Below are 55268 nucleotides of genomic sequence, written 5' to 3'. Positions count from 1 at the left end.
GCACTCTCTTTGACCATCTTCGCGATGAACTCGGCTTCACCACCTGGACACCATAACTCATTGTTCTGGCCACCAAAGTTAAGTATAGGCGCTTTTGATGATGACGCTTTCAAATTAGCCGTCTCTTTGAACGGTTTTCCTTGAATGGCGCGTCCGCCACGTTTTACTTTATTGGCATTTAAGTTGTCAATTTTTCGCTGACTGCCTTGCTGCGCTTCTTCTTGAGACTTATGGAATGGTGGATTACATACCGTTATGTCATAGCGTTCTTTTTTCTTGATCACACCCTTAAAAATAGAATCAGAGTCATTTTGTAAGCGACACTGGATTCGGCCTTTCAAATGCGGGTTTGTGCTTGCGATGAAACTTGCCATCTTGATTGATAGCGGATCAACGTCACTTGCAACAAAGCGCCAACCATATTCACTGACACCAATAATTGGATAGATGCAGTTTGCACCCATACCGATATCAAGAGCGGTAACAGTTTTATGATTAAACTCAGCCCCATCCAACTCATCATTAATTAAGTCCGCAACGCGATGAATGTAATCCGCTCGCCCTGGAATGGGTGGACATAAGTAGCCTTCAGGAATATCCCAATGCTTCACGCCATAGTGATGAGCAAGCAACGACTTGTTCAGCATTTTGACCGCAACTGGGTTCGAGAAATCAATGCTCGATTCCCCCATCGGGTTCTTAATAATGTGCTCACTTAATTCAGGTAGTGCTTGAGCAAGGGCAACGAAGTCATAACGACCTTTATGCTGGTTACGGACATGTAAGCCATCTTTACCCTTTAATTTAGGTGCTGAACGCTTGCCGCCGTTTTTGCCGTGGGGTTTATTACCGCCGGCTTTATTGCGGTTTGGTTTATTGCTGCCCGGTTTATTACTGCTAGGCTTGTTGCGAAAATCTGATTTTTTAAAATTCGGGTTCTTCGTGTTCGGTCTCTTTGCCTGTGAGTTCGACGCTTTTGATTGATTAGAACCCGTTTTGCTAGACTCACTTTTATCTGTCATTGAAGGTTGAGCTGACGCTTTTTGTGAGCGACGGTTCTTTGAATTCGACTTTTGTGACACCGTCACCCCATCACTACTCTTATTAAGAGATAACGTTTTTTTCGGCTCGGTTGTAGACGTTTGTTTTGATTGAGTCATATTTTACTACTGCTTATTTTGTTCATTTTTCAGATCAACGTAGATCATAAAAAGACGAGCATCAAGTTCTAGCTGATGATAGTCAGGGGTCATGTGGCAACACAGTTTGTAGAAAGCTTTGTCATGCTCTTTCTCTTTAATATGAGCAAGTTCATGAATCACCAACATTCTTAACAGTGGCTCAGGAGCGGTTTTAAAGACACTCGCAATTCTAATTTCATTCTTTGATTTTATTTTGCCGCCATGCACTTTTGCTACATAGGTATGAAGCCCTAACGCATTATTAATCAGGTGGATCTTGCTATCATAAATCACCTTACTGATGGGTGAGGTTTTCTTCATGTAACGATTCTTAATATCCATCGCGTATTCAAATAACGCTTTCTCACTTTTAATGGTGTGATTTTCTGGATATCGCTGTTCAAACCAAGGAATAAGCTTCTCGGTTTGTATTAGCTGTTCCACTTGAGTGACGATATTTTTTGGATAACCGTTTATATAGCGTAATGAGGGATGCATAACTAATCTTGTAACTTCGCATGGCTGTATCGATATTGACGCGCAGTGTACCCTATCCGCCTTTTCTATTCACCTCAGATTCGTTACACTCGCAGCCCATAATTTATATCGCCGGATTTAAGAAGGTTATTTCCATGAAACGTATTGTTCTTTATGTTGCCGATAAGTGCCCACATTGCAAAGATGCTCAACGCTATTTGGACTCCAAAGGCATTAAATACCGCCTGACTAATGCAAAAATGCAGCGCGGACGCAAAGAACTACAAGCGATGGGTGCTCGTTCAATTCCTGTGCTAAAAATTGGCGATCAAGTCATGGTTGGTTGGAATCAGAAGAACTTTGACAAGATGTATAACGCCTAAGCTTTGATCCAGAGAAAGCAGTATGTGGAGCTACACATACTGCTTTACGAAATTAATAAAAGTTCGGTCCGCATTCGACAAATATCCCTCTTTTCGCCAAGCTATCGCTAAATCCAAGTGCACCGGTTCTTCAAATGGAATCGCTACCACGTCTGGTTCATTCTCTGTCACAATTTCTAGCAAAGCAGTTATCGCAAATTCTCGCCTTACGATATTCAAAATCATTGGCAACAGGTTCGTTTCAAATGAAAACTTCGGCGTAAAGCCAAACTCGTCGCACAGCTTGTCTATGAATTCACGGTGAAAATAGGTTGTTTTAAACATCACTAACTCTTGATCAAAGAACTGCTGATAAGAGATAGAAGCCTGTTTTGCGAACGGATGTTGTACCCCGACCACTGCGACCATTTGTGAACTCAAAAGCGGATCAACATCCAACTCATCAGGCACATCTTCGTTAAGGATAACGCCAATGTCGAGATCGCCATCCACCAGCATTTGCCGTATTGCTTGAGTGCCTGCATTGATGACGGTCATTTTAAGGTTTGGATAGAGGTTTTTAAACGCCATCACAACTTCAGGCAAAAAATATGAGCCGACCATGCTAGGAGCGCCAAGCCTGACCTCTCCTTTTTCAAGCCCTTTCAACTCCGCCATTGCTAATACCGCATCATCAATTTGTTGAACAATACGCTTTGCGTGTTCAAGAAGAACGTTCCCTTCATGGGTTAGCGTCACTTTTCTATCATTGCGCCTAAATAGCTCAAGTGCGAGCTGCTGTTCAAACTTTTTGATTGAAATGGAAAGTGCAGGTTGAGCAATATGCAGAGACTCCGCTGCACGTGTAAAGTTCTGATGCTCTACAACGGCAAGAAAGTGTTTAAGCTGTCGAGAATCCATTATGTCCTTTCCATATAAAAAATATATCAACTAAATAAATTTAATATATTTCATTAATTCACAAACCACTGATAACTTGATCACATTGGCTATCATTTAAATTTTCCGTGTAGTGTCACCTTAGTCACTGCACACCTAAGCAAGTCCGTAATAGCCCGCTAATTCACTACAGATACGATATTTAAGGAATCATCATGATCGAGTTAGGCAGTAAGCAGTATTTCAAAGTCACCGCCGGACTTGCGCTTGGTTCATTTATTGTGTTTTGTAACCTTTATCTTTTTCAACCAATGCTGCCTTACATGGCCGATCACTTTGGCGTTACAGAAACTCAAGTCAACTGGTTATTCGCATCTACAACACTTGTACTCGCCGTCAGTTTAGTCCCGTGGGCAATAAGCTCTGAAGCATTTGGTAGACGACGTATTTTGCTTATTGGTCTGTTTTCAATTCCGATGATTGGCGCGCTGATGTTGATAGGTGACAGCTTGCTGTTCTTAATTGCAGCACGAGCACTGATGGGACTTGTGCTTGCGGCTTTCGCTTCTGTCGCCGTCGCCTACATGGTAGAAGAACTCTCTCCCACGGCTTTTACTCAAGCCATCGGGGGATACATTGCGGCAAATTCCCTTGGTGGAATTACAGGCCGAATTTTAGGTGGTGTGCTAACCGACTCCTTTAGCTGGCAATGGGCGCTAGGTGTTATCGCTGTTTTTAGCTTGTTTGGGGCTATCGCGGTCTATTTCTTACTACCGAAACAGAAAAATTTCACACCTCAGCGAGGGATGTTTTTCCATCATAATCGCGCGCTCATTACTCACATTCGCAACAAAACCATCTGGTTAGCCATGCTCATCGGTGGCGTGAATTTCGCCCTATTCGTTAATCTATATTCGGTCATGGGTTTTCGTCTGGTATCCGAACCGCATAACTTGCCTATTAGCCTCGCGTCTCTGATTTTCCTCTGTTATTTAGCCGGAACTTTCAGCTCAAAGCTAAGTGGACGTTGGAGCCGTCAATACAACCCAATCACTGGCATGTCTATCGGTGCAGTCATTAGCATGCTAGGAATGTGGATAGCCGTAATCGATGAGCTTCCCTTTATGCTTTTAGGGCTAATGCTCATCAGTTTTGGCGCATTTTTCACCCATACTCTCGCTTATGGTTGGGTGAGTCAGCAAGCCACAACCGCGAAAGCGACGGCAACTGCGATGTATCTCGGGCACTACTATATTGGAGGAAGCTTAGGTGGATTCATGTTGCTCTATTGCTGGCAAGTAGCAAGTTGGGGCGGTGTTATCACCGGAGGAATGATCCTGTATGCGCTCGTTTTCTTTCTTTGCTTTAAATTGCAGTCTCGTCAGACTGACCTTTCCTCTTTCTCGAATGCAAAAACATAAACTGGTTAAGCATCTGCGTGGTATTCTTGTCGGTAATAATCAAAAATAATATCAATGGAATCACGCAATGCCTTCCCAAAGCTCAACACCTTCGACACAACAAGTCCACGACCAAGTTAAGCAGTGGTTAGATGACGTCGTAATCGGCCTTAATCTCTGCCCTTTTGCCGCTAAACCACAGCGTAATAAACAGATCAAGATTTTTGTTAGCGAAGCAGAAACCGAAGAGACGCTGCTAGAAGATATTCTTCAACAATTCATGATCCTTGAATCTAAAACGGCAAAAGAGTTAGAAACAACGTTGGTTGTCGTTCCCAACATGCTGCAAGATTTCTTCGATTACAATATGTTCATCGACTGGATTGAAGCGTTGATAAAACAGCAAGAGTGGGATGGCACTTTCCAACTTGCGACTTTCCACCCAGACTACTGCTTTGGTGGCGCGGATCCTGAAGATGATGAGAACCTGACCAACCGTTCTCCTTATCCTGTGTTTCATTTGATTCGTGAAGAGAGCATGGAAAAAGTGCTGAAACACTACCCAAATCCAGAAGCGATCCCAGATACAAACATCGCCCGTGTTGAGTCACTCACAGCGGAAGAGCGTCGTAAACTCTTCCCATACTTGTTCTCGTAATATCGATACAGTCTAAGCTGTTCATACAATAACAGTGTTCATCGCCCGATTTTAGAAAGCAGTTTCAGAGTGCAGTTCTAGGGTGCAGCTTGCTTCCCTCTTTGGTAGAATCGGCGGCTGAACTAATAAATGGACACTGTCATGCATCTTTCTCAACTTACCTCAGATATCTTTCAACACCTTTACCGCGATATCGAAGAATTTCGTAGCACGTTTGACCTTCCAGTTGCTGACCCAGCAAGTTTAGACAGCAAAGCTGACACATTGCATACATCACTTGCTATTGAAGAGTTAACAGAACTAGCGGAAGCAGATTGTAAAACAGAACAAGCGGATGCCATTGTTGATAGTGTATATGTACTAATGGGTCGTTTGGTTCATCTAGGCAATGACAAAATTGAAGATAATATTGCGATCAGTTACCTAATTGATTTATTACTCAATGTTGCAAAAAATCGCGCGATTGAATTTGTAGCGTGCTGGGACGAAGTGCATTCAAGCAATATGAGTAAAGTTTGTCGTAACGAAACCGAATATCAAGAGACGGAAGCTTTTTACGCACAACAAGGTATCAAGCTAATGGCCGTACAAAAAGGCGACTACATCATTGCTAAGTGTGCTGAAGATTTTGTTTCTGAAGGCAAAACGATTCGTCAGGGTAAAGTTTTAAAATCGGTATATTACCGCCCGGCTGATTTAGCGCCTCTAACAAAATAATCTTCCATTTGAGTCATGATCGTAGAGCGGAAATAAGACCCCTATCTTTGTCTCATAATGAAATGTCTCTAAGCAGTTGCACTTTATCCAAAAATTAAGTGCGGCTGCTTTTCTACTTCTATACGCTTAACTTCTGTCTTAAACACCGCACTGAGTTTTTCAGCTTGCAGTACTTCGTCTGTACTCCCGAAACTTTCCATTACCCCTTTATCAAGCAGCAAGACTTTATGCGCATGACGCAACGTACGATTGAGATCGTGATTAGCCATCACCACGCTGATACCTAGTGCTGTGATTTTATTGATGAGTTGATAGAGCAACGCCTCTTGACCAATATCTAAAGGCGCCGCAGGTTCATCAAGAATCATCAGTTTTGCATATGGGTTGAGTGTCGGCCAAACCTGTAGGCACATCGCCGCTAGCCTAACACGCTGCCATTCCCCACCTGAAAGTTGCTGTATTGAGCGATGCAGCTTATCTTGGATTTGAAGCAATTCGCACAATTCATCGAGAACCATATTTACCCGTTGCCAATCCCCCTTAACACAATTTGGAACTGACAAAGACAAGAATTGAAAGACTTCAAGACTGAATGAAGGACGTGCAGACTGGCTCAGATAAGCACGATGTAACGCAAGATCGGCAAGACTCATCTTACTGACTTCATGTTCATCAATGAAAACTTGCCCTTTCACGGTAGAAGATGTGCCAACTATGCCCGACATCGCTTCCAAAAGTGTGCTTTTGCCGCTCCCATTAGTCCCGATAACATGCACAATTTCACCTTTATCAAATTGAAATGATAAGGGTAATAACCGAGAACCAACACTGACGTTTTGTACTCTAATCATGGTTTTTCACTAGCATCCAGATAAAAATCGGCGCTCCAATGGTTGTCGTCATTACGCCAAGTGGTAATTCGGCAGAATTCAAAAGTGTTCTCGCCAAAATATCGGAAAAGACAAGTAGCGCTGCGCCAGTAATGGCAGATAGCGGTAACAGATAGCGATTTTCTGTTCCAAACGCTAAGCGCAAAAGGTGCGGTACAACTAAGCCAACAAAGCTGATTACCCCACCCAGAGCAACAGAGCATCCAACCAAAATGGAAACCGCCAAAATCAGTCGCCACCTTAACGAAGCGACATTCACCCCAAGTTGCGCTGCATGGGTTTCGCCGATCATCAATTTATCGAGTTTGCTGCCCTGCAAGCATAGCCAAACCATCACTGGCAACATGACCATCGACAAGGAGTGATGATACCAACTAACGCCACCTAAACTGCCCATAAGCCAATACATCAACAGTCGAAGGCTTAGGTCATCACTAAAATAGAATGCCCATGTCACCATCGCGCCAGAAAGAATGCCTAAAGCAACGCCCACGAGTAGCAAGCGTGCTGTGGTGAGCTTCATCGCTCTCGCCATACTGACCAGTATTAATGTGAAACAGAGAGAGCCCAAGATCGCAGCGACCATGAATATTTCAGGCGTTGGGGCGAAGGGTAAGAAGAACAGCACAATCACCATTGCCAAACTCGCACCACCAGAGATTCCTAATACTCCGGGTTCAGCAAGTACGTTTCCTAGTAGTACTTGTAAACTGGCACCAGAAACTGCAAGTGCAGAACCGATAGCAATAGCGGCAAGTAATCGTGGTAATCGAAGATCGACCAATAATTTATGTTCTAACGGTGAGATATCACCAAAAGGGGAAATAAACAGATCACCAACCATGAGGTACGCGCAACTAAAGGCAACGAGTAGAAGACTCATGAAACCAATATAGCGTTTCCATCGGATCTGTTTTTGAAGAATAAGTTGTTGAAAATCCATATCACAATACTTTGCGTAAACAGGCTTAACTGTACCGTTAAGCCCTTAGAATAGAAAGTATTGTGACGGGAAAAATAGTTTAATCGTAGACCAATTGATCGTTTTCGTAGCGCGTTTCCACTTCACAAACCATCAATGCTGCTCGTTGGCCAACGGAAACGTTACGGTTTGGAAAAACAACCGCTTCATTGTCATTCTTTGCCATTAGAGGCTTATCACCATCATGACCAAATACTTCACCATGCTTGAAGCAAGTAAAGTTCTCCACATCATCACTGAACATGAAATCAAAATCATCATGCAAACGGACGATGGTTCGACTGACACGATACGTTGTCGAACGTTTTGGTAGGTGCTCAGGCTCGGCAGTCGCAATTAAGTTACGCAGAGCCAAATCAAATGCAGTAAGTTTGTCTAAATCATTCTCGCCAATTCGAGCAACTCGACCAAGTTCCAACGTTAGCGCTTGGGCAGAGAAGTTTTCTGCACTGTACCAACTGAAAGTGCTCGAAGGTGAGTTCGACAATAAGACAGCTTCTATATGTGAGCTATCAATGAACTCAAACAGCTCTCTGCCACGCACTTTATGGCGAACTTTTGGACTTACGGCAAATGAATAGTGTTTTGACAAACGGATCGCGCAATGTAGATCAAGATGCCAACGAGATGTCACTTCCGTTCCAGCATAGAACTGCGTGACGATCTGTTTTAGTTGATCGGCAATTGCCAACTCTAGCGTAGGTTCACGAGGTTTATCATCAAACAATCGGTTTAAGTTTTCATCAATAAACCGCGTATGTGCATTGGTTGCTTGAGGATGAGCAATAATAAATAGACACCTAGCATTCAGGGTCTGAAATCCTGTCTCAACATCTTCTATTAACTTATCAACTAATTCCATTGGTGACGTTTCATCGCCATGGATACCACAGGAAATGATTATATTTTTGCTGCTTGTACTTAAATCGGCAGGGATCACTTCAAGAACACCACGTTGGTGTAAAATCAGCTGAGCACCAGAATCGAGCATACACTGCTTTGCAGGCATATCTTGGTCTAAGTCTAAGCTGTCAAAAAGAAATGATTGGCGAAAGAGGGACTTCGTCATGCGTTACTCCTTTATTGCACAGCGGTATGTTAATGAATTGTACGTGCGATTTATGTAGGTGAGATCGCACTTATTGATAACCATTCGTTCATTCACCGTAAATAATATTGCTCTTCGCTTTGGGCGTACAAATATTAATCAATTAATTATATCAATACAGAGTCATAATAATTTTATGACTCTGTCTGTTTACCCGTTTTAATACGCTATATTAAAACACTGTCACTTATTTTTCGACTTCTTATCAAGCAAGAGCTCAAATTCATTGATTTTTTCTGCAACCATATCAATGCTTTGTTGCCAGAATGTTGTTTGTGTGAGATCCATTCCTAAATGTTTCTCGACAGCCTCTTCCGCCATCATGCTGCCCGTGTCACGCAATAACGCTAAATAATCATGGTAGAAGTCGTCGCCTTTATCTTCACGCTGTCCATAAACACCTTTACTAAATAAGTAACCGAATAAATACGGGTAGTTATAAAAACTGGTGGTTGAGATGCTGAAGTGTAATTTGCTCGCCCAGAAATAGGTATCCGCTTCTGACATCGCATCGCCATACCACTCTTTCCAACAGGTCTCCATCAACTCACACAGTTGTTCTGCGGTAAGCTCACCATGCTGGCGTTGTTCGTAGAAGGCTTTTTCAAATTCGAAACGAACAGGGATATTAACCATCAGTGCAAGTGACGTTGAAAGCTCTTCCCACAACATCTCTAACTTTTCATCATCGGTTTGTGCTTGTTGCAGCAGTGAATCACGAACAATATTTTCAGCGAATATAGAGGCAGTTTCCGCCAGCGTCATTGGGTAACGGGTTTGGCACAATGGCATATCGCGCATGACCCAGTTGTGGAACGCGTGTCCGAGTTCGTGCGCTAAAGTCATCAAATCTGAACGACTCCCACTCCAAGTCATAAAGACAAGTGGGCTACGAGTCGCCGATAATTTTGTGCAGTAAGCACCTAAGCGTTTGTTTGCCGCTGGGGCCGCCTCAATCCAACCGTTTTCAACCATCATCTCAACAAAGCTCGCCATCTCTGGATCGACACTTTCAAATGCCTCTTTGATCACCTCAATCGCTTCATCAAATGGGTATACCTTTGCTTGCTTCTCACCCAGTGGCGGCATTGCGGCTAAATGGTTCCAAGGTTTCATTTCATCTAAACCATGGACTTTTGCCATTAGTTTTCCGGCTTTCTGACCAATATGGCGATTGTTTTTTGCCGTACTCATTAGAGCATCTAAGGTTTCAGGCGTAATGCGGCTGCCATGAAGACTCGGTTCAAGGAAATGTATATCGCGATCTTTCGACCGCTTTTGATATTCAGTATGTCGCCACCCTGATAAAGCATTCAAAATGGATGCGAATGTCTCTTGATGGGTTTTCATACCCGCTTGAATCGCTCGCCATGCTGGTTCTTGTTTATCGAAATCGCTGCCATACAGAATACTCGCGGCTTGCGAAAAGCCCATCGCTTCATCATCGGCTTCTGCTGATTTGAGCGTCACTTGCAAAGAGCCCGTTAAGTTGTTGTATAACCGACCCCAAGCATCTCGCCCATCCACTTTCATTGCTGATAATAACTGCTCTTCAGCAATACTTAATTTTGTATCCGCTTGCTTCCTCAAACATTCGATCTGAAACGCCTGTCCTGATACATCAGCACTTGGGTGGTTAAGTACCGATTCAATAAAGTCTTGGCTAGCGTGAGTCAAAACGTTTTCATATGGGCTGAATGCTTGGTCCATATCCGAGTTTAATTTAGCCACTCGTCCCATCAGGTTTTTGGCCTTTACGTGCTTAGCATCGACAGAGGCAAAACAAGTGGCGAAGGTATTGATCGTCGCAAGTAATGTTCCAGCGGCTTCCGTGGTTTGAATGGCATTTTGCATCGCAATGACGGTTTCACGCTTTTCAGTATGTAGATGAAGTAGCTCAATACATTGTTGAACCAATTCGATATCTTGCTCAATTTTTGTATCGTCTAAGCCTTTGTAGGCAATACTGAGATCCCAGCTAGGTGCTGTCATGTTCTATCCTTTATCTGTTGTTGGCCAAGCGTTTGATCCTATGCAGTTCACACGGACCCAGTATTGACCTTCTTTTATCTGATTATCTTTTGCCTGATTATCATTTTCCAGGCTGTATTCTTCAAAATCGGTTGTCTCACTAGCTGCTGGATTCGTATCTGCTTTATTTGATTCATCCATCGCTAGATATGAGACTTGTATATGGGTAATCGAAGCGTTGGCGATGGCTAAAGTTGAATATAGCTTGGCGTTTTGCCAGTCTAGTTCCAGCAAATGCGCCAAAAGCATTCTGATCACCCCACCATGAGTAATCACAAGTAAATGGTCATCATTGCGTTGCAGTATCTGTTCCCATCCTTGAATGGTTCGGTGATGAAAGTCATTAAGCGTTTCAGCGTTCGGCAGTTGATGATTTGCTGGATCTTGCCAAAAGCTCTCAAGAACGGCCCACTGCGAGGAGAGTTGATTAAACGCAACCCCATCGACATCACCAAATGACATCTCCTGAATCTGTGGCATTAGCTCCACTTGGCAGCCTAAACTAGGAGCAATTTTTTCCGCTAATTTGGCACAGCGTTGCAGAGGTGAACTAATGACGTGGCCGAATTGAATCTGACTTTCGATAATAGCTTTAGCGATATTCTGTTGCGTCAATTCAGACACAGCAACATCCGTTTGACCATTCAGTGCTGCGTCACCGACAGTTTGCCCGTGGCGCAATAAATAGATGTTTTTGCATTTCATTTCAGGCTTCATCACTGACACTCTCTAGGCCGATTTCAATGTTAGCGGCAATCCAGCGGCGACCAAAGTAACATTGCTGCATACCTTGGCTAAGGCTTGGTTCATCCAACCTGCATGATCGACAAAAACGCGAGACACTTCTCCTAGTGGTACCACCCCGAGCCCAACTTCATTGGATACGAAATACAAAGATGCAGGGCTATTTTCCACCACTTGTACCAACTGCTGCACTCGTCGCTGAATTCGATCTGAATCCAATTCCGAGCCTAATTCAAAAATAACGTTATTGAGCCACAATGTTAAGCAGTCGACTAACACCGTGTCTTCAGATGTAAAAGTGGCTAGCAATTCAGGTAATGCGACAGGACACTCATGCTCGCACCACTCCTCGCCCCTAGTTTTCTGATGGTGTGCGATACGATCTTTCATCTCATCATCAAAAGCGATGGCGGTTGCAACGTAATAAAGCGTTTTTGATTCTACAGTCGCCTCTTGCTTTGCTTTCGATTCTGAAAAGCTCGATTTACCTGAACGTGCGCCACCTAGAATTAAATGCTTTTCCACTCGATTTCTCTTATTCAATGACTGTTATCCAATAATTCATATCTACTGGTTCATGTCTAACGATTCTTTTAACGACTCTATCCAACATGCCTCTGCTTATATATACATTCCACCAGTACAGGAGCTGAATGTTAGTGCTTTTATTGGGTAAATCGGTAAAGAATAGCCACAATTACGAAATAGATAAGTAACTCCATCAACTGCTGCGCGGCCCCTAAACAATCTCCGGTAAATCCACCGATTCGAGAGATAAGCCAGCGTTTAAACCACCAGCGAAATACCATTGCAGAGATGATTAAGGCTACGATGAATAGCTCTGGTTTCATGAATAGCCCTGGTTTCATAAATAGATCTGGCTTCAAGCCGTGAGCAACGGCCAAACTGAGATCATCAATGGGGAGGCCAAAAAGCATCAAACTCACTAAACCGCAAAAAATAAGAAAAACCAGTTCACCTGCGCGCTGTTTATTCGCTAATGGTTTGCTTTTACTCGTATCGGCATCACTCACGTATTTCATGTCGAATATGAGGCTGGCTGCTACAGTTCGACTTAACGTATGAGCCGCAATTAAGGTAACCATCAGAAACGTAGGAACAGAGCCTCCACTCTGCAAATTGAGCAAATCGGCTATCGTAATTAACAATAGTAACTTCCCGACCAATGCCATCACGAGCGTAGCCGCACCATAGGTTCCAATTCGGCTATCTTTCATAATCAGCAGGCGACGTTCGACCGTCATCCCACCGCCAATTCCATCCGCCATATCGGTTAAGCCATCTTCATGGAAAGCTCCCGTTAATAACAGGCTGAACACCATCATCATCAATATTGCGATTTGGATTGGCACAAGGAAACTGCATAGATACAACACAAAGGAACAAAGACAGCCGATAACTGCACCCACGAGTGCAAAATATCGTCCAGAGCGATTCATTCTCTCATCTGAATATGGTGTATCTGCTGGAATAGGAATTCTAGAAAAGAAACTCAATGACAGAAGAAAGAGTTCTCGCTGATATTTAAGCCAGTTCAGCGTGCTTGTTCCTAATTGCATTAAGCTTGGTCTCCAGAGGCTTGATCTTCAAAATCATTACCTTCAGAAGCTTCATTTACAGAAACGGTAACTCCAGCACTCTCAAAGCTTGCCATATGCGTATAAAAATCCGCTGCGGCTTTTATCAATGGCAGAGCAAGAGCTGCGCCCGTTCCCTCTCCCAAGCGCAAGCCTAGATCCAACAAGGGTTTTGCATCGAGTAACTCTAAGACCATTTTATGCCCAGATTCTTCAGAGCGGTGCGCAAAAATCATATAATCACGACAATTGGGTTCGATAAGCGTGGCGACGTAAGCCGCAACTGAAACGATAAAACCGTCGACCACTATTGGCGTTCTCTTTTCAAATGCACCAAGAAATGCCCCTACCATCTGAACAATTTCAAATCCCCCGACTTCGGATAACACATGTTGAGGATCTGAATGAAGACAACGCTGAACGCCTTGTGATACTGAGTTTATCTTTATTCGCAATTGCTCTGAATTAATACCCGTTCCCAAACCCACGCAATCTTCGACAGGGTGATTGGTCAAAGCGGCTAAAATCGCAGAGGCACTGCTGGTATTTCCAATACCCATCTCACCAAACATAATCACATTGCATCCGGCATCAATGGTTTGCTGTGCGATACGTTTACCCAATTGAATGCCGAGATCGACTTGTTCAGCCGTCATCGCTGAGGTGTGGGTAAAGTTTTCAGTTCTGGTTCCTAAACGTTGCAAGGTAAGTTGAGAGGACTCGATATCGACAGGAATTAAAATACCACAATCTACCACATGAAAATCAATATCATTGACTCGGCAGAAACCGTTAATCGCGGCCCCACCTTGCAAGAAATTCATTACCATCTGCTGTGTTACCGCACTTGGCGCAATACTGACACCCTCATCTGCAACGCCATGATCGCCAGCAAATACCAGAATAGACGGTTTATGTATTTGGATTTCAGTAACGGCGGAATCTTGTCCCTGACTCTGGATCAGAGCAAGTTGATGAGCGACGTCTTCTAATATTCCTAAAGCACCAATTGGTTTGGTTTTCTGGTCAATTCGATGTTGAATTTGTGGTGAATAAGAGCGATTTAAGCTCATAGAGCATCCTTGTCTATGTAGAGGCGTTGATTTAGTCATAGTTTACCTGCTATTCAAGCACTTAATCCACCATAGAATCTCGAAAGCAATAGCATCTCAAAAACGATAGAATCTCGAATGTCCTGTTCTCAAAAAGCGAAGCATTATGACGTAAACCGATCGCTCAACAACAATTAACCTCCTATATTCAGTTTGAATACGTCATTCATCTTCGTAAACTCATGATTACCTGATATAAAATTATAATGGCATGAAGAATGCTTTATTTTTGATTGAACAACAGGTTCAAATGGAGGCCATTATGTTTGCCAATCAAAATAGTAAGAAAACAAAGAAAAGCCGATCACCTCAGTCAAAACCAAAAAAGAAAATCCCTTTTTCATTACTCTGAATGGTGATCAATGCTTTGAACGGGCGTGTTCATCACAGACATCCCTCCCCATTCGCTCTACATTAATAGGAATGTCTTTATTACAGGTAATGAATAGATGAGTATTCGTGGTGACAATACACACGTGATTATTGCAGGCGCTTCTGGCCTAATCGGACAAGAGCTACTGCATCGCCTCAACAGTGAGAGTGCAATTAGTTCTATTTACGCGCTGAGTCGTCGCCCGTTGAACATTCATCAATCACAAGCCAGTGCACCCGACAAAGTCCACACCATTATTGACAACGAGTTACGAGTTACTCAATGGGATGACTCATTCGAAAAACCTAGCATTGGGTTTATCTGTTTGGGTACGACGCTTAAACAAGCAGGCAGTAAACAAGCCTTAGAAAAAGTGGATTATGATCTTGTGTGTCACGTTGCCCAAACCATGCTCCTACTTGGAGTAAAGCGTATTGCTGTTGTTTCAAGCTACGGTGCAACAAAAGATTCGCTTTCTCATTACCTAAAATGTAAAGGCAAGATGGAGCAGACCGTCTCAAAAATGGGTTTCGAACAAGTGGTATTTATGCGCCCGGGGCCATTAGTTGGCGTTCGAACTACCCCACGCAGTAACGAGAAGATGCTTCAATTCGTTATGAAGTTCATTAAGCCGTTGATGTTAGGGAAATTCGCTAATTTTATCCCGATCCCAGCAGAAGATGTCGCTCAAGCCATGCTGTTTAAAATGTTTCAGCCTCAACACCATTCGATCGATATTTTAAATTCAATCGAAATGAGAGCCTTACTTTCTAAGTATCAATAGTCGCGGTACGTTAATCACCATTAATTAGACTTAAAAAAAACTCACTTTGAGTTTGGTTAGAAACAAAAACATCCACACAATGGTGGATGTTTTTATTAAAACGAACAATGCTTTGGTTAAAGCTAAAACAAACAAAGCGTTGTCACTTTAACGACAATTACCACATCAAATCGTCAGGTACGACGAAATCTTTGTATGGGTCATCTTCATCTGGCGCTTCTTCAGTCACTTGAATCTCGATGATCGTCTCTTGATCACGCATTGCAATCTTTTCAGCCACAACGCTAGGAATAATCGCGTAACTTTCTTCATCACGAGCAAGGCTTAGAAGACCATTCGCAAGTTGCTTACGAGTCATTTCATCGACATAAAGCGATTTCACAGTAGTGCCATCAGTAAAGTTATATTTTACTTCACCATTATTGACGACAATCTTGTTCATGCTGATAAGCTGCTTAACCTGAGCTTTAAACTCTTTTGCAAGTTGTTGCTCTTTCATCTTCAGGCTTAGCTCTTTATCACGTTCTACTTGAGCCACTTTATTAGCTTCAACCGCTTCACGCGCTTCTTTCGCTTGAACTCGTGATTTTTTAGAACCTTTCTTCGCTTTCTTTAGTTTCTTTTCATTAACCAAGCCAGCTTTTAGCATCTGTTCTTGTAAACTTAACTTTGACATGGGATTTCCGATCAACGTATTTTAAAAAATTATCTTATAATACCTGTTTTCCCGCCAATCAAAAACCTCACAAGTTCATTTGCTCGCCACTCGGTCAAAAGCTAAGCAATCTACATAATGTTGCACGGCCTTATTTGCTATGTGCGCCCTTGAGTGCTCTAATATCAGCAATGAATTTAGTGACTTGGTAACTAACAATGCAGCAAGAGAATCAACCAACATACTTCTTCTTCGATTATATGTTCGCTTCGATAAGCAACTGATATAACTAAACAAAAATAGCACTACAGAATCATTTAGACGCAAATAGGACGCGTAAATGTGTCATTTATCTAGTTTAAAATGTCCATTGTTTTTTCTAGAAAAAATTAAGTACTATATTGATAGCAACATATTACATACTTACCTCGCCATATTCCCTTCCAAGCCTATCTACAGTATAAGCCGTCAATTTCACGATTGTTACGAATTTCGCCTTCGGCCTCTAAATTGTTCAATGGTTTATAGATCTCACATTAAATACTGTAAATAAATACAGCATTGTTGATTTACATACTATTAGCATTCAATTGCTAGAACCAAATCACAAGAGTCATAGAGATGCGCATGATTTTTGTGATAATTTTAGATATTTAGTAAATCGATGGCGATTTTTGGTTCATTATATGCGACAATTAGTTCATCAAAAGCAACTTATAGTCAATCATGAAGTACTACACAGAAATATCTCATATTGTTCGCGGTGCACTAAGAAGTGATAAATCAATCGTTTCTGCCTACACGCAGCAACTCATTGAAAAACTCAGTACTGATGGTGAAATTCTTGCTGTGAAAGGGTTAAGTGACCAACTTAACTCTATCGGAGCAAATACGATGAAAAGTGCAAGCGGCACTTTAAATGTATCTCGCCCAATTCCAGTTGAGAAGGACAATCGATTCTCATTAGCAGATAAAACTCACCCAACAGTTCAGGAGTCTATCGTTTTTTTGTCTGACGATAACGAAAGTACAGTGGATGCATTTCTCAGTTACCTAGTTAAGAAAGATCGGCTACATGATCTTGGAATTCCTATTAACCCAACGCTTTTATTGCATGGTGAACCCGGCACAGGTAAAAGTAAGTTGGCTAATTACCTTGCAGCAAAGCTTGAACTACCTCTAGTAACGGCTAGAGCAGATGCCTTAATATCCTCTTACTTGGGATCTACCTCAAAAAACATTCGATCTCTTTTAGAGTATGCTCAAAGTGAACCATGCGTATTGTTCCTTGATGAGTTCGACGCAATAGCTAAAGCAAGGGATGATAAAAATGAAATTGGTGAGCTTAAACGAGTAGTTGTCAGTCTGTTACAAAATATTGATAACCTTGGAGACACTATTTTAGTAGCTGCAACTAATCACGTACATTTGTTAGATCCAGCAATTGGAAGAAGATTTCACTATAAACTGGAGCTTTTATCACCTAAAGAAAGAGAACGTAAAAGTCTACTTTCCGCTTTACTTTCCAAGTTCGATTTTAATAATGAAGGCATGGATATTTGCGTTATGGCTTCTGAAGGAATGACTGGTGCAGAGATCGAGATGGCTACGTATGAGTACCTTCGATTCTCTGTTATCAATGATCACACTCCAACATATATTGGCCTTCTTAAAGAACTTTTACTTGTTATGCACCCTTGGTTAAGCTTTCAAGGAGACGATTCTAAGTACAATGGCATTCATAAACTAAAAGAGCTAAATACCGAATTATATACAGGTAAGCTTTTATCAAAATTATGGGATATTTCCCCTAGTTACGTCAGTAGGTTATTAAAGGAACAAAAATAATGAGCAAAGCTCCTAACCCAATAAAACATGTTGAATTCTCAATGGAGGATTACGTTCGCCCAAAGGTAATTCCAGGAGGAAAGAACGACCCCCTCAAAAACGTCACTGAGGAATTTAGAAAGTGTCTCCTTGAATCTTTAGGCGATGTCAAAGATCAGTTACGATTGGGTAAAAGCAACATTGGGTTAGATGTTTGTACAGCAATCGTTGAATTAGAAGACAATGCAACAGCAAAATCTCATCGCCCAACTGATATCTTTAACGAAAAAACCTGCCCATTCTTTGGAGATGCAGGTTACGGAAGAATGCTAATTCAGGTTAGCAGTGATGGATTAGAGCATTTAAAACATAAAATTTTACACATTAAAACAAAAGGGGGGATTAAAGCACTATCAGCAGTTAAATCTATATCAAACTATAAGGCGCCTATCGAGCAACCACCAGAAGCAAATGCTGCCGTAATTGTTCGCCTATTCAGATATTCAGATCCATTTTTGAATCAACAAATTGATGAGCACTTTGAGCAAACACTTTCAAAGCTAGGTTGCGAATGGCAAAAACATCGCTCTCAATCCGTACGTTTATATAAAGTAAATTCAAATACGGAGTCTTTAATCGCCAAGGCTTCAAGCTTAACGATAATCCAAAGCGCTGTTATCTCAAATAGCATTGCCATTCAACCTATGACGAGTAACGGTATCGAAACAGAGCATGCTGAGATATCGCCACCTGATCCACAGGTCAATTACCCCATTGTTGGCGTAGTAGATAGCGGTGTGAGTTCCAATTGCAAACCATTATCTCAATGGGTTGTCAGCCATAACAGGAAAGTCCCAGAGCCCTTTCGTGATTTGAACCATGGAACATTCGTAAGCGGAATGCTTTCCAATTCACACTTATACAATCAAGACCCTCGTTTCCCAAAATGTCAATCTAAAATAGCAAGCGTAGAAGTTCTAGGAAACAATATTGGTGACATTTACGACATTGTAAACGCGATGTATGAAACAGCTGAAACTCATCCTGAAATTAAGGTGTGGAACTTGTCTTTGGGTTCGCCTGAGGCTACTTCTATGTATGAAATATCTGCGATGGCACTCATGCTTGATGAGTTTCAAGAAAAGTATAACTGTCTTTGCGTAATAGCAGCTGGCAATTACGTAGAAAAAATGAGGCAATGGCCTCCTTCTGAAAAGCTAAATGATGGAGTGTCTAGCCCTGGCGATTCATTAAGAGGACTTACTGTTGGATCTATTGCCCACGTTGATGGGTATGTTAAAAATGAAGAACCATCTCCTTTTTCTCGCAAAGGACCTGTTTCTAATTACGTACAAAAACCGGATGTCGTACATTTCGGTGGTAATATGCTAAATGTGGGAGGAACTGCGATACCTCTAGGTGTTAATTCTGTCTGCCCTAACGGCCTTAAACGCAACGATATTGGCACTAGTTACGCCACCCCTATCATATCAAATATCGCAGCTAATCTGTTCCACCACCTTGGTCAAAGAGCAACTCCTAACCTTGTAAAGGCGCTTATCATTCATAATGCTAATATGGGTCTGCCTTCTAATTTTGAAGATGAACATCGCCCATATTACGGATGGGGAATCCCTAGTGATCTTTCAACTATCCTTGAAGTTAACGACTATGAAACAACTCTAGCATTCGAAGGTCACGCTCAGAAAAGCTTTGAAGTAGAAAAACTACCTTTTCCTATCCCGGACTGCCTAAGAACCAAAGACGGTAAGGTTAGAGGCGAGTTTTTCATTACCTTAGTATATCAACCTGAGTTAGACGCCAACCAAGCTTTCGAATACTGCCAAGTTGATGTAAAAGTCGGATTTGGTGAGATTGGGGAGGATGGCAGTTTTAATTCAAAAGTTCCTCCCAAAAAAGATGCACATCTGTATGAAGAAGATTTGGTAAAAAATGGTGATAAGTGGTCTCCAGTGAAAGTTTACCAAAAGCGTTTCCCTAGAGGAGTCGATATAGAAAATTGGCGATTACGAGTAAAAATACTAGGACGTGATGGCTATGAAGCCGAAGGGGTTCAAGTACCATTCACTATCCTATTAACCATAAGAGATATCGATAAGGAAAAGCCCGTTTATAACGAGATGGTTAACCTTATGGATGCATATAACTGGAAAGTTTCTGATCTCACTATTGATAACCGCATTAAAGTTTAACAACTTTCTCAGAGATAAAGGGGCTATATAGCCCCTTTTTATCCCCCCCAACAATTGAATTTACTCTTAACGTTACGCATCACGATCTAACAATCGGTAGCTATAAAACTTATAATATTTCTCTTGCTGGTGGTGGCTAAGGGCCTCCAAAAATTTTTATTTCGCGGGAGTTGCACGCGTTTACGACCTTATAGCCTCTAAAAGAACCTATTAAACTTAGAGGCTATAGATGATTTTTATCTTAGTTCATTATTACCCATGGACTTTCTTTACCTATCATCATGTTCGCAACTTCTCCTCCGGTCACAATACTCGCAGGTCTCCCATCACGATCTTCCATCGCGAACGTTGATAAAAGGAAGTCAATCCAAATAGCCTTAAATGCCGCTGCATTTTCTTCGGTTAACTTCTCTTCATCTATCGCAGTTTGAATACATTGTTCAATCAGTTCTTCATTTACACGAATCATATTTGAAACTCCTATCCAGATATTCAAATAAAATCTAGAGTAAAAACTTTATTACCGGAGTGACGCTCATCACAAGCATGCCTTTTTATATGAGTATCCAATACCTCCTGAAGCTTTCGGCCAGACCTTCCGATCTAAATACCCTCTCGACCTAATTGCTTTCAGCAAAGAACTCGACCAACTTGATGATAATTCACACCGCTCAGCAATTTGTTGCGCAGTCACTTCTTCTTCCTGCGCTATCGAGTCCAATACTCGTAGTTGCGTCTTACTCAATTTGACAGCGCCAACTTGATGAGGACAACTACGCGCAGCTGTTATAAGAGCCTCGTTTATCGGCTCATTTTGGCATAAAGACGACATGACAGGATTACCCCCTGTAATTCAGAATTAAAAATTAGATTAACGATTGATCTAGATGATCATTTAGATGAGAAGGAATTATTGAAATGCAGCTATAAAACAGGTTCGACAGCAATTTTTTAGCCATGAATGATAGGTATTAAGCGCGGTTAATTTCTGCAGTTCCATGTGTGTATGGATATAAGCTTGATCGAGCTTACCTTTAGCGTGGTTCAATAGTGTTTCTGCAACCAAATAATCAACACCTAAATCAGCCCATACCGTTCTCGCTAACTTTCTTAAATCATGCGCTGACCATTTACCTTTGCTTACAGCTCGAATTAACTCACTGGCCTTAGTCGCATGGATAGGCTGCTTATCTCTTTTAGTCAGTGGAAAAACATTGTTACCCTTATAATGATTAGTCAGCTGCCACTCTTTGAACGCTTTCAACTTTTGCAGCATCTCATCTGTTAATGGATACACGATCTCTTTCTTTGTCTTGGTATATTTTTTAGGAATGGTCCAACGTTTAGTCTTAAAACAAATATGTCGCCACTTGGCTTGTCTTGTTTCACCTATTCGAGTGCCATGGGCCAACATCATTAAACATAGCATTTGAGTAAACGGATCCGGTGAATGAAAGGATTCAACCACCCAAGACACATCACCAGGTCGAAGTTTGCAGCCTTTCACATCGACCTTTGCTTTAACAAAGTCCGTAAACTTCATATCACTGAGGGGATTAAAGCCCAAGAACCGGAGCTGATTAGCTTTATTGAACGCCACTTTCACGGTTTGGAACATCGTTCGCACATAACTCGGTGAGTATTGAGACTCACGCAAAACCTTCATCAACCTCTTTTCCATCACTCGATGATCCAGGTCTACAATTTTTACGCCTTCTAAGTGGTAAATCAGGTGCTTTTCACACATGGACTTAATCGCGAGTAACCTAACTCGATCTAATATTTTTGCTTTCGTTTCGTAGTCCAAATACCAATGCAAAAGCTCATCAACGGTTTCAAACTCATTAAATACCGCCCGTTTTCCTGTGGCTAGGTCGGCAACATACACATTAAGAACATCAAACACATGAACTGCAGATAAATTAGGATGCTTGCCAATGGTGTGAGGTGTTTGTTTACCCTCCCGGTATTCCATATAAACCCAAGAGCCTTTATTGCGGTCTTTGGAGTATCGTAAATAAAGAGAATAGCGCTCATCCTTCAGCTGCCTTACTCTTCCATCTTTCGCATATTGCCTTATCTTGGCATCGGATATCTTACACTTCACCGTTTGTGCATAGTGCGCATGAGTATTTAAGCGAACGCCCATTTATACCCCCGTCAATGTGGCTTGAATGGACATTGTTTTAGCCTGGCGCCCTTGCCCAAAAAACGTCACTGAATCAATTGAACACGAACCTCTGAATAACAAATCAAAACTGTCATCGAGCACTATTAAACCTTCAGAAAAAGCACTGCTATTGGCGGGAGCTGTAATGGTCAGTTTTCGCCCCTCTCTTTGGATGCGCCTTAACTCTGTTAGGCAAGCCTGCTTTGCTTCCGCTTCACTATTGAAATCTTTACCCAACACTTTGAAAGGAGCACTACCGGCATTAGCATCAAGCCGCTTGCCCTCATCCGTAGAAAGGTAAGAGGCCAACACACCGCTAAAATCCTCTCGACCATCAAGTTCAACATCGACATTCACGAAGTTGGGAAGTGTTGAGCTATTACCAACAGGAAGTGACAACGTAATGGTTTCAATTGTATTTCCACTTGCACTTAACACCTCTCCTTTTGGGACCATCACATAAGTACTGCCGACGGGTTTTGCCACTGCATCATATTGTTTGGCTAGTCGCCTTAAGAAAACACTACAACTCTCATCTGTGCGATCTAAATGCTCGATTTCAATTTTTTGTAATTTAGGATGGACAAAAATGGAGTAGCCGTGTGGAAGTAAACTATCAACCATCACTTTCTCAATCGATACTCGATCCCAACTGTTCGACTTTTTAGCACGAAACCCATTAGCATCATCCTGGCTAAATGGCGCAACAGACAGCACCAAGCTAACCTCTTTCGGGCTCATCTTTGCACTGCGCTTGCTGATCTGAAAGGTTTCGCGGAACACTTCCCCCAAATACACTTCATACTTCTCACCTTTTGGTGGAATGCCAGAGATACCCTCAGAAAAAAGGGACAGCGTTAAACTGTCCCCTTCCACACCGTTTCCATCGGTTAAGTTCCAACTTTTTAAATTCGCCAAAATCATTTCTGCATCTTTACCTTCAAGTTTGAACATCAGTCCCAACTCCTTGTTACCGTTTGTTTTCGAGCCGTTCTGAACGCTTCAGGGATCACAACGACACAATCTTGTTTGAAAATGTCAGTACGAACATGAGGGTTCGCGATATAAAACTTACGCTCTAGTTCATCATCATCAGACTTTGTGTGTTTAAACAGTAAGTCTGTAATTAACTCACCGGCTTTAGCTTGTACTTGCACCGCGCTTCTCCAGTAGCTGAATTGATAATTCTGTCTTCATCGCTTTACCGTTATGAATAATTTCGCTTTTCACCTCTTCAATTTGAGAAATGGTCCATCGGCCAAGGTTCCAACCATCACCATCGCTAATTTGCTGAGGAACAGTCAGTAACTCACGCACTTTATTGACCGATTCAGTGGCGGTAGAGCGAGTCCAAGTGGCAGTAATTGAAATCTTACTTAGTGGTGAACCTGTTGGCTCAGAATCTGCGTTATCAATTAACGCTGTTTCTGAATAAGTTCCGAAATCAGTACGAGAGAGGCGAGAAATAGGGGTTCGGCTTTGAACTGAGAACACCACATCCCCAATAACTAAGTGATACATAGGCAACCCTTTTATGCATCGATGTAAGAAACCGAAAGTGAGTCTTCAATAGACATTCCCGTCATCTGCAGACTTTCTTCAAGTTGACGTTTTACTTCCATCGCTATCTGTTGAGGATCCATACCTGGTGCAGCATGGATTTGAATAGGGGCATCCACTTTGACAGGTTGAAGTGATTTAGCCGTGGCCTCTTTCTTACGATTCTCAGCCAAACGAGTTTCAACCTCTTCAGGCTGCATGAGTTTATTCGGCATCGGAGTGAGTTTATCGCCTAGCCATTCCGCCATGCTGCCACCAAAGAAATCACCGGCTAATGAACCAACCAAACCACCAATCACCGTTCCCACACCAGGGAAGATTGCGGTGCCTAGTGCCGCGCCTAGACTTGCTCCACCCATTCCTCCAAGTAAGCTTCCACCTTCAGTCACCGCTTCTTTCGTGTCTCCATTAGTTAAAGCTGTAGCAATGTTGCCAGCCGAAATCGCCATGGAAAGTGGACGTAGTACTTTGCTTAATCCAGATTTTCCAATGCCCTCTGCAATATCACCTCCGATATCAACCGCATCTTGAGCCGCCGCCATCATCGGCACCATGGCCAACGCGCCACCACCCAATGACATGGGTAGAGCACCTTTATTGGCTCGCATAACATTAGACGTCGTATTAAACGCTCGTGTACCAACACTGGTTGCGGTGTTTCCCATCAAATGACGAGCGTTACCCATCTTATTGCTAACCGTTGAGAACAACGAACTGCCAAGATTGAACACTTTCGCTAAAGGGTTTCGACTTCGAAGTCGTGGTCGTCTACGCTTTGGAGATCTTCGGCTTCGCTTTTGTGGGCTATTTTTTCGCTCTCGTTCGTAAGGCCGAGAGCGATCCCCTCCTTCATGTGCTCTAATATCATAAAGTGCATCACTCAGTTTTCGGATCTGTTTGGTTGCAAACATAGCCGCTTTACCATTGGCATTCGTTTCGCGACCTAGCCCATTACGAAATAATTTTCCTTTATCCAGGGTGTTACCAAAAATCAATGAAGCGGCCTTGCCTGCGAGTAAAGCGGCCTTCAGCGCAACAAACCCAGTAACACCAATGGCAACGGCAGAAGTTACACCTTCGTTCGCCTCCGCAAAATCACCAAGTAACATCGCCGCTTTGCCTAATGGCTCAAGCACCCAATTGAGTGCAGGTAAGAGCGAATTACCAAAAATAACACTGAGCCGAGTTACTTTATTAATGAAACCTGCAATACCCCCTTCAGTTGTCGAGATGCGACTTGCAAACTCTTTTTGAAGTCCGTCAATGTGAGCGCTTTGTTCTTGGTTAGCGACGGCCAAAGCTTCTTGGTATAACTCCGTATTACCCGCTAATGCTGATATTGCGCCTTTTGCCTCTTCACCAAAGATTTGACTAATTAATGCACCTTGTTCTTCAAGTGGAGCATCTTTGATTGCATCAAGAACCCCCATCAAAGAACCCGACGCATCCGTTTGCATCGAACTGGCTAACTCTTCAGGGTTATAACCTATTTTAGAAAGTGCGCCTCGCTGTGAATTGGTTGCAGCTGAGCCTAAGGTCAAACGACCCGAAATATTCTTAAGTGCCGTAGCTGCTGACTCTTCATTCATACCCGTGGCCAGCATCGAGGTAGCTAATGCGCTAGATTCATTCACATTAAACCCCGCCATTTTTGCACTGGCCCCTTGCCGTGCCATTACCCCAGCAATATCACCCGCTTTCGCATTAAACTTGTTGGAAAGACTATTTGCGGTACCGGCTAATCCCATCGCACCTTCTTGATCTAAACCTAGCGCGGCTTTAAATGTGGCCAGAGTTTCTCCCGCTTGACCCGCTTCCATATCAAAAGCCACGCCCATCGCGGCTGAATCGAGAACAAAGGATTTCAGCTCTGCGACATCTTGAATGCCACTTTGCCCACCGGCTGCGAGCATATCGTTTATCTCATTGGCCTTTAATCCACCGCCTTCTTTTGATGCAGAGGTTCGCAGCGACCAAGAACGAAGTTGAGCCGCTTCCTCCGGCGACATATCGACGACTTTTTTTACATCAGCAAAAGAGGATTCATTTTTAACCGCCGAATAAACACTTGCCCCAAGCGGCATAGCCTTCATTGCTAACGAGCTCGCTTGCCCACCAATATCACTTAATTTAGCGTTACGAGTATCGATGCGAGACTTAATAGCATTACGCTTCTTAAGATGCTCATTTTGCTTTGCAATCGCAGCGGTCGCTTTCTCTGATTCACGCTCTAGCTTTCGCTGTTCAGCCGCGAGACGATTCGTATTAACCCCTGCGTCTTTTAGCTCCCCACCTAACTTTTTAAGCTTGTTCGTCTGGTTAACTTGCTTTTTAGATAGCGTATTAACTCGTTTAGTGGCTTGCTTATACGCTTTATTGAGATCAGACGTTCGAACCTTGCCTTCTCTCATCTCAATATTCAGCACATTCATTCGATTCTTTGCTGAATCCAACCTGTTTTGAAGTTGAACCGCACCTTCACCAGACGTTTTCTTGAGTTGAGCATTTAAACGGCTCACTTCAGTATCCGTAGCCACATACTCAACACGCAGTTTACGTGTGGTTTCCTTATGATCGGCTTGCTCTTTAGATAATCGAGCCACATCGGCTTCAGCTGCGCGATACTGTTCACGCATCCGTTTCATCGACTTAATGGCTGATTGATAACCGGTTACCTTTTTGAGATCGCCATTAACCTTTCTAATTTGGTTACGTTCTTCTTCAATGGCAGCGGTAAGACGCTCTGTTGCAGTGGTGGTAGAGAGAATATCTTCAGTGCCTTTTACAACTGTATCGAGCACTAAACTAATTTTTTCAGACATCTTTTACCCCAATCTTCTTTAGGATGAGGTTGTAACGATGGATCGCCACATCTTGAGGCCACTGGCGTAGCTCATCTTCAGAGGTGTTGCGATACATAGGGATATAATCAATCAGTGCTTCAACATCCTCAGCAGAGAGAATGCCGCCAATTGTTAAAAAAAAGCGCCCACCTGCGGTTTTAGCGCTAGGTAGTCATTTGTAGAAAGGAAAGCAAAATCAGATTTTTCTAAGCCGGTAACGACACGAAACATAAAATCTTCACGCTGTTCGTCATCGGTCAGTTTAGCCAGTTCTTCAGAGTGGATGGTTTTCGGTACATGAAAGCGAATGTGACTGTGGTTTTCTTGCACTTCATTGGTAAATGGATGCATCAAATCCCACGCAAACACATCTTCATTAAGCGGCTTATCCATCGCGACATCGGAAGGCGTGAGGATGTAATCGCAGATATCACGGTGTAGCTTATGAAAATCTGGAGCCGCAAGAAGATCAAACTGTTCAGTCGTTAATTCACTGCACAGCATGATCACCGCTTTACGCTGTTCGAATACTTGCAAGTGGCTCATCTCATTTTCATCAAGCTTGATATGAGGTAACGCTTTAAATGCCTCGATGGACATGGTTTTCAGTGCGACAGTTCGCAGTGCTTTAACTTCAGCCGCAATCTTATCTGTTTTTGCTTGTAATGCTTTTAAATCGGCTTCGGGAGTATCGCTATTCACCGCCTTTACTTGGGATTTTAACGAGGCAAGCTCGGCTTCTAGCTTGTTGCTCTTTTCATGATCATGACTGAAGAATTTTAGAACTGATTTGTCGTTTAGCATTTTGTTTGCTCCATAAAAAAGCCCCCGCGATAAAGCGAGGGCTTCTGTTAATTAAAAGAGTGTTAGTGTTTGATTAAGCGATTGAGCTCTTTTTCATGAAAGTCGGCTAGCTGAGCAACACCTTCTATGGCGGCATACTCGTCTGAATGCCTTTCTTGACTATGAAGAATCAATAACAACATTGATGAGATATTTTTAAGTGTGAAAGCGCACCGTTCAATATTATCCCAATCGACGTTTTGATCAGAGGTATGCAGAGACATTTGAATCTCCTTCAATAGTACGAATTCCAACACCAGCCATGACAGGTATGTTCATTAGTGTTATAATTTTCAAATGTTCATTAATCATAAATTCTTCCTATAGTTTTTTGATTTGAATTTAAATCTCAGAGTTGCCGCTCTGGGATTTTTTCATTTCTGCAGTATTCATCTTGTCTTGAACCCAAACCAACAAACACCACAAAAACAATATATATCATAAAAAAATAACTAAACAAAATAAAATTACAATATTACAGCTAACCCACTGTTCTAATATATACATTTACAAAAAAAATAAACATTTAAAACGGACGAATATAAGCAAAATATAGGTTGAAAAATGTTAATAATACAACCCAAGAAGAAATAACATTACGAACCGCAACAAATGATAACTTTAAACAATTAATTGCGATTCGTACTGGATTATAGTTTACATTATTACAGTACAACTAAATCGCTAAATCCCCGCTTCACTCATGAGATCGGTACCAAACACAACACACTTACCCGTTGTGCCGTTAATGTCGTGAATTAGTTGCCCCGTATCTTTCAATGTATAGGCTTCACAAGTGCCTTCGATGGTCACTTCTGGCTTCTCGCCCATCTTCTTCGGACTAGGTTTGACACTTTTCACCGTGGTGTAGAGCGAGTGTTCTTCCGAATATTTGTCGCCTTGACGAGTCGCCCCTTTTTCCGTCACGTTGAATTGACCAGGCTTCATCATGAACCTACCAAGCGCCTTCGAAATCTCTTTGCGGTCACCACGAACCTTTACCGACCAGGTCAACTTATTCAGGCGTACCATGTCGTCCATTTCTAAAAAAGAGCCGTCTGTTGACTGCTCTTTAAAGGTAATTTCAGGCATTGAGATTTCGACAATCTCATTCATCCACGGCACACCTTCCAGTACTGCCGTGATACGTCTTGCGATACGATCAGCCGCCATTAACAATCTCCTCTAACATTGCTGCAATTAAGCCGTTATCCACACTCATTTCATACACCATGTGCTCATTGGGTGAGAAACGACCATAATCCAAACAGATAAACCAACGCCCAGAGGTGTAGTTCTCGACACTGTTCTTATCTGGATGTAAATAAGCTTTAAACTTAGGAATGGTGCCACTTGCGACAAGGCTTTGGCCCCAATTGGTTAAGCGATCGATAACCTGCTGCATGAACTCAGGTGTAAGTAACTTACCCATAAGTGGCTGAGAGGTTTCTTCTAGCTTACGGGCCATTAAATCTTCAAGACCAACGTGACCCATAAATCGCCCTGTATTACAGCGATTACCAATAATTGACCAGCCTCCCATTCGAGTTCGACAAATCGTCACCACGCCATGCTTGTTTAAGAAGTTTGCTTGAGTGGTTTTATCATTGATGATGTATTCAACATGGCGAGAGGTCTCTTCACAGTTCACTCCTTGGTTCTGCGGACTTTCATGCCCTTCAACAGATGCCATCGCCGCAACCAGTGCGATTGAAGCTGGCATTAAAACTTGTTCACCATCGTGCTTAGTGAGAAACCAAGGGTCGATAATAGAGAGTTTGTCTTGCCCGGTACCTTCCGCGCCAAAGTTGGCAGCAAACTTAACCGCATCCATATCATTGGTGTTAGGGCCATCGAGGACAGGGCGACATCGCACATCACGACCAATCAGCGATAGCTTTTGACCAAGTGTGATTGAGCTAAAACCTGGGGCCGCGATGATCGTTGGTGTTTCAGCGCATGATTTCGCCGTATAGATACCTTTTTTCGCGCCTGTCGTAGCATCAATGCCGCCAATGATATTGGTTTCTGTTGCTGCAGCGTCTGCGCCTTCTTCTTCAATCGTGACGTAAACAATCGCTTTCACGTACTCAAAGAGATATTGAACAACGAGTGGTAGTGTGCCGGCTCTATCTCCTGTCGTATCCAGCATCATCATAGCGTGCGAATAGTCCCACAGGCGTGTGGATTCGCTAAACGCCATGCCTGCATGTTTGTTAGGTGCCGTTCCCGTTAAGTGTACAACCTGTAGAGCAAGCGGCCCCATACTTGGTTGAGGCTCAATGGTGCGAACTTCAGCACCATTCATTTCAAAATCTTGAATTGGAGCTAATGCAGGTTCTGACATTATTTCGTCTCCTTTTTCGTTGATACTTTTGTTTCAACAGGAGCTTCGGTGCCAGGCTTGCCGACCTTGCCACTTAGCAGAAGAAACGAGGCTTGTTTGAGTGAAAGTGGAATGGTTTTCTCTTTCGGGTAGTGCCACTGTCCGTTTTGGCGGAATGGCTTCAAGATTGGATAATCTTGTTTTTTGCTTTTTGTCTTAGCGCTAATCGCCATAGATTAAGCTCCGGTTTTCTTTAGGTAAGAAGGTTCTAAATAAGAAAACCCAGCGCAATGGCTGGGTTTAAGGGATAATTCAATTTTAACTTAGGTGTTAGATAGCTCAGAAAGAACAGGCCGTCCGCACTCTGGAAAGTCCGATTGCTGTAAGTATTCAACCAAAAGCTTTCTATCCATCAACAGTTTGTAATAGTTCTCTTCCGTATTCGTGGTTTTACGAAGCTCTGAATATTGATCAGGAATTTGCATGTCTTCTGCGTATGGCTTCAACGCAAACTCGACCGTCTCAAGTTCTGCGACTTGCCATGCGGTTTCAACCTCAGCGACATTAATGACAGGTTTAACATAAGGTATGACAACACCAAACTCCCCATTAATAGCGCGTTGATAGAGCGCCAAACCATACTTAGTGTCTGCATTCACACTTGCCGAAAACGGTACATATTCCTCAAATTCGGTAAATTGAACATCCATATCCAATCTCGTTTTTTCCACATTGACCCATTGAGGGTTTTTAGCATCGACTATCGTTAACATCACGCAATCCTTACAAACATCGTTGAGAAGTTCGTTATATTTGAATCCTTACAATTACCCATACAACGCCACGTTCCCGTTTGGTATGGCCCATAAAAACCTGAACTATTATCGGTAGGGCGCAACTTACTACCTGAAACCGTATCACCAAATGAAAGATTGCGAATATCACTACGCATCAACCCGTATGAACCAACAACTCCAGCTTGTGGGGCAGTTGCCTTATTCAACGCTTCTACTGCCTTGTTGTAAGCAATTCGAACCGCGCTCGAAGTCGCCGCTCTCGCTGCGCTTTGAGAACTGACCGATGTGGACAGTTGCACCGTACCAGATTGCGCCGTTGTTGCACTTCGATGCGTCCATTTACTGTGCGCTATACTTAGCGCTTCCGTAGCTTGGTTATAGGCTAGAGCCGCTTTGTCGTAAGCTGCTTTTACTGCTGTTAGGCTTGCGTAAACTGTGCTTGATACAGTCGCTACTGAGTCACTAATGTTTGGATTGTTGGGACTAAATGGAGGGTGTATCGTTTTGCTTAATACGGCATTCGGATGACTATTGGTTTCAGATATTACCCAGCCAGTATTCCAGTTAGCATAAGAGTAACCGCCCACAACATCTAATACCGCAACCCCTTTGTAATTACCTCCCGATAACCATGCGTATGCGTAGCCATTTTCATCACGTCCCATAGTGACTTCTATATTTCCAGTTCCAGCAATCATTACCGCTGCTGGGCAATGCCATTGATTGGTGCTTTCGTATAAATAACCACTAATTTGAATATCAGCAACTTGATAGCCTTGATATACACGGATGGTAAACGCGACCATTTTTCCACTATTGGTTTTATATGGCAGTCTGATTTTTGTACCAACATTTGAACTGCCGCTCATCAAATAACGAGCAGCGATAGTCGCTCCTTTACTACTATCAAGTATAAGGTAACGCCCATCAGCCGTGGATTGAGTCATTTTACTGGCTGCAAGATTGTAGGCAGATACACCTTTGTCATAAGCCGTTTTTACTGCTCTTAAGCTTGCTGATATATCCGAACTGGTACTATTCACCACATCAGAAATAGAACGCCATGTATTCGTGTTTGGGCTTAAGCCAGCACGAATGGCAGTGTAAAGCTGGCTGTAAGTTTTATTATCAAGCTTGGTTGAGTTCGTTACTGTCTCAGTTCGCTTCCAATATCTGCCATCAGCCGTGGCTTGCGTCATTTTACTGGCTGCAAGATTGTAGGCTGATACACCTTTGTCATACGCTGTTTTTACTGCTCTTAAACTTGCTGATATATCCGAACTGGTACTATTCACCACATCTGAAATAGAACGCCATGTATTCGTGTTAGGACTTAACCCTTGGCGAATGGCGGTGTAAAGCTGGCTGTAAGTTTTATTATCAAGCTTGGTTGAGTTCGTTACTGTCTCAGTTCGCTTCCAATATCTGCCATCAGCCGTAGCTTGGGTCATCTTACTGGCAGCTAAATCATAAGCGCCAACCGCTTTCGCCCAAATATAGCGGCCCATATTGGCGGTTAACGATTGGGTTTTAGAGGTTGAAGTGACCGTATCATTAAGCTGTGATGCCCCTTTCGCGGTTGTGCTCGCGTTGGGTAAGCGTTCTTTGGCTAACGTGCCTGCATTGATATCACTTGCGGAATGTTTATGAACCGCGTTAGATTTGGTTTTCAAACCGTCGGTTAACGCTTTTTCTGTAGTCGCTTTGGTTTGGCTCGTTCCGTTGTATTTATTGGATAACTGAACGATACCCGCAATCAACAAGCTTGCTGGCTTTACTTTATTCAAGAATGCTCGCCAAAGTTGCGGTAACTTTACATGCTTTTCAGCGGTAGAACTGGCGTCTATTTCAGCATTCGTCGCTGCGTTAGATTTGTGCTCATATTGAACATGCGGATCGGCAGATTCAATATGCAAGCGAATAGACTCATTGAGTTCAAAATGTGTTGCGTAAATTTGACTATCATCATAGGTATGATTGATCACAATGGCATTCTCAGTGACCAGTTCTGCTTCAATGCGAAGTACATCGTTTTGCCCTGATTCTGCAGGGCGCTTAATATCCCCCAGACCTCTGGCATAAGCATAGAGCACACCTGTATTAGTCATCCAGGCAAAACCATTGATCGTAAACATGCCAGCACTAGAAGGTATATCTGAGAGAAAAGATATCTTACCTTTGGCCCCATCAGTACTAACCATAAGTGGGTAAGTATCGGCTATTGGTGAAATAGCCTCTGTGAGATCTTTTGGATCTTGGTCGTCAGGTAAAAGTGCGGAATCAATCACCATTGATACTATTTCAAGGACAGTCCCATTTTTAAGTGCATCTAACTCAGCTTGCCGTCCTGCATTGGTTAAATAACATCGAATATCACGGGTTAACTCACTCATTATGCCGCCTCTATTTTAATTCTTTTTCCAATTGAGATTTGAACGGATTTACTCACAGACCCTTGTACAATTCGGCCAATATCTAATGAATAGGTGTCTCGTAAAGATTTATAAGTGGTAATTCGATTGCGCATACGATCTAAAATCAGCTCTGAAAGGGGTTGTTCTAATAACCGAGCATCAATGTGAATGGAATAAGGCAAACTTCCTCGCGTAACAACCGAATTAAAATTCAAAACATCGAGTGAGTTCTTTATTCCATCTCTCGTTCCCGCTTTACTGTGGATTTCAAAACCCTTATCCGTTGTTTCCCGTTGCTGATCTAGCGTGTCACCAGGTTGCCAATCTAGCACTCCTCTTTCTGCCGCAAGTAATGACACAAAATCATCAGGACACAGCATAGGATTTTTTAAGCTTGGGAATGGACATTGCGTTTGGCTTAAAACATTGTCCCATGCAAACTCTAATGACTCTTCAATAATGGTGCGATTGTTAGGTTGAACGCTGTTGTATGGTTCACTCTGCTCTGACATCAATCACCACCTCAGTGCAGCGAGGCACTTCATCCCAATCACAATGAATGTTTTGCTGCGGCTCAAGCACTATCGGCCTTACACCGTTCTTATAGAAAACATGGGCCAGTTCGTCTGTTTCAACATCCGTTTTCAGGTTGAACTTACTATCAGCAAACGCTTGAGCAACGGCCATACCCTGCTCTTCAGTGAAGTCATTATTGGGATCGGCACCAGTTCTTGCGATCACATGTATTTTGTAATCTTTGAATTGAGGAGATTTGACCGTGACATCATCTGACTCTTGGGCAATATCATCACGTTTAAGGTACGCAAGAACCCTTGCAAGGAGAGTTTCTGACGGCTCACCCGTTGGTGTTTCACGGCTCAAAATAGCGTTACACACTCTTCCAGAATTAGGTTCAACCATGCGCGGCTGTGCATCTTTCACCGGATTACTCAAACGCTCAGTAGGAAACTCATAACGAACCGTTACGACATTCTCTTGAGAATCAATGGTGATCATCGGGCGCTCGTCTAGCGTTAACGCATGAAAACGATAACCCATACGTGTGCCGGTGGTATGGAACTGATACGGCGCCATATCAAAACGCTTCAGAAGATCGTCATTCGATTCAAGAACAGCAGGTTTGGGTGGATGTACACTGGTATCTTCTGGCTCAAGTATCTGACGCTTCAAGTTATACTGCAGCGCCATGAGATCAACTAAGTCCGTTTCAGTCACATACTTACGGAACATTTGAAGCGCCCAGTAATTTTGCTCCCGAATCTCCGCCATACGCTTAAGAACGTTAGCTTGCATGACTTGTGCAAGCAGCTCGGCATCATTCTCTAAACTCTCTCTCAGCAACTTGGCCTTTTCTTCATCTTTCTTTGCACAGTGGACAACAGCATGATCAATGTATTCAGCCAGTAGCACTTCATAATCTGGTTCTTGGTAAGCTTTCGGTGTAAAGACACTCATAGGTTTGTACTCAACTCAATGTCTTGCCCTTGCCAACTCCCCCACACTTTCACTTGAAACCCTTGGTTTGTCGCCGTTGCTTTGCATCGTTCAATGACAACACCAGGCAAACCGCAATGTGGATTCATCAACGCTTCAATCGATAAGTTTTGAACTATCATCGCTTCGTGTGGCGTTTGATTTTTTCCTAATCGGTTAAGCGCTCGATTACCAAACTGCCGACGCTTAACCCTTTCATTCATTTGTGTCGTCAGCACACGCTTAAAACGGCAAGCCAACGCATCCAAACCATAGACCGTTCGCCCTGTCTCTTGATCAACAGCAACTATCATTGCTTCGCCTCACTTGTCGGTTTGCCTTCGTTTCCAATATGGTGGTGAAGCTTCACGCTATAGCCATCCACAACCACATCCCCATTCAGTACATGTAAAGAGCCAGAGAACGAAGAAGCACCTTGTGATCGAGCCATGCCATAAACCGCCCCTATTGAGACAGAGAACGAACCGGCATGATTAAATACTCCAGTACTTATGATCTGCCCAGTTGAAATCGTATCGCCTGTGCGATTGGTATTCCCTGTATGTTCTTGGTTACCGATGTGGGTTAAATCAGCATGGAGGGTCATTCCGCCTGGGTAAAAACAAGTCACTGATCCACTATCAAGGTTGTACACCTCTTTCATGCCACCACCATAATCGCGCATCACTTCATTTTCATTGAGAGTTGGGAAAGGAAAGCGACTCGAACGTAACCCCATTAACGCCACCGCATTGTTGAGGTTATCGCCATTACCAAGATTAATAAGAATGCACTGCTCACCAACGGTTGGCCGTCGATAATCTTTCACTCGGCCCATGGCAGGCACAAAGAAGGGAACGCCTTTCGCAAGGTTTGAACTCGTCGTAACATCGACAGTGCTATCGTAGGCCGATTGCACGGTACCAAGCCGAATAATATTCGCGACACGCCTCTCTAAATCTTTAAACTCTTCAATGAAATCTCTAAGCTTTTTCTCAATGCTCAAAATCCGCTTGATGAAATTCATTGTTGTCACCCGTACATAGTTCTAACGATCCATATTCTTGTTCTATTGGGCCAACGTAGATTTGTTGGCGCATCGTCACCACACGAGCAAATACACCATGTTCTGGGTCAAATTTGCTAGGGAGATTAGACACAAGCTGAGCATCTTCTTGATTGAATTCGTCACCAAAATATTGATTACAAATCTCGCGTTCTAAGCGACATGAAGCATCTAACGCTTCAAGATCGAAGCCATCAATTGAAGTCGGAACTTCAATCATGAAACGTAATTCAATATTGTGTTGAGAACGCTCCTCATTGCTCAGCGAATTATAGGGATCCGATTCACCGACTTGATAACTGAATGTGACCTCACTAATTTCAACCGGCTTGCGCTTATAAATTGACCCTATTTCGATATTCATCTTGCGCTCAAGGTGGTCCTTAACCGCCGTTACCCACTCACGCGGCGAGTGATAAAACGTTTTTGAATTCACGGTGGAAAAACTCCTCAAATTTACGATTAATATCAGAAAGGTATCGCTCAACAATCTCTTCAGCATTCTGTGAAATATCAATGGTGATCATCTCAATATTATGTCGAGACTTGCCTTTTCTTCTCCACACCAGAAGCTCATCGCTATCCATTGGAGCAATAAAAGCGCCTTCATAAAAATGGCTCTCTACACGAACACCTTTCTTATTTTGGATTGGCGTCCCCATACGGTGAACACCGATTTCATTAACGCCAATCCAAAGCTTTGAAATCCGACCGTTTTTATACAGTTTGAATCGAGAGCGTAATGCTTTTGCATCAATCTTAAGTTCATAACCAAGCTCGGCCATAGTGACTGCTTTAAGCCATCGATTCGTCAGAACAGCGGCACGATTCACCGCCTTAGGTATCTCTTTCTCAAACGCTTCGTATTGCCTAATAAATTCCGTATCGAGTAAGGCTCGGTTGTTTCTAGTTAAATTCAGACCACTCATTTTGTGAACCTTTAGCATGTCTTACCAATGTGTATTCATTAGTAAGGCCACTCGCGCCATTTCCACTAGGTAATGCTTGAGCGTACGACAACGAATAGACGAGCCCTTCATGTGCCATAGTGCAATGATCTGGAAGAGTTTCACTGGTCAATAACCGAAAGGTAATACGCTCACCGTTTTGCGACTTTTTCACATACCCAATGATTGATAGCGTATCCCCTTGCTCATTAATCACTGATTTAGGCGAGCCAAAACAATCGGCAATGGATGCCCGAAGTAACCCTCGGGCATTATCAAATAGACTACTCATCGCATTACGCCACGAACTGAGTGATCACCTCACCCGTTAACAGCACGCCGCCATCCACAAACACTCCGACAGGTTGTTCAACCTTTCCAGCGTCAGTTGGCTGAGTTTTAGTGAATGCGCCATCGTCAAAGTAAACAGGTTCACAGCCAAACGCTGGCACATCACCGACTTTAACCGGACCGTCGTAATAACCTGAATAAGTACAAGTCACCACTTCACCTTCTTTTGCTTTAAAGCTAGGTACCACCAATAACGCACCAATTAAGATCGGCACATCTTTAACAAAGCCGCCTGCAGGCGCGACCACCGCAATTTTTTTACCTTCTGCTTGATGCATAGGGACATCTCTCTGAATAAATAAGAATGAAAAAGGGAGAGCAAAAGCCCTCCCAATGACGAACATAACCTGCTAATTATTTAGCGGCAGCGAACAATGCTTGGTTAATACCACGACGATCCAGAACCTTAGAGGTAATGTCGTAAGTAATGCGGAATTTAGCGCCATCACTACTCCAACCGTCTCCCGTTTCTAGCCACGGGTCTTGTTGACCATCTAAGAAGCCCATAAGAACCGTATCAAAATCTTTGCTAGTAAAACCGATAGCGCCATTAATGGCATTCGCTCTTGCGGTTTCAATCACTCGCTTAAACTTCTTATACGCAGGGTTATAGTGATCAGGTTTACTGGCCGTGTTAAGCACCGCTTCAAACATCGAAGCATGATCTGGATTCGCGAGTAGAATTTCACCACGTAAATCTAATGGGTCACCAGTGCCTTTACCATCGACCGGGATCGTCGTAGTGGTCGCAAACATCTTATGCAGCGCCATAATTAACGCTTCATGATCACCTGCAGCAATGCCATCGGTTAAATTACCCCAATCACCCTGAACGTTCTTCTGGAAGACCGATTTACCATCGCCCATTTTCCCGCTAAGAATAGCGTTGAACATCAGCTTGTCTGCTAAGCGGTAACCAGCTTGCATGAACTTACGTGGCACTTTCGAAATCAGACCAATCTCATCGTTAATAATGGATTGGCGAGTAAACTGGATCCCTCGGCCAAAGGTCGCAAGTTGAATACGTTCACCGCTACCTTTTAAGATGGCTGACTTGTATTCACCGTCTTCACCGATATTCATCAAGTCTGGTGCATCATTCACCATGGTTAATTCTGTTTCTCGGAAATCAGGCAAGCTTTCAATATTCGCGAGTTCACGCCATAACGGTGTGGTCGCTTCACGCTCATCACGCATAACAGTGCGGATACTCTCTGTGACAATGTCGCCAAAGTCTTGAGAGTTGAACGCTCGGTTCACCAGTTCGTCTTTAGTCATCGCACTGCGAGAGTTCGCACCCAAACTTGCTCGCGCCATGTTCAATAATGACTCATGCCCAAACGAGTTATCTTTCTCTAGCTCTGCGACACCAGCTCTCGCATTCAAAGCGTTTTGCAGTTCATCTTTAACATGATTGCCATTGCCAACATGAACCTGCGTTGGGGTAATACCATTTGCACCACCTTCAGCACTTTGTTGGCCGAGAATGTTCATTAGGCTTTTTGATGCATTTTCCATTGTAAAATTAGGGTCGCTCAACACTTGGTTCGTCAGATCTTCGCCAAGGTTCAGAGTGTTGCAAAGGTTTTGCAGACTCTCGCGGTCATTATTCATATTACTGAGAATACGAGCTGAAGCCTGTTCAACCGTGCAGCTCATATCTTCAAGCATTTGATTCACTAACTCACCTTTCACACCATGCTTATTGCATAGGCTGCGAATGGCTTGTTGGCGTTTGTTTTCTGCTTTTACAGCATTAATAAGTTCTTCGTTTGGTTTCGGCATGTCGCTTACCTGTTCAGATTGGTTTGATTCTGGTTGAGAGTTGTCGGCAGGTGCCGCATTCGTTGGGGTACTTGTATCAAGCTCAGCGTGACTCTCTGGTTTACCAAGCGTGATGCAATTTAAAAGGGATTCAGGTGCATTTTTAAACTTAGCTATCTCTTTCGAGTCAAACTCAGTAAAGTTATTAGTTAATTCAACCGCATCAATAACTTGATCAATCAAGCCCCACTCAAGGGCTTGTTGTGCGGTGAACCACGTTTCTTGCGCCATTGCTCCGAGCACTTCTTCAAGTGGCTTTCCGCTACGCTCAACATAAGCGTTAGAAACCGTCATCTTTGCGTTTTTAACTTGAACTAATGCGCTCTCTATCTCATCTTCCTCACCCCATGCGCCAATACTCGGGTTGTGGATCATGAACGTAGAATTTTCAGGCATATGGATTTCATCGCACGCCATTAACATATAAGTCGCGATGGATGCGGCCAAACCATCAACTACACCAGTGGTCTTTCCCTTATGAGCTTTGATGGCATTAAACATCGCCAAGCCCTCATAAACACTACCGCCATAGCTTTGCACTCGCATAATCAGATCTTTTTCACCGACCTGTTGTAGCGCTTTAACTAAATCAATAGCGTAGATGTCCCAGCCGCCAATCTCACCATGAATATAGAGTTGAGCGGGTTTATCCGTTGCTTCGTTGTTTAATGTGTACCAACTTTTTCTTGGTTCACTCTGTTGCGGTTTAGGCATTAAAGGTTCCCTCACCATTGGAGTTAGTTTGAATGGTTTCGACAAGATTATGAGCAGGGTCGGAAGTACTAACGATCCCGTCGTCTTTCATTTGCTGACGTTCCGCCTTGATCTCTTTACGAGTGGAAAGTGGATTTACATGACGCTCTCGCTGATAGTGGCTCAATGAGAACAAGCCCAAACGCGTCCCTTTCTCGATCCCTGTCATCTCTTTCGTGGGATCAATCCAAGGCATAACAGGCGCTTGATAAATGGCATTCAATATCGTGTTTACATCAACCGTCGGTGGAATTTTTAGCTCCCCTTTCATGATCGCCATGGTTAAAGCATGACGATATTGAGGCCGAGTCCAGTTTGTGACAAATTCACGCTGAAGCACTTTATATTTAACGTGGGAATCCGTGAGCTCTTGTCGATTCGATGTATAAGAACCGTCATAATTACGAGTCACCGATGAGTTATTTACCCCAACAGCACTACTGACTAACTTCTGTTGGCTAGACCGAAACTCAGCACTGGCCGACTCTTTCCGATTCGATTCAACAATCCCCGCTTTCTCACCAGGTGCGAGTTCAAACGAGTTAGCCGCCCCCAGAGCAATATCACCGCCCTGGTCAAGCTCGTTGGCGTTGGGCATGTCCTTATCTCGCTGTACATAAAACGCGAACTTAGCCGCGATTTCATGCCCTAGCATTTCCGTAAAATCGTAGTTCTCTATTCGGTCTGCCAAATCAATCGCTGAGTGAAGAATGGATATCCCTCGGTTCTGGTGTAGGCGGCGCGTGAATTTAAGATGGCAGATAAAACCTGCATCGACTTCCGCATACTCAAAGCCTTTGCTGTCCTTTTGGATCAAATAAGATTCAGTTTGCCCAAATTGATTACGTTTAATGCCTTCCATCAAACCACCTTGAGCCTCCGTAATATGATGAGGCACAAAGTCCGGTTCAAAAGCTTGAATAGCAAATGGGGTTACTGACGGGTAATTCAAATCACCATGTTCGCCCATAAACATACGGCCAAACACTTCACCATCTCGCAGCCAAGTTCGACAGGCTAACCACTCTGTTTCTGAGCGAGACATTTCACCATTAATGTTTTGGGTTAATGAATGAAGCTCATGCCATTTACTGATCGCTTGAGCAAATGCCACATGAACATTACCTTCGTGATCCAATGGCTGAGGCTCAATCATAATCCCTTTAGGCCCAACAACATTGGCGCACAGTTCATCAAGAATCGCCGTTACGAACGGGTTATTTTCATCGGCATGGCGAGCACGTTGATACAGCGCTTTAGCACCTTGATTGAGTTGATTTGGGGTTTGTTTAGAGAAGTGGTTCTTACGTTTTGTTCTCGGCTCTTTTGGCATTGCTGCGTTATATCGATTCAGCAACATGCGATCATGCAAACGCTTAATGCCATTACTAGGGCTCACCGTCGCCACAATTCTATCGAAGAAATTCAGCGGATTATTCAAGCCTCACCCTCCTAATTATTGAGCGGCTTCCTATGCTAATCAGCCTTTGCAAACGCTCTATCTCTTTGCGAACAGTAGAAAGACTCGCTAGTGTTAGCTTTTCACCTTCTGCCGTCGTCACTTCTTGTTGCATTAAGATCTTGCGCTCAGCGTCTATGTACCACGCAAGGCGCTCACGGTTTGTAGGTATCGTTATCATCCGAAAATGCCTTTTGAATGGTTATATCGACGTTTAGGTTTACGTTCGAATTCTGGTTTCACATCAGCATCAATGACATTGGGGTTAATCTGCCAATCTGCTGCCCATAGCGGTGGTTTGTCCCAGTTGATGTCATCACCGTCGAGGTAATGCATCCCTGCTTCTGCGTATGAACACAAATCCAATGTTTCATTTGACGTATTAGCAGGACACTCCCAATCGCCTTTATCATTAATGTATTCAGCCGTGAGCTCTTCATACCAATCACGCTCTGCCCACTTGGGTAAATGAAAGTAACGAGATCCAAACTCTAAGCGTGAATAACTGGCCGCGACTCGGTTCTTTAAACGGTTGGTATGCAGCAAAAGAAGCGGAATTTCACCATGAGCTAACTTACTGCGTTTATCTGGATGACTCTGTTTAACCAAGGAGTCAATGTCTCGACTGGCCCCTTTAACCAAACGGAACAAATGAGACAGTCCTTTTGGTTTTAAACTGTTGTAAAACTGGTAAGCCTGATCGGTCACAGAAGTTTTCTTACCGTCTTTTTCTCCCGCGCTTCCGCCTGAATCACACAGCGTCAGCACAGGCTTCATCACTCGGCCTGAGCCGTCAGCCAACGAGTATGTTTTCTTCATTACCTGATCAATCAATAAATCCCAATCTTCTGCATACACCGCAGGATTAAGCCGGTCATTATTTCGGTTGGGGTTAACCAGTATTTCAAAACGGTCAATCACCCAACGTTGCAGCCCTTCACCAAACACTTGAGCCTGGACAACAAAGCGAGCGTTCTTTTTCCCGCCTTGAACATCGATACTCATGATCAGGAATCGACCACCCATTGGAATCTCAGCCCTTGGGTAATCCACGGCTTTTAGCATCAGCTCATGAGCGCCAATATCATTGCTTTCATTTTGAAGAATGTAAGAACGGCCCATACGGGTATTAATGAATGAGATAAGGGCGTTTTCATCACCACTTTCATCATAAATAGACTGAGCATTAAGGTAGCGATACACCAAGTTTTGCCAACTGGCATAAGCCGCAATGGGACCTTCAAACCAGAACGTTGCCCATTTGGATTTTCTGATGAGCGATTCATCGGTTACGAGCTGGCCGTACTTATCTATTTCACCTTCTCTGAAAAAATCACCTTGTAAGTTCTTCGCTTGTTTTTCGACTTCTTGAACTCTATGAGTGCATCGTGGGCACTCTACCCAAGCACTTTTTGATGCTTCCATAGGATCTTCATGTTCTACCCATTTCAGCGATTCAAATTCGGGTCTGAAATACGCGCCACAATCTTCACATAACCAGTAAAAACGGTGCCTATCCCCTTGATTATATAATTCAGAAATACCACCACAGGGCTGAGCCTCATGCGGCGTGAGTTCTTCAGCGGCTTTAGGTTGACGAACAATACGACCTGGTGAGCTTTCGGCCATTACCATGCCAGAAGATTTTGCGTTCTGAGTACGCATGAGCATTAACTCAAACTTACTCCCCTCTTGGCCTACGCCATCATCAGCACGATCAAAATCGGTACAGCCTGCATAACGGTAAGTCGAAGCAGATAAACTGGTTTCTGTTGCTGAATCCAGTTTCAAGTTCATGCCATTTTTGAAATATTTGAAGGTGATATTGTCGTCTGACTTACGACCTGTTTTTAATTTCGCGATATCAGGTGTGGCAGAGAAACAGCGAGACAAATCCACCTTGGACATGTCCTCTGCTTTTGTTTTCGTTGAATAGATTAAAAGCATGTCACCAGGCGCTTGCGTTAATGCGTAGTTTATCCACCCTTCAACCAGTGCCTTGGTTTTCCCAGAACGTGCAGGGCCAACCACAATCACCGCTTCATACACGCGCCTTGCCAAACAATTAAGCGGCTTTCGCATGTAAGGAACTTGGCTAGATAAAAACTTAGTGACGTCTGTTCCGTCTGAAATCCATAAACCTTCATCAGCGGCATCCACCGGTGTTTTATCAGCAGGCCTGCAAAGGTAGGCTAAATCTCGTCTTATTTGCGCGGCGTTGGCGTATTCAACACCAAGCCGAGGATCAAACTCTTTCAAGCTCATCAGCGACCGCCTTTAAGTCAAAATTCAGTAACCGCTCTAAGTCTTCAAGGTGCTCAGGCGTGGCGGTAGGAATGGTGGATTCAATCCGATTGATCACTTTCTCTTTGAAATCTTTAATCGCTGAAATGCAGATAGCAATCTGCTCTTCATAATCGGTTTTCTCTACACTGTCGCCAACATCTTGTTTTAGCTTATGCTTTTCACCTTGCGCCTGCAGGTATGCCCGTAATTCAGCCGCCGTTTTGAAGCCCATAAGATCGGGCGCGTCTGATTCTTTAACCGGTGCTTGAGTAAGATAAGGTGCCGCTTGAATAACATCATAGAGCGGGGTTTGACCGTGATAAGCCGTGGCATCTATACCAGCGTTCTTTAATTTTTTAGCAATAGTGGAACGGTGATAGCCGAATGCCTCTAGCTCTGATTTGTTCCAGAGGCGTTTTTCATTGTTCATTGAAAGCCCTCTTGAATGAGTCTCGTCTCTCCGAGTGTCACGCCCTTCTTCGCATTAGGTCGACGTTGCCATTAATGAAGTTCTCTCAAACTTTGCTTGTTCCTTTTTGAATCATCACTTGCGCTAACATGTAAGGAGTTTCAGCAGCGAGCTGAACATGATCACGGCTAACAAGTGAGACAGCGAGGAACCGACGCTTGCACACCCTAGTAAGGAATGAGGAACGGGCAATAACTGATAACAGTGGACGACCACCCAAGTAGTAAGCGTTACTTGCCCGTATTCGGTTGCGCATCCTCGTAGCCATAAAAACCACGCAAATGCTCAATTTGGTCAGTGCAATTGCGCCAGGCTTCTAACCAAATAGGATCGCGTTCAACCGCTTCACCATAAGTTTGTGGTGGAGCAGTAAAAGGCTGTTGGCAAGAAGTAAGGTAAACCGCAGGAGGAAGAACCAATCGGTCTTGATATTCAGCGATCACCTCAGTGGTAGTACAACCACTCAGATGCATGAGGAATAGGCACATCAACACAGGTTTCATAGATTAGAACCTCTTTGATTTTTGTCACGGTTTGAATAGTCGCCGCACTTCGTTGTGCTTTCGCTTGTAACAACTCATCAGCCGCAAGCTGCGCCGCCCTCGCTTCTAACTTCATAGTGTTAACCGTAGTGGCCAGTGATAGGTTTTTACTGAGAGACGTTTGATAGCGGCTTTGCAGTTCACCGTAATGCTTGGCCTGTGTGTCTAACACCTCAAGTAAGTAAACGATGGAAAGCAAACAAGCAATGAGTAAAGTAACCGAGCCCATCAACAGCACGTTCCGGATAGAAAGGTTCATGAATCACCACCCATTTAAGCAAGCATTTAGCTCTATCTCACGGCGTTTTACTATCCCTGAACATTGGCTATCAGGGCTGCGGCAATCTTTTCCGTTAACATAGACCCAACGCGAAAACTCCAAGCAAGCTTTGAGTGGTTGGTTTTGATTGAACAGCTTAAGCATGGTGGAGCTTTGGAAGTTTCCTGCGCCAAGGTTAAACACAAAGCTGACAAGAACATCGAATTGAGATTGAGTGACGGAAGTGAGTAGTTTTTTGTTCACCATATTTTCAGCTGAATGAACATCAGCAATGAAATTACGGGCAATTTGCTCATTGGTGGCCACATCACCTTGGCTTACGCCTTGAGTATGACCAAGGCCGTAAGTCCATACGTTCGCGCTGCATTGATACGCTTCGGTTCTGCACCCTTCAAGATTCGCGATATGCGCTAAACCTTGTCGGCTGGTTTGCATATCGGGTGCAACGTTAAACACGATGGAAAGAATGGCAGCAACAGAACAGATGGTTTTACTGATTAATCTTTTCATATAGCTCTTCCGACATTCTTTGCTTACGAACTTCATCAAGCAATTTGAGTTTGATGCTGCGATTGGTGAAGTAAGTGACAAACACCATCACCACGCCAATAACAGCAGCCCAATCTTGAATACTGAATGCCCCTGTAAGTGCCAGTAAGCCGCTAGTGAGATATGAAGAGAATGAACTGAGTTTATCTTGCATATGACTCCCACAAAAAAGCACCCGACTTTCACAGTGTGAAGGGGTGCTTTGTCAGTTATAAACGGTAGAAACGAAAAAACCCCGCCGAGTAGGCGAGGTTTTCTAATGTGGCTATCATGCTCCATTAGAAGAAAAACATCAAGCACTTATAAGTATTTCTATCACGTTATAGGACAAACAGTTTTAACAACATTAAACCATACCACCGAAAACAAACACTCAACGTGAACTAAAACACAAGGTTAATGAGCCTAGGGATTACTATTAACAACTTCTACCTTGCTAAAAAAATAAAGTACTTCACTTTCTATAGAAGAATCAAAACAGCGTGAGAGTCTCTTGTCAACTTTAAATTTACCAAGTGCACTAAATTCACCCGCAAGGGTATTTAATTTATTTAAATGTTGATTCCATTCATCAAAAGATTTTATTATTAAGAAAAGAGCGTAACCTTCTCCGGGGTATATATGAGGTCTAGTTCCTGATATATCCTGCAACATCTTCTGTAGTGAATCTAATTCTCTTTTGCCTTCATTGACAGTGAGAACTTCTGTTATTTGATCATAATCACCGACAACCTGCTTTGTTTTATCAATCAATAACTGAATATCACTAACGCTAATGTCATTTTTATTATTTATAATATTCGATAATAAAACATGAACATCATCAATAGAATGGCAAAGATGAGTTTCATCATCATTTATCAGGCTTTTATGAATATTGCTTTTGATTATTGCTTTATAATTATCACTTAGTAATTTTATATCCTCAAAAACCCCTAACGCCTTGTTTTTAAGAATTTTATACTTCTTAAACTTATCTCTAACGGTTCTTTTTTCTGCTCTCTGCTCTTCATTTTGGTGTAAATTTTTTAAATAGACATTTACTCCAAGAGCACCAAGACGATCGGTATCGTCTAATGATAATGTTTCATTATAAACACTTTGAACCCAGTCAAGCAACAGTTCATAATCACAACCACGAATCGCATTTTCAATAGTTTCTTTTTCCATATTTTTATCTCATTTACGACAAACAACTTGCTCGTATCAATACTACCAATAATTTCCACAAAACCGTCGTTATTTAGCCCTGTGAAGGTTATGCAACGTAATATAGAGCCGCATACCACTTTAATCAACGCATAGTAAAAATGCCACGCATTGCGAATCACTCTTAAACCGTTTGTATGAATCATTTTGCCCAAGGATCTTCAACACAGATATCGATCATATCTAAATTCGTAATATCAATGTTTGCATATCTGTCATTTCGATCGTTAATTCTTGGCATGCCATAGATAAAAACATAAGCTGTTGGACTTGGAGACTTGTAAATTTTTTCAATTCTTTTTGCTACCAACTTTTTCATCTTGTATCGTTCAATTAGACGATCACCAATCATAACTGTGGTGGTGAATTCTTTATCGCTACCATTAGCTTTTAGCTTTTTCTTAAACTTTATCTGATAACCATGACCTGATGGCAATCTATTGATGAATGCCCAACCGTAGTAAATAGAAGGCATTTGTGGCAAGTCAGAAACAATCTGATTTTCAATTTTACTAAACAGACTTGTGTAAGATTTATCTTTACCCGCAATATTTAACCTGCGTAGTTCTACCGTTCCATCCTTTTTGTACCTAGCATACCTGCTGACAACGGTTCTTACCGAATAAATACTGCTAATAACACCAATTTCTTTCAGTTGTCTATCGGCTTTAGATTTCAGTACATTAACCACTCGTACTTTAGCGTTTTTGGCACGGCTATTGTTCTTATAATGATCGTAATACGATTCAGGTCTTTTCTCTAAAAATGTGTCTACGACTGAAGTATCTAGCGTTTTATGAGTTGCAGTTTGCGTTGTTGGCTCAGCGTACTTTAACTTCAGAGGTACATTTCTAGAGACTTCACATCCTTTGGAATGAGAACCAAAAACTCGAAAGTGAGGCACTACCTTTAGTGAGTTAGTGTCTTTATCAAGGTTTGCACAGGTAACACTTGCTGAACAATTTGTCCCCGGACACAAAAACGCTCTTTTGTCTTCGAGCATTCCCGACCAATATAACTCGTACGCCTTATCTGGATCTATAAAATCATCTATTTCAATAGAATATGCCACATCTAAAGACATACTATTTTCCTCCGAATGAATATCAACGCCCTGTTAAGGGGTAAGCAACTCAATACCGAAGTTGCCGAATACCACCTTAATGACTTAAACCAACGCATAGTAAAAATGCCACGTATTGCGAATCGTTTTTAACAATTGGTTATAAAACAAATCTAAGGAATATTATGTGTTGCCGTAAGAATGCATTGGCACAAAAATCAGTATGAGCCACATAAAGCCTATAGACAGGCATACAAATCTAACAGTAGCTGTATGACTGGAACCAAATAAATTCTTCAAATTATTGCTATGCTCAAGCGTTTTTTGACCTTGAAAGTGTAGTCCGTTCTTCGCTTTTCCTTGAGTCGAAATTCCAAATACAGCTTTGTCTGCATATTCAACACCTAATCGATGTAACTCACTAATTACAAACCTGTTTCTTGTGTCCCATCGATATAACGCATACACACATATCAAGCCAAGCACAATAAATCCCCAAGAACCCAATTTCGCGTAAGAGAAAAGAATTGCTGCTTGAATTGCAATAAATATCTGAAGACCTTGACTCCGCATTTGAAGGTGAGCGATCTGCCAAGGTACTACATGTTTCTCTATGTATGTAATCTGTCTGTCGATCTGTTTTTCATTGTCAATATCCACACTATACCTCTTGCTTCATAACGCCGCATTAAGTGGTGAGCAACGCTAACCACCCAGCCTAAACCATTGTGACATAAACACTTAAACCGAAGTAAGCCGAAAACGCCATGCGTTGGGAATCCGTCTTAAATGCATTGTTGTTAGACATTTTTTCTACGGTTAATAAAATGATGAGCTATAAAATTAGCACCAACACCAGAACCAACTAAAATCATTACTTGAGATAAATACTCAATAGCCCATAGCCAATCTGAAGATGTAGCTTTCGCATATCCAACCCCTATCATACCAAGAGCTACCGATATAATTAGAAATAAAAACCCCCTCACCAACAAGTTTGAGGTATCAACAACTAAACCAAATGAAATACACCAAATGACAATCCACGCAATTACTATATGTGTAACTTCAATCAACCAATAAATTGGCAGTGTAAATATTAAGGCAGCTATTATTGCTAATCCTATTCGAATAATTCTGGAATTCATACATCCTCTAATGACTAACACCATCTAGACGGAAACTTACCGCATAATTGCCTACTATGAACCCATTTTATAACCACTTAAATGATATACATCAAAATTTATATCCTCACTAATACTCAAGCACTGGCGCATTACACTCACAGATAGCCGGGAAAAGTTGCAAGCTTAGGGAATAAAACTCCTACAAAACATCACGGGGATTCACAACGAACATTATTATATGGATGGATATTGTTAAGAAGATCACGTATTAACAACATGTTAATAAATAAAAATCTGACGCATAAAGGGATATTTTTGAAGTCGTAAGTGCCATATTCGATCTTAATTTAAAAGCTATCTACTACTTCAGCCCTCAAACGGGGGCATCCGTAAATCAACAAGCGCAGTGTTGATGTAGGCCGAAGGATCAAGACAACCTACTCCAACATCACACCACATAACCTCTGTTACTCACTACCACCTTGAGCCGCCCTTTCGAGCTACACCTCAGCCTCTAATACTTTTGCCATACTCTCTTCTTTCTCAAACCGCCCCTGCAACGCCAACGCAGCTCCATTGCGTTTATCCGCTAACCACTTAACCAACTTGCCTAAAATCGATTCGTACTTCTTAAAACGTGAGAAAGTAACGGGTAAGGTTTGGCAGAAGTAAGCGAAGCGGGTTTCTTGGGTCCAACCAATACGGCCACCGTCGCAGCATGGGCAGGTTCTTCTTGCTCGGTTCTTGGCAATGTATTTACCGCTGCCATTACACTCGGGGCAGACTTGGCCGAACTGTTGAGTCGTTTCTGCGATAGCTGTGGCAACCAAAGCTTCTAGCGCCTTTTCTGGGTATGGGCCGCGCCACTTTTCCATTAGCGTGTTGGCTTCAACCAAAGTTGCTTTGTACAAATTATGCAAGGCGGGTTTGTCATGCAGGATTTCAACGAACAGCACCAGAAAACCCACTGGCGAATCTTTCCAGGCTAAACCGACAAGGGCGAGCTGCTCGTCCAACGACAGCAACGCCTTGCCACCAAGTGACGGTTCATAGTTGATCCCTTTAACATTGAATTTCGCCAGCAGTTTTTCTATTCGCATTACGCCCTTGCTCCCATTGTTGCTACCCTTGCGAACACAGAGCTTTGTTCAAATTGCTCTGGTCTTGGTCTTTGAATATCACTAATTGGTTTCACGTTTGATCTGTCTTGCAAACGCTTGGTATTTCTCGCAGGTAACGAACCCGCTTTGGCTTTTTGGGCGTACTTCTTCAACGCCTTGCGATGCTTGGTTCTTGCATCGCGCTCACTCAAATAACTTCGACATAAAAAACCAACCTCTTGCGCTGTCCAGTACTCGATATCACCTTGCGGCTTACCTCGGATCATTCTGGTAAACGCTTCATCCACATCGACCAGTTCTTCGCGTCCCATCGATACAAACTCTGGCAAGCTTGGAGGCCATGCATCCCCCTCCAACAACGCTTGACCTACTGCTCGGTGAATCTCACTGGCCGACATTGTGGTAATCGCTTGAATCCAAGTCGATGGTAGTTCCTTGTGCGGCCACTTCGCCCCGTAGGCTTCCACAAACTTGATTTGAACCCAATCCTCCACGCTCAACTGGATCACCTGATTGCCCACTTGGTGCGGCAGTGTGACCGTATCGTGCGAGCAAATCTGCGTTGTGTTGTTCGTATCGATTTGGCTGAAGGCTTGGCTTAGCGTGGTTTGATTGATTGTTTTCATGTTCGTCATTCCAGCGTTCTTGGTTCAAGTAAGTCGTTAGGTGCAGTTTGTCGAAACCGAATTGGCAGCGATTAATTCGTTCAGTGATATCAGCAAGAAGCATCGCTGAAAATTGTTCAGTGGTTTCCGTTCGTCCCTTCACGATGGATTTGAATTTCGCTAACGCTTGTTTTTTACCTTTTTTGGTCGGATATATTTTCCAGATAGGTTCAAAGGCAACCTCTAAACCACACAGTTTATTTGTAGTAGTCTCTGGTAGTCTATGTGTAGTCTCTGTTTTAGTTTGGCTGATTCCGCCACCACTGCTTGGCGCTTTTGTGCTGGACTGCTTGGCGCATTCCGCCAAACTAGAATGGCGCAATTGTTCAATCAAGGTTGGCTCATTAATACGGTAGAAAATACGGCATGGAACACCCTGTTTTTTCTCTTCCAGAATGCCTAATTCACGTAATTTCTTGCGTGCTGTATCAAGCTCTCTACGGGTCATTCCCGTTTCATCTTCCCATTCAGATTGAGTCTTATAGAAGTAGCCAGAAGCGTTAGTTCTGCGGCTCCAGTAAATCGCTTGGCTAAGCATTAAAGCGCCCGTTATGCCGATGCCAAGCTTTACGAATGGTCGATGAAATGCGATGGGTCTGTCTAGAAATTCGATCATCTAGCCGCCCTCGCCTTCATTTTTTTCAGAATTTGATTCGCTTTATTGCGAGAAACAACAAAGCGACAGTGCCCATTGTTGGCGACCCAAATCATTTGGCCGCAGTAGTTTTGATAAGAAAGACTCATTGCACAAAGTTCTCCATAAAATTTCACTAACGTTCGCAAGTTCATAGGTGGTCAGCCTTTTTGCGAGATTAATGTTTCGAGGTAATTCATTAGCGGTTCGTGAGCACCTTCGCTCTCTTGCACTTCTTTGTAAGCTGCTCGTAATTGGTCTTGTGTTGCGTACTCACTGAGTAACAGCACAGAACGAAAGGCTTCAGATGATTCCTTGCTGAAATCGGCAAGAAGTTGATCGCGGTTCGCCATGGTGTTGCTTGCTCCAATCGCCGCGACTGAAAACCCAAGTGGATTCAAGAACTGGTTGAGTGCTGCCGTTGCCCTCGCCTTTGGCATTGCTGCGATAATGGCAGGCAACAGATCCATGATGTTGGCTTTGGCCTCGATGCTTGTTCGGCTCACATAGCGAAACAAGTTTTGAGTGTTATTGAAGTTGTTCGCGGCTGAAGGCACTTTGAGAATGTGTTCTTGTTGGCAATCTTCCTCGTCGAAGATTTTCATTTTGTGATAATGCCGAGCAATGTATTCTGCGATTTGCTCTTTGTTTGCGTCGCTCCGCCAAGCGACAACAGCGTTATGCATAACGCTCTTTAAACTGGGTTGCATGTTTTTTCCTTACTGGTTGTTTATCCAGAATATTAATGATCAGGTATATCTACATATTTCAGTTACTATCTTCATGGTCAGTAAGTAGTTCTTTTACTGACACTTTGCCCCCTGTCGCTTCTGATATTGCACGGATGTATTTTGCTGGAGCTTGGCGTTTTCGATTAATCCAATTCCAAACATGAGACTGGCTGACACCTAAAAGCTTTGCTAATGATGTTTGACCTCCTAGAATTTCAGTAGATCGTTCAATGGCTGACATATTAACCTCACAACCTTTAACAACTTAAGGTGTACATTAAATTACAACTTAAGCTGTTTGTCAATTAACACATTTTGTTGTGATAATGAGGAATCGCCGAAAGGCTCAAAAATTGAGGATATCTCGAATGAGTTTTGCTAATAGAGTAAAGCAACGTAGAAAAGAACTAGGTCTTTCTCAAGCTGAATTAGCCGAAAGAGTTGGCGTTGCTCAGCAGTCTATTCATAAAATTGAAGATGGCAGAACTTTAAAACCTCGCAACATTTTGCAGCTTGCGAATGCTCTTCAGTGCAGCGCACTTTGGCTTCAAGGCTTTGAATCACAAATCGATAACGGTCAAAGCCCTGAACAAAATAATGCATCATCCACGAATGCTGTAATGGTTAATGCTAGTGATATCCGCTCTTTACCCATATTAAGTCAAGTACAAGCTGGTAACTGGTCTAATGTGATTCTTGAAACAGATCAAGAGTTTGAGAGGCAAATTACATCAGTCAAAGTATCAGAAGAAGCTTTTGCTATGCGTGTAACTGGTAATTCGATGACGAACCCTTTTGGCTCTCCATCAATACCTGCAGGATCTATTGTCGTTGTTGAACCTTGTAGCTGTCCAGATAACGGTAAGATTGTTGTCGCTACACTCAATGACGCCCCAGAAGCTACAATCAAAAAACTGGAGATCGATGGCCCACAGAAATTTCTAGTTCCTCTAAATCCTAAATATGATCCGATTCAAATCAATGGTAACTGTCGTATTGTCGGTTATGTAAGACAGGTTGTAATGGAACTTTAGCCGCAGCCAAACACAACGAACCCGCCTAGTGCGGGTTTTTTTACACCTATAAATACAACTTTAGGTGTTGACACAATAAAAGCTTTAGTTGTAGGATTAAATACAACCTAAGGTGTTAAAGAGAAAGCACATGAAATTTATACCATTAGAATCAATCAGCAAAACACTAGAAGGCTCAAAAGCCATTCAGTTACATAAGGCAAGTTTCGAGCACTTCCTTGCGAACACGCCAAAGTCGGACCCGTTTTACGACGAGCTAAAGCAGCTTATTCAACTCAGTAATCAGTGTGAAGGTTTAGAAATAAACGTTGGCAGTGAGAGCTTAGAGATCATCCACCAGTTCAACGCTCTTTCTGAGCAATTGAGCAGTAAGTTAAACGTCATTCAGTTTAACTAGAACTTTGTGCAATGAGGATTTTAGAAGGCTTAGATATGAGAAAACCCCTATCAGTGACCAAACCGATAAGGGTTAACTTTGTGCAATGAGACTTAGATAAACCAAGAACTCGCAATCAGTATATAACTGGCTGACCACCAATTTCAAGTACTTAGGCTGATTGCGGGGAATCACCCCAAATAAAAGGTAACGCAATGAGTGCATTATTTAAAACAAGCCAAGAAGCTTTCATCGGTAAGCATATTACTTCTAGATTGGAAGATGACGGCTACAAACCATTTGAGATCAGTAAGGCCGTAGAGCACGCGATCAACTTCTACCGTTCTAATGCTCGATTCGCTCGCGGAAAGGTATTTGATGAATGCTTAACACGAGCACGCCAGCTACTTGCCCCAAAAGCTTCAAAGCGCACGACTAAGGCAAAAGCCTAATGACCTCAGAAGAACGCAAGCGTGAACTAGTAGCTAAGCGAGCAACGAAACTAAGAGCAAAACGTAAGGCAAGTGGCAATCATGACTTACGTGTTTCTCTTAATGCGCAAGAACAGCAAAAGCTAAACGAAATTTGTACATTCTTCGCCTACCCTTCAGAGCCATACAGTCAAGAAGAGGCGCTGCAATCGCTTATCCATCGTGTTCACGCTGATATTCCGAAAGTTGAAAAGAGTTTAGGTAAGTGCAGCAAATGTGGAGAGCAATTACCCCAAGGCTGCGCCAAATTACGCGAAGGCGGTTTGTTTAAGGGTGATGCCATGTGTTGGCACACAATTAATCGAGTTCGAATTTATGAGCTTGCGGGCTAAGGGGAATTGATGACTTTAGATCCAATTGTTATGACATTTAAGCCAGCCTTTGAGCTCTGGGCTGCTGCTCAGTTTGGTGAGGGCAAGGTCGATTTGAGTTTTAGTGAGGATATTGGCTTTACCGACGATTACGTGAGCGCAATGTTCTTAGGGTTTTGTGCAGGTGCAATGACAGGAGAAATTGTATGACAGTAGGTACTTATATTTTTGTTTGCGTGGTGTTTTACGGTTTGTATTCATGGAAAGAACGCGATGCAGACTAGAAAGCACAGCTTATTGGAAAGTGTTGTTAATGTGTTTATCGGCTACTGGGTTGCGCTATTGAGCCAACTGCTGATTTTCCCTTACTTTGATGTGAATTTACCCATCACTGACAACCTGTTAATAGGCGCTTTCTTTACTATTGTGTCGATCATTCGTAGTTATTTGATTCGACGTTTGTTTAATAACAGGGTTAATAACAACCCTATTTCTGACATGCCGAACTGACCAACGGCATCTATCTACTTTTAATAAGGAACTTTGTGCAATGAGTTACTCACAGTCCGAGACTTTAAGTTTAAGCTTCAATTACACGCCACCTGCATTTGTGAAGGCTAGTAATTCCAAACCTGAAACAGCCATTTACGATGCATCTAGATACTCTGAATCATCAAACAAGATCATGTGTCATCAAGAAGTGTTAGATTTTTTCGATAAAAAGCGTACCACCATAATCAGCTGGCGTAAGAACCGAGGTTTTCCAGAGCCAATAAGTAAATCACCACTGCGTTGGATCAGAGCTGCCGTGATGGAGTGGATAGAGTATGAAGGAGGGTTTAAGTCTAACAGCTAACAATGGTTAGTAAATTGGCACTTGGATGAGTTTAACTTAATTGGTGTGAGTTTTAAGGCGATTAGAGAATTGCACAAACTGGAAATGCGACGTGAATTATTCACGCCGCAATACTTGATAAAATGGCGAGGTTTATCAATAGTGCGCTATTGGAACTTAGTTTATAGTCCGAGGGCAAGTCGTTGTCCCATAAGTCAAATTAACTGTTGAACCAAGTGAGTAAACACATACTGTCGAGCCATCCATAGCTTTAGTCTGACTCATGAGCACTTGAAAAGTATCGATACTATTCGCAGGATTAGGTACATGAGTATTGTATCCTCTTGATTTTTCAGGCAATGGATTTACTGGCGGTGACTGAAAATTTGTTGACGAATTTAACATAGCTTTACCAGTATCATTCATACTTCTACCTGTTGAATTGAGATTTTCCGCGATACTATTCAAGTTTTTATTTCGAATATCTCTCGTATAACCCACAACATTTTGCTCCCATTGATATTGACCTTGTAGAACCTCATCAAAGCCATAACAATATTGAAGTAAACTCGCTTTATCTATACTTATTAACTCAATTTTCTGTTTAAGCTTCTTTTCATCGTAAGCCGCTACCCGTAGTACATTCCCTACAGAATTAAGCAGTTGATTTCGTTTTTCTTGTG

At 42.8% G+C, this 55268-nt stretch carries 66 protein-coding genes and 1 pseudogene (2 of these 67 running past the window's edge); 14 read left to right on the top strand and 53 right to left on the bottom strand.

What is annotated here, in order from left to right; all coding sequences use genetic code 11:
• Positions 1 to 1160 carry the 5' portion of a 23S rRNA (adenine(1618)-N(6))-methyltransferase RlmF gene (gene rlmF, locus OCV39_RS06915; RefSeq protein ID WP_261889395.1) on the bottom strand. 211 nt of this gene lie to the left of the window's left edge, so 1160 of the gene's 1371 nt are visible here — the first part of the coding sequence; the start codon lies at positions 1158 to 1160; its stop codon lies off the left edge, out of view.
• Between the two features lie 6 nt (positions 1161 to 1166).
• Complete coding sequence (locus OCV39_RS06910) at positions 1167 to 1679, bottom strand: YgjP-like metallopeptidase domain-containing protein (RefSeq protein WP_017052286.1); 513 nt, start codon at positions 1677 to 1679, stop codon at positions 1167 to 1169.
• A 134-nt stretch (positions 1680 to 1813) separates the two neighbouring features.
• On the opposite strand from OCV39_RS06910, the gene OCV39_RS06905 reads away from it, so the two are divergent.
• Positions 1814 to 2041 carry a glutaredoxin family protein gene (locus OCV39_RS06905; protein ID WP_017052287.1) on the top strand — a complete coding sequence of 76 codons (228 nt, stop codon included), beginning with the start codon at positions 1814 to 1816 and terminating at the stop codon, positions 2039 to 2041.
• 30 nt (positions 2042 to 2071) lie between these two features.
• On the opposite strand, the gene OCV39_RS06900 is transcribed toward OCV39_RS06905, so the two are convergent.
• Complete coding sequence (locus OCV39_RS06900) at positions 2072 to 2941, bottom strand: LysR family transcriptional regulator (RefSeq protein ID WP_261889394.1); 870 nt, start codon at positions 2939 to 2941, stop codon at positions 2072 to 2074.
• 194 nt (positions 2942 to 3135) lie between these two features.
• Here OCV39_RS06900 and OCV39_RS06895 point away from each other — a divergent pair, with 194 nt between their 5' ends.
• From OCV39_RS06895 to OCV39_RS06885, 3 genes are all read left to right on the top strand, one after another.
• Positions 3136 to 4341: an MFS transporter gene (locus OCV39_RS06895; RefSeq protein ID WP_261889393.1), complete on the top strand. Its 1206-nt coding sequence runs from the start codon at positions 3136 to 3138 to the stop codon at positions 4339 to 4341.
• A gap of 67 nt (positions 4342 to 4408) precedes the next feature.
• Positions 4409 to 4978, top strand: coding sequence for a DUF1415 domain-containing protein (locus tag OCV39_RS06890; RefSeq protein WP_017052290.1), 570 nt, complete (start codon positions 4409 to 4411; stop codon positions 4976 to 4978).
• Positions 4979 to 5119: 141 nt separating this feature from the next.
• Positions 5120 to 5695, top strand: a complete 576-nt coding sequence (locus tag OCV39_RS06885; protein ID WP_136994529.1) for a nucleoside triphosphate pyrophosphohydrolase family protein — start codon at positions 5120 to 5122, stop codon at positions 5693 to 5695.
• An 83-nt stretch (positions 5696 to 5778) separates the two neighbouring features.
• Here OCV39_RS06885 and btuD read toward each other — a convergent pair whose 3' ends face one another.
• The 8 genes and pseudogenes from btuD to cobT all read right to left on the bottom strand — a co-directional run bounded on the left by btuD (position 5779) and on the right by cobT (position 14121).
• Complete coding sequence (gene btuD / locus OCV39_RS06880) at positions 5779 to 6546, bottom strand: vitamin B12 ABC transporter ATP-binding protein BtuD (protein ID WP_261889392.1); 768 nt, start codon at positions 6544 to 6546, stop codon at positions 5779 to 5781.
• A complete protein-coding gene (btuC, locus tag OCV39_RS06875; protein ID WP_261889391.1) occupies positions 6539 to 7528 on the bottom strand; it encodes a vitamin B12 ABC transporter permease BtuC in 990 nt (329 codons plus the stop codon). Before btuC ends, btuD begins: the two co-directional genes overlap by 8 nt.
• A gap of 79 nt (positions 7529 to 7607) precedes the next feature.
• Positions 7608 to 8636 (bottom strand): succinylglutamate desuccinylase, encoded by a 1029-nt coding sequence (locus OCV39_RS06870; RefSeq protein WP_113795694.1) that lies wholly within the window; start codon positions 8634 to 8636, stop codon positions 7608 to 7610.
• A gap of 222 nt (positions 8637 to 8858) precedes the next feature.
• Positions 8859 to 10667, bottom strand: coding sequence for a M3 family oligoendopeptidase (locus OCV39_RS06865; RefSeq protein ID WP_261889390.1), 1809 nt, complete (start codon positions 10665 to 10667; stop codon positions 8859 to 8861).
• 180 nt (positions 10668 to 10847) lie between these two features.
• Positions 10848 to 11411, bottom strand: a pseudogene (locus OCV39_RS06860) (histidine phosphatase family protein); the annotation flags it as partial.
• Between the two features lie 24 nt (positions 11412 to 11435).
• Positions 11436 to 11975 carry a bifunctional adenosylcobinamide kinase/adenosylcobinamide-phosphate guanylyltransferase gene (cobU, locus tag OCV39_RS06855; RefSeq protein WP_261889389.1) on the bottom strand — a complete coding sequence of 180 codons (540 nt, stop codon included), beginning with the start codon at positions 11973 to 11975 and terminating at the stop codon, positions 11436 to 11438.
• A 140-nt stretch (positions 11976 to 12115) separates the two neighbouring features.
• Complete coding sequence (locus tag OCV39_RS06850; protein WP_261889388.1) at positions 12116 to 13030, bottom strand: adenosylcobinamide-GDP ribazoletransferase; 915 nt, start codon at positions 13028 to 13030, stop codon at positions 12116 to 12118.
• Positions 13030 to 14121, bottom strand: coding sequence for a nicotinate-nucleotide--dimethylbenzimidazole phosphoribosyltransferase (gene cobT, locus OCV39_RS06845; protein WP_261889387.1), 1092 nt, complete (start codon positions 14119 to 14121; stop codon positions 13030 to 13032). The genes OCV39_RS06850 and cobT overlap by 1 nt, the downstream gene beginning before the upstream one ends.
• A gap of 488 nt (positions 14122 to 14609) precedes the next feature.
• Here cobT and OCV39_RS06840 point away from each other — a divergent pair, with 488 nt between their 5' ends.
• Positions 14610 to 15317 carry an NAD(P)H-binding protein gene (locus tag OCV39_RS06840; RefSeq protein WP_261889386.1) on the top strand — a complete coding sequence of 236 codons (708 nt, stop codon included), beginning with the start codon at positions 14610 to 14612 and terminating at the stop codon, positions 15315 to 15317.
• A 157-nt stretch (positions 15318 to 15474) separates the two neighbouring features.
• On the opposite strand, the gene OCV39_RS06835 is transcribed toward OCV39_RS06840, so the two are convergent.
• Entirely contained in the window at positions 15475 to 15993 is a 519-nt protein-coding gene (locus OCV39_RS06835) for a DUF2058 domain-containing protein (RefSeq protein WP_171756662.1), read from the bottom strand.
• Positions 15994 to 16698: 705 nt separating this feature from the next.
• Between OCV39_RS06835 and OCV39_RS06830 the strand changes: the two genes are divergently transcribed.
• Together OCV39_RS06830 and OCV39_RS06825 are read left to right on the top strand one after the other, a co-directional pair.
• On the top strand, positions 16699 to 17820 hold the full coding sequence (locus OCV39_RS06830) for an AAA family ATPase (protein ID WP_261889385.1): 1122 nt from the start codon (positions 16699 to 16701) through the stop codon (positions 17818 to 17820).
• Complete coding sequence (locus OCV39_RS06825) at positions 17820 to 20012, top strand: S8 family peptidase (RefSeq protein WP_261889384.1); 2193 nt, start codon at positions 17820 to 17822, stop codon at positions 20010 to 20012. The genes OCV39_RS06830 and OCV39_RS06825 overlap by 1 nt, the downstream gene beginning before the upstream one ends.
• A gap of 241 nt (positions 20013 to 20253) precedes the next feature.
• On the opposite strand, the gene OCV39_RS06820 is transcribed toward OCV39_RS06825, so the two are convergent.
• The 40 genes from OCV39_RS06820 to OCV39_RS06625 form a co-directional block, all read right to left on the bottom strand.
• Positions 20254 to 20481, bottom strand: a complete 228-nt coding sequence (locus OCV39_RS06820; protein ID WP_261889383.1) for a hypothetical protein — start codon at positions 20479 to 20481, stop codon at positions 20254 to 20256.
• Positions 20482 to 20550: 69 nt separating this feature from the next.
• A complete protein-coding gene (locus OCV39_RS06815; protein ID WP_261889382.1) occupies positions 20551 to 20844 on the bottom strand; it encodes a MarR family transcriptional regulator in 294 nt (97 codons plus the stop codon).
• A gap of 78 nt (positions 20845 to 20922) precedes the next feature.
• Positions 20923 to 22161 (bottom strand): site-specific integrase, encoded by a 1239-nt coding sequence (locus tag OCV39_RS06810; protein WP_261889381.1) that lies wholly within the window; start codon positions 22159 to 22161, stop codon positions 20923 to 20925.
• The gene (locus tag OCV39_RS06805; RefSeq protein WP_261889380.1) at positions 22162 to 23136 is read right to left on the bottom strand and encodes a hypothetical protein; all 975 of its coding nucleotides are present in this window, start codon (positions 23134 to 23136) and stop codon (positions 22162 to 22164) included.
• Complete coding sequence (locus OCV39_RS06800; RefSeq protein ID WP_261889379.1) at positions 23136 to 23339, bottom strand: hypothetical protein; 204 nt, start codon at positions 23337 to 23339, stop codon at positions 23136 to 23138. The genes OCV39_RS06805 and OCV39_RS06800 overlap by 1 nt, the downstream gene beginning before the upstream one ends.
• Complete coding sequence (locus tag OCV39_RS06795; RefSeq protein WP_261889378.1) at positions 23323 to 23703, bottom strand: phage tail protein; 381 nt, start codon at positions 23701 to 23703, stop codon at positions 23323 to 23325. The genes OCV39_RS06800 and OCV39_RS06795 overlap by 17 nt, the downstream gene beginning before the upstream one ends.
• 11 nt (positions 23704 to 23714) lie before the next feature.
• Entirely contained in the window at positions 23715 to 26564 is a 2850-nt protein-coding gene (locus OCV39_RS06790) for a phage tail tape measure protein (RefSeq protein ID WP_261889377.1), read from the bottom strand.
• A 153-nt stretch (positions 26565 to 26717) separates the two neighbouring features.
• Complete coding sequence (locus OCV39_RS06785) at positions 26718 to 27389, bottom strand: phage tail assembly protein (protein WP_261889376.1); 672 nt, start codon at positions 27387 to 27389, stop codon at positions 26718 to 26720.
• Positions 27390 to 27451: 62 nt separating this feature from the next.
• Positions 27452 to 27652 carry a hypothetical protein gene (locus OCV39_RS06780; RefSeq protein WP_261889375.1) on the bottom strand — a complete coding sequence of 67 codons (201 nt, stop codon included), beginning with the start codon at positions 27650 to 27652 and terminating at the stop codon, positions 27452 to 27454.
• Between the two features lie 460 nt (positions 27653 to 28112).
• Positions 28113 to 28601, bottom strand: a complete 489-nt coding sequence (locus tag OCV39_RS06775; RefSeq protein WP_261889374.1) for a phage major tail tube protein — start codon at positions 28599 to 28601, stop codon at positions 28113 to 28115.
• Entirely contained in the window at positions 28591 to 29775 is a 1185-nt protein-coding gene (locus OCV39_RS06770; protein ID WP_261889373.1) for a phage tail sheath protein, read from the bottom strand. The genes OCV39_RS06775 and OCV39_RS06770 overlap by 11 nt, the downstream gene beginning before the upstream one ends.
• Positions 29775 to 29987, bottom strand: coding sequence for a hypothetical protein (locus tag OCV39_RS06765; RefSeq protein ID WP_261889372.1), 213 nt, complete (start codon positions 29985 to 29987; stop codon positions 29775 to 29777). The genes OCV39_RS06770 and OCV39_RS06765 overlap by 1 nt, the downstream gene beginning before the upstream one ends.
• Before the next feature lie 90 nt (positions 29988 to 30077).
• Positions 30078 to 30527: a hypothetical protein gene (locus OCV39_RS06760; protein WP_261889371.1), complete on the bottom strand. Its 450-nt coding sequence runs from the start codon at positions 30525 to 30527 to the stop codon at positions 30078 to 30080.
• Positions 30527 to 32944 (bottom strand): tail fiber protein, encoded by a 2418-nt coding sequence (locus tag OCV39_RS06755; protein WP_261889370.1) that lies wholly within the window; start codon positions 32942 to 32944, stop codon positions 30527 to 30529. The genes OCV39_RS06760 and OCV39_RS06755 overlap by 1 nt, the downstream gene beginning before the upstream one ends.
• On the bottom strand, positions 32944 to 33477 hold the full coding sequence (locus tag OCV39_RS06750; protein ID WP_261889369.1) for a phage tail protein: 534 nt from the start codon (positions 33475 to 33477) through the stop codon (positions 32944 to 32946). The genes OCV39_RS06755 and OCV39_RS06750 overlap by 1 nt, the downstream gene beginning before the upstream one ends.
• A complete protein-coding gene (locus OCV39_RS06745; RefSeq protein ID WP_261889368.1) occupies positions 33461 to 34441 on the bottom strand; it encodes a baseplate J/gp47 family protein in 981 nt (326 codons plus the stop codon). Before OCV39_RS06745 ends, OCV39_RS06750 begins: the two co-directional genes overlap by 17 nt.
• Positions 34438 to 34773, bottom strand: coding sequence for a GPW/gp25 family protein (locus OCV39_RS06740; RefSeq protein WP_216599650.1), 336 nt, complete (start codon positions 34771 to 34773; stop codon positions 34438 to 34440). Before OCV39_RS06740 ends, OCV39_RS06745 begins: the two co-directional genes overlap by 4 nt.
• A complete protein-coding gene (locus OCV39_RS06735; protein WP_261889367.1) occupies positions 34770 to 35486 on the bottom strand; it encodes a phage baseplate assembly protein V in 717 nt (238 codons plus the stop codon). Before OCV39_RS06735 ends, OCV39_RS06740 begins: the two co-directional genes overlap by 4 nt.
• A complete protein-coding gene (locus OCV39_RS06730; protein ID WP_261889366.1) occupies positions 35455 to 35889 on the bottom strand; it encodes a hypothetical protein in 435 nt (144 codons plus the stop codon). Before OCV39_RS06730 ends, OCV39_RS06735 begins: the two co-directional genes overlap by 32 nt.
• A 37-nt stretch (positions 35890 to 35926) precedes the next feature.
• On the bottom strand, positions 35927 to 36454 hold the full coding sequence (locus tag OCV39_RS06725; RefSeq protein WP_261889365.1) for a phage tail protein: 528 nt from the start codon (positions 36452 to 36454) through the stop codon (positions 35927 to 35929).
• A complete protein-coding gene (locus tag OCV39_RS06720; RefSeq protein ID WP_261889364.1) occupies positions 36432 to 36764 on the bottom strand; it encodes a hypothetical protein in 333 nt (110 codons plus the stop codon). The genes OCV39_RS06725 and OCV39_RS06720 overlap by 23 nt, the downstream gene beginning before the upstream one ends.
• A gap of 4 nt (positions 36765 to 36768) precedes the next feature.
• On the bottom strand, positions 36769 to 37101 hold the full coding sequence (locus OCV39_RS06715; RefSeq protein ID WP_261889363.1) for a DUF2190 family protein: 333 nt from the start codon (positions 37099 to 37101) through the stop codon (positions 36769 to 36771).
• Between the two features lie 76 nt (positions 37102 to 37177).
• On the bottom strand, positions 37178 to 39361 hold the full coding sequence (locus OCV39_RS06710; RefSeq protein ID WP_261889362.1) for a head maturation protease, ClpP-related: 2184 nt from the start codon (positions 39359 to 39361) through the stop codon (positions 37178 to 37180).
• Positions 39354 to 40841 carry a phage portal protein gene (locus OCV39_RS06705; protein ID WP_261889361.1) on the bottom strand — a complete coding sequence of 496 codons (1488 nt, stop codon included), beginning with the start codon at positions 40839 to 40841 and terminating at the stop codon, positions 39354 to 39356. Before OCV39_RS06705 ends, OCV39_RS06710 begins: the two co-directional genes overlap by 8 nt.
• On the bottom strand, positions 40834 to 41040 hold the full coding sequence (locus tag OCV39_RS06700; RefSeq protein WP_261889360.1) for a hypothetical protein: 207 nt from the start codon (positions 41038 to 41040) through the stop codon (positions 40834 to 40836). The genes OCV39_RS06705 and OCV39_RS06700 overlap by 8 nt, the downstream gene beginning before the upstream one ends.
• Positions 41037 to 43124, bottom strand: coding sequence for a phage terminase large subunit family protein (locus tag OCV39_RS06695; protein ID WP_261889359.1), 2088 nt, complete (start codon positions 43122 to 43124; stop codon positions 41037 to 41039). The genes OCV39_RS06700 and OCV39_RS06695 overlap by 4 nt, the downstream gene beginning before the upstream one ends.
• Positions 43105 to 43575, bottom strand: coding sequence for a hypothetical protein (locus OCV39_RS06690; protein WP_171757296.1), 471 nt, complete (start codon positions 43573 to 43575; stop codon positions 43105 to 43107). Before OCV39_RS06690 ends, OCV39_RS06695 begins: the two co-directional genes overlap by 20 nt.
• A 269-nt stretch (positions 43576 to 43844) precedes the next feature.
• Positions 43845 to 44087, bottom strand: coding sequence for an Rz1-like lysis system protein LysC (gene lysC / locus OCV39_RS06685; protein ID WP_261889358.1), 243 nt, complete (start codon positions 44085 to 44087; stop codon positions 43845 to 43847).
• Positions 44059 to 44415: a hypothetical protein gene (locus OCV39_RS06680; RefSeq protein WP_261889357.1), complete on the bottom strand. Its 357-nt coding sequence runs from the start codon at positions 44413 to 44415 to the stop codon at positions 44059 to 44061. The genes lysC and OCV39_RS06680 overlap by 29 nt, the downstream gene beginning before the upstream one ends.
• A gap of 3 nt (positions 44416 to 44418) precedes the next feature.
• Positions 44419 to 44946: a lysozyme gene (locus OCV39_RS06675; RefSeq protein WP_261889356.1), complete on the bottom strand. Its 528-nt coding sequence runs from the start codon at positions 44944 to 44946 to the stop codon at positions 44419 to 44421.
• Positions 44927 to 45139 (bottom strand): phage holin family protein, encoded by a 213-nt coding sequence (locus OCV39_RS06670; RefSeq protein ID WP_261889355.1) that lies wholly within the window; start codon positions 45137 to 45139, stop codon positions 44927 to 44929. Before OCV39_RS06670 ends, OCV39_RS06675 begins: the two co-directional genes overlap by 20 nt.
• Positions 45140 to 45390: 251 nt before the next feature.
• The gene (locus OCV39_RS06665) at positions 45391 to 46155 is read right to left on the bottom strand and encodes a hypothetical protein (RefSeq protein ID WP_261889354.1); all 765 of its coding nucleotides are present in this window, start codon (positions 46153 to 46155) and stop codon (positions 45391 to 45393) included.
• Between the two features lie 181 nt (positions 46156 to 46336).
• Positions 46337 to 47278 carry a hypothetical protein gene (locus tag OCV39_RS06660; protein ID WP_261889353.1) on the bottom strand — a complete coding sequence of 314 codons (942 nt, stop codon included), beginning with the start codon at positions 47276 to 47278 and terminating at the stop codon, positions 46337 to 46339.
• A 162-nt stretch (positions 47279 to 47440) separates the two neighbouring features.
• Positions 47441 to 47917, bottom strand: coding sequence for a hypothetical protein (locus tag OCV39_RS06655; protein WP_261889352.1), 477 nt, complete (start codon positions 47915 to 47917; stop codon positions 47441 to 47443).
• A gap of 140 nt (positions 47918 to 48057) precedes the next feature.
• On the bottom strand, positions 48058 to 48405 hold the full coding sequence (locus OCV39_RS06650; RefSeq protein ID WP_261889351.1) for a hypothetical protein: 348 nt from the start codon (positions 48403 to 48405) through the stop codon (positions 48058 to 48060).
• A 482-nt stretch (positions 48406 to 48887) separates the two neighbouring features.
• Complete coding sequence (locus tag OCV39_RS06645) at positions 48888 to 49487, bottom strand: hypothetical protein (RefSeq protein WP_261889350.1); 600 nt, start codon at positions 49485 to 49487, stop codon at positions 48888 to 48890.
• A complete protein-coding gene (locus tag OCV39_RS06640; protein ID WP_261889349.1) occupies positions 49487 to 49906 on the bottom strand; it encodes a hypothetical protein in 420 nt (139 codons plus the stop codon). The genes OCV39_RS06645 and OCV39_RS06640 overlap by 1 nt, the downstream gene beginning before the upstream one ends.
• Positions 49893 to 50711, bottom strand: a complete 819-nt coding sequence (locus OCV39_RS06635; RefSeq protein ID WP_261889486.1) for a hypothetical protein — start codon at positions 50709 to 50711, stop codon at positions 49893 to 49895. The genes OCV39_RS06640 and OCV39_RS06635 overlap by 14 nt, the downstream gene beginning before the upstream one ends.
• 257 nt (positions 50712 to 50968) lie before the next feature.
• Positions 50969 to 51517, bottom strand: a complete 549-nt coding sequence (locus OCV39_RS06630; RefSeq protein ID WP_171757285.1) for a toxin YdaT family protein — start codon at positions 51515 to 51517, stop codon at positions 50969 to 50971.
• 58 nt (positions 51518 to 51575) lie between these two features.
• Entirely contained in the window at positions 51576 to 51779 is a 204-nt protein-coding gene (locus tag OCV39_RS06625) for a helix-turn-helix domain-containing protein (protein ID WP_261889348.1), read from the bottom strand.
• A gap of 127 nt (positions 51780 to 51906) precedes the next feature.
• Between OCV39_RS06625 and OCV39_RS06620 the strand changes: the two genes are divergently transcribed.
• The 7 genes from OCV39_RS06620 (at position 51907) to OCV39_RS06590 (ending at position 54606) form a co-directional block, all read left to right on the top strand.
• Positions 51907 to 52572, top strand: coding sequence for a LexA family protein (locus OCV39_RS06620; RefSeq protein WP_261889347.1), 666 nt, complete (start codon positions 51907 to 51909; stop codon positions 52570 to 52572).
• A 130-nt stretch (positions 52573 to 52702) separates the two neighbouring features.
• Complete coding sequence (locus OCV39_RS06615; RefSeq protein WP_261889346.1) at positions 52703 to 52969, top strand: hypothetical protein; 267 nt, start codon at positions 52703 to 52705, stop codon at positions 52967 to 52969.
• A 194-nt stretch (positions 52970 to 53163) separates the two neighbouring features.
• On the top strand, positions 53164 to 53400 hold the full coding sequence (locus OCV39_RS06610; protein ID WP_261889345.1) for a hypothetical protein: 237 nt from the start codon (positions 53164 to 53166) through the stop codon (positions 53398 to 53400).
• Positions 53400 to 53771: a hypothetical protein gene (locus tag OCV39_RS06605; protein ID WP_261889344.1), complete on the top strand. Its 372-nt coding sequence runs from the start codon at positions 53400 to 53402 to the stop codon at positions 53769 to 53771. The genes OCV39_RS06610 and OCV39_RS06605 overlap by 1 nt, the downstream gene beginning before the upstream one ends.
• A gap of 9 nt (positions 53772 to 53780) precedes the next feature.
• The gene (locus OCV39_RS06600; RefSeq protein WP_261889343.1) at positions 53781 to 53960 is read left to right on the top strand and encodes a hypothetical protein; all 180 of its coding nucleotides are present in this window, start codon (positions 53781 to 53783) and stop codon (positions 53958 to 53960) included.
• A gap of 63 nt (positions 53961 to 54023) precedes the next feature.
• Complete coding sequence (locus tag OCV39_RS06595) at positions 54024 to 54260, top strand: DUF7220 family protein (RefSeq protein WP_261889342.1); 237 nt, start codon at positions 54024 to 54026, stop codon at positions 54258 to 54260.
• Positions 54261 to 54300: 40 nt separating this feature from the next.
• Entirely contained in the window at positions 54301 to 54606 is a 306-nt protein-coding gene (locus tag OCV39_RS06590) for a helix-turn-helix transcriptional regulator (protein ID WP_261889341.1), read from the top strand.
• 156 nt (positions 54607 to 54762) lie between these two features.
• Here the strand turns inward: OCV39_RS06590 and OCV39_RS06585 are convergent, their stop codons facing one another.
• On the bottom strand, positions 54763 to 55268 hold the 3' portion of the coding sequence (locus OCV39_RS06585; protein WP_261889340.1) for a hypothetical protein. The gene runs 172 nt beyond the window's last position; 506 of the gene's 678 nt are visible here — the last part of the coding sequence; its start codon lies beyond the right edge, outside the window; the stop codon is at positions 54763 to 54765.

It is taken from the genome of Vibrio cortegadensis, from assembly GCF_024347395.1.
Classification (GTDB): domain Bacteria; phylum Pseudomonadota; class Gammaproteobacteria; order Enterobacterales; family Vibrionaceae; genus Vibrio; species Vibrio cortegadensis.
This window is presented reverse-complemented; position numbering and strand designations above follow the sequence as displayed.

What these genes read in the sequence shown, in the direction of transcription:
- OCV39_RS06910 (WP_017052286.1), bottom strand. Translation starts at nt 1,679, where the DNA reads ATGCATCCCTCATTACGCTATATAAACGGTTATCCAAAAAATATCGTC.
- OCV39_RS06905 (WP_017052287.1), top strand. Translation starts at nt 1,814, where the DNA reads ATGAAACGTATTGTTCTTTATGTTGCCGATAAGTGCCCACATTGCAAA.
- OCV39_RS06900 (WP_261889394.1), bottom strand. Translation starts at nt 2,941, where the DNA reads ATGGATTCTCGACAGCTTAAACACTTTCTTGCCGTTGTAGAGCATCAG.
- OCV39_RS06895 (WP_261889393.1), top strand. Translation starts at nt 3,136, where the DNA reads ATGATCGAGTTAGGCAGTAAGCAGTATTTCAAAGTCACCGCCGGACTT.
- OCV39_RS06890 (WP_017052290.1), top strand. Translation starts at nt 4,409, where the DNA reads ATGCCTTCCCAAAGCTCAACACCTTCGACACAACAAGTCCACGACCAA.
- OCV39_RS06885 (WP_136994529.1), top strand. Translation starts at nt 5,120, where the DNA reads ATGCATCTTTCTCAACTTACCTCAGATATCTTTCAACACCTTTACCGC.
- btuD (WP_261889392.1), bottom strand. Translation starts at nt 6,546, where the DNA reads ATGATTAGAGTACAAAACGTCAGTGTTGGTTCTCGGTTATTACCCTTA.
- btuC (WP_261889391.1), bottom strand. Translation starts at nt 7,528, where the DNA reads ATGGATTTTCAACAACTTATTCTTCAAAAACAGATCCGATGGAAACGC.
- OCV39_RS06870 (WP_113795694.1), bottom strand. Translation starts at nt 8,636, where the DNA reads ATGACGAAGTCCCTCTTTCGCCAATCATTTCTTTTTGACAGCTTAGAC.
- OCV39_RS06865 (WP_261889390.1), bottom strand. Translation starts at nt 10,667, where the DNA reads ATGACAGCACCTAGCTGGGATCTCAGTATTGCCTACAAAGGCTTAGAC.
- OCV39_RS06850 (WP_261889388.1), bottom strand. Translation starts at nt 13,030, where the DNA reads ATGCAATTAGGAACAAGCACGCTGAACTGGCTTAAATATCAGCGAGAA.
- cobT (WP_261889387.1), bottom strand. Translation starts at nt 14,121, where the DNA reads ATGAGCTTAAATCGCTCTTATTCACCACAAATTCAACATCGAATTGAC.
- OCV39_RS06840 (WP_261889386.1), top strand. Translation starts at nt 14,610, where the DNA reads ATGAGTATTCGTGGTGACAATACACACGTGATTATTGCAGGCGCTTCT.
- OCV39_RS06835 (WP_171756662.1), bottom strand. Translation starts at nt 15,993, where the DNA reads ATGTCAAAGTTAAGTTTACAAGAACAGATGCTAAAAGCTGGCTTGGTT.
- OCV39_RS06830 (WP_261889385.1), top strand. Translation starts at nt 16,699, where the DNA reads ATGAAGTACTACACAGAAATATCTCATATTGTTCGCGGTGCACTAAGA.
- OCV39_RS06825 (WP_261889384.1), top strand. Translation starts at nt 17,820, where the DNA reads ATGAGCAAAGCTCCTAACCCAATAAAACATGTTGAATTCTCAATGGAG.
- OCV39_RS06820 (WP_261889383.1), bottom strand. Translation starts at nt 20,481, where the DNA reads ATGATTCGTGTAAATGAAGAACTGATTGAACAATGTATTCAAACTGCG.
- OCV39_RS06815 (WP_261889382.1), bottom strand. Translation starts at nt 20,844, where the DNA reads ATGTCGTCTTTATGCCAAAATGAGCCGATAAACGAGGCTCTTATAACA.
- OCV39_RS06810 (WP_261889381.1), bottom strand. Translation starts at nt 22,161, where the DNA reads ATGGGCGTTCGCTTAAATACTCATGCGCACTATGCACAAACGGTGAAG.
- OCV39_RS06805 (WP_261889380.1), bottom strand. Translation starts at nt 23,136, where the DNA reads ATGTTCAAACTTGAAGGTAAAGATGCAGAAATGATTTTGGCGAATTTA.
- OCV39_RS06795 (WP_261889378.1), bottom strand. Translation starts at nt 23,703, where the DNA reads ATGTATCACTTAGTTATTGGGGATGTGGTGTTCTCAGTTCAAAGCCGA.
- OCV39_RS06790 (WP_261889377.1), bottom strand. Translation starts at nt 26,564, where the DNA reads ATGTCTGAAAAAATTAGTTTAGTGCTCGATACAGTTGTAAAAGGCACT.
- OCV39_RS06785 (WP_261889376.1), bottom strand. Translation starts at nt 27,389, where the DNA reads ATGCTAAACGACAAATCAGTTCTAAAATTCTTCAGTCATGATCATGAA.
- OCV39_RS06780 (WP_261889375.1), bottom strand. Translation starts at nt 27,652, where the DNA reads ATGTCTCTGCATACCTCTGATCAAAACGTCGATTGGGATAATATTGAA.
- OCV39_RS06775 (WP_261889374.1), bottom strand. Translation starts at nt 28,601, where the DNA reads ATGGCGGCTGATCGTATCGCAAGACGTATCACGGCAGTACTGGAAGGT.
- OCV39_RS06770 (WP_261889373.1), bottom strand. Translation starts at nt 29,775, where the DNA reads ATGTCAGAACCTGCATTAGCTCCAATTCAAGATTTTGAAATGAATGGT.
- OCV39_RS06765 (WP_261889372.1), bottom strand. Translation starts at nt 29,987, where the DNA reads ATGGCGATTAGCGCTAAGACAAAAAGCAAAAAACAAGATTATCCAATC.
- OCV39_RS06760 (WP_261889371.1), bottom strand. Translation starts at nt 30,527, where the DNA reads ATGTTAACGATAGTCGATGCTAAAAACCCTCAATGGGTCAATGTGGAA.
- OCV39_RS06755 (WP_261889370.1), bottom strand. Translation starts at nt 32,944, where the DNA reads ATGAGTGAGTTAACCCGTGATATTCGATGTTATTTAACCAATGCAGGA.
- OCV39_RS06750 (WP_261889369.1), bottom strand. Translation starts at nt 33,477, where the DNA reads ATGTCAGAGCAGAGTGAACCATACAACAGCGTTCAACCTAACAATCGC.
- OCV39_RS06745 (WP_261889368.1), bottom strand. Translation starts at nt 34,441, where the DNA reads ATGAGTGTCTTTACACCGAAAGCTTACCAAGAACCAGATTATGAAGTG.
- OCV39_RS06740 (WP_216599650.1), bottom strand. Translation starts at nt 34,773, where the DNA reads ATGATAGTTGCTGTTGATCAAGAGACAGGGCGAACGGTCTATGGTTTG.
- OCV39_RS06735 (WP_261889367.1), bottom strand. Translation starts at nt 35,486, where the DNA reads ATGAATTTCATCAAGCGGATTTTGAGCATTGAGAAAAAGCTTAGAGAT.
- OCV39_RS06730 (WP_261889366.1), bottom strand. Translation starts at nt 35,889, where the DNA reads ATGAATATCGAAATAGGGTCAATTTATAAGCGCAAGCCGGTTGAAATT.
- OCV39_RS06725 (WP_261889365.1), bottom strand. Translation starts at nt 36,454, where the DNA reads ATGAGTGGTCTGAATTTAACTAGAAACAACCGAGCCTTACTCGATACG.
- OCV39_RS06720 (WP_261889364.1), bottom strand. Translation starts at nt 36,764, where the DNA reads ATGAGTAGTCTATTTGATAATGCCCGAGGGTTACTTCGGGCATCCATT.
- OCV39_RS06715 (WP_261889363.1), bottom strand. Translation starts at nt 37,101, where the DNA reads ATGCATCAAGCAGAAGGTAAAAAAATTGCGGTGGTCGCGCCTGCAGGC.
- OCV39_RS06710 (WP_261889362.1), bottom strand. Translation starts at nt 39,361, where the DNA reads ATGCCTAAACCGCAACAGAGTGAACCAAGAAAAAGTTGGTACACATTA.
- OCV39_RS06700 (WP_261889360.1), bottom strand. Translation starts at nt 41,040, where the DNA reads ATGATAACGATACCTACAAACCGTGAGCGCCTTGCGTGGTACATAGAC.
- OCV39_RS06695 (WP_261889359.1), bottom strand. Translation starts at nt 43,124, where the DNA reads ATGAGCTTGAAAGAGTTTGATCCTCGGCTTGGTGTTGAATACGCCAAC.
- OCV39_RS06690 (WP_171757296.1), bottom strand. Translation starts at nt 43,575, where the DNA reads ATGAACAATGAAAAACGCCTCTGGAACAAATCAGAGCTAGAGGCATTC.
- lysC (WP_261889358.1), bottom strand. Translation starts at nt 44,087, where the DNA reads ATGCATCTGAGTGGTTGTACTACCACTGAGGTGATCGCTGAATATCAA.
- OCV39_RS06680 (WP_261889357.1), bottom strand. Translation starts at nt 44,415, where the DNA reads ATGAACCTTTCTATCCGGAACGTGCTGTTGATGGGCTCGGTTACTTTA.
- OCV39_RS06675 (WP_261889356.1), bottom strand. Translation starts at nt 44,946, where the DNA reads ATGAAAAGATTAATCAGTAAAACCATCTGTTCTGTTGCTGCCATTCTT.
- OCV39_RS06670 (WP_261889355.1), bottom strand. Translation starts at nt 45,139, where the DNA reads ATGCAAGATAAACTCAGTTCATTCTCTTCATATCTCACTAGCGGCTTA.
- OCV39_RS06665 (WP_261889354.1), bottom strand. Translation starts at nt 46,155, where the DNA reads ATGGAAAAAGAAACTATTGAAAATGCGATTCGTGGTTGTGATTATGAA.
- OCV39_RS06660 (WP_261889353.1), bottom strand. Translation starts at nt 47,278, where the DNA reads ATGTCTTTAGATGTGGCATATTCTATTGAAATAGATGATTTTATAGAT.
- OCV39_RS06650 (WP_261889351.1), bottom strand. Translation starts at nt 48,405, where the DNA reads ATGAATTCCAGAATTATTCGAATAGGATTAGCAATAATAGCTGCCTTA.
- OCV39_RS06645 (WP_261889350.1), bottom strand. Translation starts at nt 49,487, where the DNA reads ATGCGAATAGAAAAACTGCTGGCGAAATTCAATGTTAAAGGGATCAAC.
- OCV39_RS06640 (WP_261889349.1), bottom strand. Translation starts at nt 49,906, where the DNA reads ATGTCGGCCAGTGAGATTCACCGAGCAGTAGGTCAAGCGTTGTTGGAG.
- OCV39_RS06635 (WP_261889486.1), bottom strand. Translation starts at nt 50,711, where the DNA reads ATGCTTAGCCAAGCGATTTACTGGAGCCGCAGAACTAACGCTTCTGGC.
- OCV39_RS06630 (WP_171757285.1), bottom strand. Translation starts at nt 51,517, where the DNA reads ATGCAACCCAGTTTAAAGAGCGTTATGCATAACGCTGTTGTCGCTTGG.
- OCV39_RS06625 (WP_261889348.1), bottom strand. Translation starts at nt 51,779, where the DNA reads ATGTCAGCCATTGAACGATCTACTGAAATTCTAGGAGGTCAAACATCA.
- OCV39_RS06620 (WP_261889347.1), top strand. Translation starts at nt 51,907, where the DNA reads ATGAGTTTTGCTAATAGAGTAAAGCAACGTAGAAAAGAACTAGGTCTT.
- OCV39_RS06615 (WP_261889346.1), top strand. Translation starts at nt 52,703, where the DNA reads ATGAAATTTATACCATTAGAATCAATCAGCAAAACACTAGAAGGCTCA.
- OCV39_RS06610 (WP_261889345.1), top strand. Translation starts at nt 53,164, where the DNA reads ATGAGTGCATTATTTAAAACAAGCCAAGAAGCTTTCATCGGTAAGCAT.
- OCV39_RS06605 (WP_261889344.1), top strand. Translation starts at nt 53,400, where the DNA reads ATGACCTCAGAAGAACGCAAGCGTGAACTAGTAGCTAAGCGAGCAACG.
- OCV39_RS06600 (WP_261889343.1), top strand. Translation starts at nt 53,781, where the DNA reads ATGACTTTAGATCCAATTGTTATGACATTTAAGCCAGCCTTTGAGCTC.
- OCV39_RS06595 (WP_261889342.1), top strand. Translation starts at nt 54,024, where the DNA reads ATGCAGACTAGAAAGCACAGCTTATTGGAAAGTGTTGTTAATGTGTTT.
- OCV39_RS06590 (WP_261889341.1), top strand. Translation starts at nt 54,301, where the DNA reads ATGAGTTACTCACAGTCCGAGACTTTAAGTTTAAGCTTCAATTACACG.